The sequence below is a fragment of the Rhodococcus sp. F64268 genome, assembly GCF_023015605.1.
Lineage (GTDB): Bacteria > Actinomycetota > Actinomycetes > Mycobacteriales > Mycobacteriaceae > Rhodococcus.
The window spans coordinates 1-55,130 of record NZ_JALKAI010000004.1 but is presented as its reverse complement, the minus strand read 5'-3'; the positions used below and the strand labels follow the sequence as shown (position 1 = coordinate 55,130).

Sequence of the window (55,130 nt, the reverse complement as noted above, 5' to 3'; positions counted from 1 at the left end):
CAGAAGAACAGCCCGCCTGCTGGGGCCTGCCACTCGGCGAGCCCACCGAGGTGACGGTGCAGTGCCTCGTCGAAACCATCGCGGCGCTTTCGGTAGAACGACGCGAGATCCTCGAGGCGGTTCGACCAGCTCGGGTCGGTGACGGCGCCCAGCACGAGTCGCTGAGACAAGGTGGAGCTGTGCAGGTCGACGGCCTGCTTGAGCATCACCAGGTGCGGGAACAGGTCCTCGGACGCTGCGAGGAAACCGAGGCGAAGCCCAGGTGCGAATGTCTTGGAGAACGAACCCTGATACACCCATGATCCGCCGCCCATGCGGGCCGCGACGGGCACTCGGTCGCACGGTTCGTACGTGAGCTCGCGGTACGGGTCGTCCTCGAACAGCGTTGTGCCGCTGTCCAGGCAGGCGCGGGCGAGGCTGTCACGCTCGTCGCGTGTCGCGCACCTTCCGGTGGGGTTCGCGAAGGTAGGCACGACGTAGGCGAGGGGCGCGGTCGGTGCGCGGTCCCAGCCGAGGTTCGTGAAGTCGGCGCCGTAGAGGCGGAAGACCTGCAGTGCCGCGAGGTAGGTGGGGGATTCGACCGCCACGGGCGTGCCTGGGTCGATGAACAGCTTCGAGACGAGGTCGATGCCCTGCTGACTGCCGGACAGGATCATCACGCGCTCGGTGGGTGCGTCGAGGCCGAGCGCGCGTAGTTGCTCGGACACGGCGGCCCGCAGTTCCGGGTCGCCTTCGCTCGGTCCGTACTGGAGTAGGGCGGGGTCGTCGGAGTGGGCCAGGTGCGGAAGGGTTTCCGATGCGGGGAGCCCGCCCGCGAACGACACCATGCCCGGCCGGTCGATGACGGAGAGAATTTCGCGGATCGGTGATGGGCGAAGCGAAGCGATGCGTTGGGAGAGCATGGGCGATTCCCATCAAATAGGTCAATGTTGTTGACGTACTCTAGGGCATGAGTGAGAATAAGGTCAACGTGTTTGACCCAAATCGTGAGGCGGAGTTGAGAGAGGCGATCGAAGATTTCTTCTTCGGTTACCGAGCCTTCACCGCGCTACCCGATCGACTACTCGCTGAACGCGGACTCGGCCGGACGCACCACCGCATCCTGCACTTCGTCCGCCGCGACGACGGGCTGTCGATAGGCGAACTCCTCGACATCCTCGGTATCACCAAGCAGGCACTGCACCGGCCCATCAAGGACCTCGAAGGGCAGGGGCTGATCGCAATCGCACCCGATGTGAACGACCGGCGTGTCCGTCGGCTCACGATCACCGACGACGGACGCACCCTCGAAGCCGAGCTGACCGCTGCGCAGATGCGCCTTCTCGACGACGTGTTCCGTCAGGCAGGAAGCGGTGCGGAAACGTCGTGGCGGGCGGTGATGGAGTTGCTGCGCGCAGACCCTCTCGATCAGGACGCTCGAGCACTCTCGACATTCACGACAACTGCTGCGCACGCACCGATCTCGGGGGGATAGTAAGTCATCGACCCGCGCGGTCGACGAAGCTCTGCATGCAAGGAGTACTGGTTGACCGACGCAGAACCGCCGCATCCGAGAATCGAACGCAGCCAATTCGGAGTACCCGAACGACGCAGGGAGCCTGCGCTCGAAGATCTGCCCCCGATCTCCAGCACCGAGTTGAGCAAGGGGCCGACCGAGCTCGCCGAACACCGGGGACCCCGCGTCAATTGGCGCGTCTTCGTCATCTCGGCTGCCGTCGTCCTGGCGTTCTCCATCTGGGCCATGGTGATGCCCGATCAGGCCAAGGAGACCATGCACACGGTCGTGACGTGGATCGCGACCAATGTGGGCTGGTTCTACGTCGTCACGGTCACCCTGGTCATCATCTTCGTGCTCTGGGTTGCGCTTTCGAAGGAGGGCAGCGTCAGGCTCGGACCTGATCACTCGCGTCCCCAGTACAAGCTGTTCACCTGGGTGGCGATGCTCTTCGCTGCCGGCGTGGGCATCGACATGCTTTTCTACTCCGTCACCGGACCGATCAGCCAGTTCATCGCCCCACCGGCGGCGAGCCCGGAGTCTGCGGAGGCGATCCAGGACGCCGTGGTCTGGACGATGTTCCACTACGGCATCGCCGGCTGGTCCATGTACGCGCTACTCGGTATGGCAATGGGCTATTTCGCTTATCGCTGGGGGATGCCGTTGTCCATCCGCGCTGCGCTCTACCCCCTGCTGGGTAAGCGGGTGCGAGGAGTGACGGGTGACGTCATCGACATCTTCGCACTCGTCGGCACCGTCTTCGGTGTCGCGACGTCGATGGGCATCGGTGTCGTCCTGCTCAACGTCGGGTTTTCGACCATGTTCGGTCTCCCGGAAGGCCTCGCGCTGCAGATCGCGCTGGTGCTGGTTGCTGTGCTCATGACTGTCGCTGCGTGCACCTCGGGCGTGGACAAGGGCATCCGTCTGATCTCCGAGCTCAACCTGTGGTCGGCGGGCGCGATGATACTGTACATCCTCGTCACCGGCAAGACGTCGTTCCTGCTCAATGCCTTGGTCGAGAACATCGGCCGCTTCGTGTTCACCCTGCCCGAGCGGACCCTTCAGACGTTCGCATACGAGAATGACGGTTCCGCGTGGATGGCCAGTTGGACCCTGTTCTTCTGGGCGTTCTGGCTTGCCTGGGGACCATTCGTCGGCCTCTTCCTGGCCAGGATCTCCCGCGGCCGAACCCTGCGCGAGTTCGTCATCGCCGCGATCACCGCACCCGTGCTCTGCGACTTCTTCATCGTGTCGATCTTCGGCAACAGCGCCATGCGCGAAGTCCTCGACGGCAACGACGAATTCGCGGAGCTGGCCGTCGACAGTCCGGAACACGGTTGGTACAGCCTGCTGGAGATGTTCCCGGGGCGCCCTTCCTGATCGGTCTGGCCACGCTGTCCGGACTGCTCTTCTATCTCACCAGCGCCAACTCCGGCGCCATGGTGATGTCGAACTTCTCGTCGTCGATCCCCGACCCCGCCGTCGATGGTGCGAAGTGGCTGCGGATCTTCTGGGCCCTGGTCACCGCGGTTCTCACGATCGCCATGCTCGTCGCAGGAGGGGTGACGACCATGGAGTACGCAACCCTCATCTTCGCGCTGCCGGTCACGATCATCGCGTACCTGGTGATGGCCTCCTTCTCGAAGGTGCTGCGGATGGAACGTGCCGAGCGCGAAGGCCACATGCTGCGCCGAAGGACGATGGCTGTGCACGGCGGGCAGACACCGGAGAAGACCTGGCGACAACGATTGGGCAGTTTGAGGTCGTACCCCTCGAACAAGGTGGTGGCCCAGTTCTCGACCCGGGTGATCGAGCCGGCCCTACGGGAAGTGGCCGACGAGTTCGGCAAACTCGGTTACGAGGCCGGCCTGACCACCACTCCCGACGCGAACACCGGTATCGACGCGCACACACTCGTCGTCAACATGGACGAGCATCGAGATTTCCACTATCAGGTGGCCGGCGTCGAGGCTCCTGTGCCGACCTTCGGCGGACGCAGCATGTCCAGGCAGATCGACGTCTACTACCGGCTCGAGGTGTTCACCCAGACCGGGTCGGAGGGCTACGACCTGATGGGACTCACCAAACAACAGGTCATCAACGACGTCCTCGACCGCTACGAGGCCCACCTCGGCTTCCTCAGCTACTCAGCCGAACACGACTATGCGTCGAAGTTGACGCCACCCACGGTTCCCGCCATCGAGGGAACTCCGTCGATCCCCGTCACTGCCGACGACGTCGAGCGCATCGATGACGACAAACCCGGCGACTAACGTCGGCTGTGGCTCTAGGACCCTTCGACATCTTCTGCAGGAACGCGCATGGCCACTGGGGCCGAATGCTTGTCGTCGGTCGACGCGTGCTCTGCCGGATCGACGACGAGGACCGGTACGGGGCAGTGCTCGGTGAGATACGCGGCGACGCTGCCCAGCATCCGGTTCGACATGCCCCGGCCGCGCTTGCCGATCACCAGTACATCGGCATGCTGTTCGGTCGCGAACCATCGCAGGCTCTGCCCTGCCGGGCCGGCGATGACCGCGTAGCCGACGGGGACCTCCTCGGAGCCGGAGGCCGCCGCTTCCAGCCGTTCCTTCGCCCCGGCGAGCACTTCGGAGTCGATGTCGGTTGCGTCGTCGTACGACACCACCGCGACGAGCTCGAGTACCCCGCCTCCCGGCGCGAACAGTTGCCGCGCGGTACGCAAAGCCTGTTCGGCCTCCTTCGATCCGTCGAATCCCACCATCACGCGCAGACCGCCGGACTCCTCGCCACCGGCACCCCACATCGCGACCGGCTCCGACGCCACGGACCGGGGATTCCGTTCGATGCGCTCGAATGCGATGGGTACGAACAGGGGGCCGAGGATAACCGCGATGAGTGTCCATCGTGGGTCGTGCCCCTTGCGGGCCATCCACAGTCCGGTGGCGAGCCCGGTTAGCACCCACACGCCGATGAAAACCCACAGTGCCGTCCAGTTCACGGCGCCCTCCTCCTGAAATGTGAAGGAACGAAGATCGGCCGGAAGGTGATCATCGTCCCTGTTGGACGTCGGGGATTACATGGCCGTCGTCGTCGACCCGATCGTGCTCGGCGATGCGCCGGTACGCACGGTTACGGATGGTGAGGACGATCGAAGCCAGAACAGCGCTCAGTACCGATCCACACAGCACAGCGACCTTGGCGTGATCTGCCTCGACCGATCCCGCGCCGAACGCAAGATCGCCGATCAGCAGGGAGACCGTGAATCCGATGCCGCCGAGTAGCGCCACACCGAAGACGTCGACCCAGCGCACATCGTCGTCGAGGCGCGCTCGGGTGAATTTCGCCATCAGATAGGTGGTTCCGAAAATCCCGATGACCTTGCCGACGACAAGGCCTGTCGTCACTCCCACGGAGACGGGATCGGTGATCGTGGAGGTCAGGCCCGAAAGGCCTCCCACAGTGACGCCAGCGGCGAAGAACGCGAAAATCGGCACGGCGATTCCCGCAGACAGCGGGCGGACCCGGTGTTCGACATGTTCGGCGACCGCGATCTTCTTGCCGTTCACGTGCCGCGACACGGGAACGAGGAAGCCGAGCAGCACACCGGCGATGGTGGCGTGCACCCCGGACTGGTGGACGAGCCACCACGTGATGACACCCAAGGGCACCAGTACCCACCACGCAGTCACTCCGCGTTGCATCGCGAAACCGAAGGCGGCCAGCGGAATCAGGGCACCACCCAGATACAGCAGGTTCAGTTCGTCGGTGTAGAACACGGCGATCACCGTCACTGCGAGCAGGTCGTCGACCACCGCGAGGGTAAGCAGGAAAGTCCGCAACGCTGTGGGCAGATGCGACCCGATCACCGCGAGAACGGCCACGGCGAATGCGATGTCGGTGGCGGTCGGCACCGCCCAGCCGTTCAGTGCTGCGGCACCACCCTGCAGGTTGATCGCAACGAAGATCAATGCCGGGGCCATCATCCCGCCGACTGCCGCGACGATGGGCATCGCCGCGCGTCGGAGATCGCGCAGATCACCCTCGACGAATTCGCGTTTGAGTTCGACACCGACGATGAAGAAGAAGATTGCCAGCAGTCCGTCGGCGGCCCACGTGCCCAGCGACAGATGGAGATGCAACGACTCCGGACCGAACGTGGTGTCGCGCAGCGCGTGATACGAATCCGACCAAGGGGAGTTCGCCCAGATCAGCGCCGCGAGCGCAGCAAGCAACAGCAGGGCGCCGCCGACCGTCTCCTTGCGCAGTATGTCCGTGACGCGACGTGACTCTTCCGAGGAACCGCGTGACAGCAAGGGAAGTGACGAGAAGATTCCGGGCATCACACGCCTCCGGATACGGACAAGGAATCGTTGCGATGGCACGACGGAATCATGACACCTCCGGTTCGACAGCAGAAAACACTCGCCGACCAGACTTCCCGGCACACCGCACGTAACCGTACCGCACCGGCGGCCACCGGTGCGGTACGGGAGTGTCCGACGCCGAGAATGATCGGCCGAGAAGAACCTACGGCGTGCTGTCGTAGAGGCTCGCAATCTGCTCGGCGTACTTGGCGTCGATCGGCTTGCGCTTGAGTTTCATCGTGGGGGTCAGTTCGTCACCCGATGGTTCCCAGATGGTCGGCAAGACCGTGTACTTCTTGATCTGCTCGACCCGCGACAGCTTCGAATTCGCCACCTGCACTGCTTTCTCTATCGCATCGAGGACGACGGGATCGTCGGCAAGTTCCTCGTGGGTGCCGGACAATCCGTGCTCCTGTGCGAATGCTGCGAGTGCGTCGGGGTCGAGTGCGAGCAATGCGACGTTGAACGGCCTGTCGTTGCCGATGGCGACGGCCCCTCCGAGCATCGGGCACGCTGCGCGGAGAACACCTTCGATGTTGGCGGGCGACATGTTCTTTCCCGCGGCGTTGACGATGAGTTCTTTCTTGCGGTCGATGAGTCGAACGTAGCCGTCGTCGTCGATCTCTGCGATGTCGCCGGTATGCAGCCATCCCTCGGAATCGATCGCGTCGGCGGTCTTCTCCGGATCGTTGCGGTACCCCTTCATGAGCAGAGGGCCTCTGACGAGGAGTTCGCCGTCCTCGGCGGTCTTGATCTCCACGCCGGGGACCGCTCGGCCGACCGTTCCGATACGAATGGCGCCGGGCCGGTTCATGGTCACCACGCACGACGTCTCCGACATACCCCACACCTCGGAGCACGGGATGCCCAGCGCCAGTACGAATTCGAGAACCTCGGGCGAGATCGCGGCGGCGCCGGTGACGGCGGCGCGAACCTCGTCGAGTCCGAGCTTCTGTCGGATCTTCGACAGCACCAGCTTGTCGGCGAGACCATGCTGTAATTCGAGCGTCCTCGGGACGGGCTTGCCGTCGGACTGCAGCCGCGCACGCGTGCGGCCGACATCGATTGCCCACAACGCGAGCTTCTTCTTGACCGGGCTGGATTCCTCGGCGAGTGTCTTGTCGATCGCGGCCTTGAGCTTGTACCAGACCTGCGGCACAGCGCCGAACAGCGTTGGGCGGACACTCGGCAACACCGCGATCGCCTGTTTGAGGTCGTCGAGTGTCGTGATCTGCATACCGCCATAGATGCTCGAGTAGTGCGAACCCCACCGGTTCGCGATGTGTGCATCCGGCAGATACGACACGATCCGGTCGGCGACACCGGTGGGCAGGAACGTGGTGGTCGCTTTCAATTCGGCGAGCAGATTCGCATGGGTCAGTTCGACACCCTTCGGGGGTCCTGTGGTGCCGGACGTGTAGATGAGAGTGAGCAGGTCCGACGGTTGCACGGCCTTCCACGCCGCCTCGAAGTCGAATTCTGCATCGGCGGCAGCCTCCAGATCGTCGAGCGACAGCGTTCCCTCGGGCTTTGCGTCGATGCACACCAGGTGCTCGACCTTCGTGGTGCCGATCGCTTCCGTCAATACTGGGACGAACTGCTCTTCGCAGATCATCACACGGTTGCCTGCATTACCGAGCACGTGCGAGATCTGTTCGGCGGTGAGCGAATTGTAGATCGAGAAGGGGGTCGCGCCCAGATGGAATGCTGCAGTGTCGAGAAGGTGGAACTCCGGGCGGTTGGTGAGCATCAGACCGACAGTGTCGCCGTGCCGAACACCGAGCCCGGCGAGTCCGGCGGCGAGCCTCTCGACGCGGTCGGCGTACTGGCTCCATGTGTACCGGACAGAATCGTCCGGTGTGCGCAGCGCGACGCTGTCGGGGTACGCCGCGGCGGTGGACTGGAAAGCATGGCAGAGGGTGGACGGTGCACTGTCTCGAGTTGTCATGATCGCTCCAGGGAAGAATGGTGCGAAAAGTGTAAAGGGGACTGCACACGTTCGTGGGCGGATTGGTGTGAATGGCTGGGGCGCTACGGATCCACCCTCAGGGACGCTCGAACTTCTCCTCGCGTCCCAACTTGCGTAGCCGCACCCACTCACGCAAACCGGCCGGGTCACGGCGGGTCACCAGGAAGTACCAGCCGAACCGCACCCACTCCTGCGGCAGCAGTCGTCGCAGACCGGGTTGTGACAGCAGATAGCCGCGGTTGCGGTATGTGAAGAAGCGTTTGACATCGTTGTCGGGGAACTGGGTGTGCATCCGTCCGCCGAGGATCGGCTTGAATTCGTCGGCGCCATCAGGATGCAGGTAGGCAGTCTGCAGGCACGTCCCGAAAGGAAGCCCCGAACGTACCAGCCGTCGGTGGACCTCCACCTCGTCGCCGCGCACGAACAGCCGCAGGTCGGGGACGCCCACAGCGTCGATCGCATCCGCGGTGAACAATGCGCCGTTGAACAGCGACGCGATACCCGGCAGCAGGTCCTCGTCGCCGAGTTCATGACGCCACCGCCGCCACACCACTCCGCGGCGAAGGGGGAACGCCAGCCGGTCCGGCTCGGCGATGTCGCAGACGACAGGGGAGACTTCGGCCAGCCCATTGCGCTCCGCGCAGTCGAGCAGCGTCGCGAGAACCTCATCACCCTCAGGCCGACCGTCGTCGTCGGCGAGCCACACCCGGTCGGCCCCCAATGACAGCGCGTACAGAATGCCGAGCGCGAAGCCGCCGGCTCCCCCCAGATTGTGCTTCGACCCGAGATAGGTCGTGGGAATCTCGACCGCGTCGACGAGCACACGCACCTCGTCTTCGTCCGCGTTGTCCACCACGACGAGATGATCGAGGGGGCGCGTCTGCGCAGCCAGCACCTTCAGCGACTCGGCCAGAAGCTCGCGGCGCCGATGGGTGACGACGACGCCGATGATGCGTTCGTCAGGCACCGTTGCCGCCCATCGGATCCGCATCGACGACGGAAGCCGATCCGGCGGCGGTGCGTTCACGTTCGAGTTCTTCGAGGACAGTGCGCACGTGGTCGCCCGCGTCGTCGCCCTCGTAGGCACGCACCACGTCTTCGATGCCGCCTTCCTGTCGAATCCGGCCATGATCGATCCACATGGCCCGGTCGCACAACTGTGCGAGGAACTCGTTGGAGTGGCTCGCGAAGACGAGAATCCCCGAGCGCGCCACCAGTTCCTGCAACCGGACGCGAGCCTTCTTCATGAACTCGGCGTCGACTGCGCCGATGCCTTCGTCGAGGAGCAAGATCTCCGGGTCGATGCTGGTGACCACACCCAGCGCGACACGCACGCGCATGCCCGTCGAATAGGTGCGCAGCGGCATCGACAGATAGTCGCCGAGCTCGGTGAACTCGGCAATCTCGTCGACCTTTGCCAGCATCTGCTTGCGGCTCATGCCGAGGAACATGCCGCGGATGAGGATGTTCTCGTAACCGGAGATCTCGGGGTCCATGCCCACACCGAGGTCGAATACCGGCGCGACACGTCCGCGCACCCGCGCCGCGCCGCGCGTCGGCTCGTAGATGCCCGACAACAGGCGCAGCAGCGTCGACTTTCCAGCTCCGTTGTGGCCGACGAGACCGACCCGGTCGCCTTCTTTCAACGACATGGTGATGTCGCGGAGCGCTTCGACGACGACGACGTCGGAGGCGTTGCGGCCGATCGAGCCGCCGGCCTTGCCCAGGAACGCCTTCTTCAACGACCGAGTTTTGGCGTCGAAGATCGGAAAGTCGACGCATGCGTTTCGGGTTTCGATGCTGACTCGGCTCACGATGCTGCTCCAGACGCTGACACGAGTTTCGAGCCTACCGGTCCGCTTCTGATGCTCGACGCCTACAGGTACTGGCCGGTGCCCGTGTGGCCGTGGCCTTGCTGGTCGTCCGCTCCGGCCTGGATGTTCAATCCGGGCGGCAGCGCGCCCTGGCGCATCTGTTCGAGCTGCGCGCGGGCCGCCATCTGCTGAGCGAACAGAGCGGTCTGGATGCCGTGGAACAAGCCCTCCAACCACCCGACGAGCTGAGCCTGGGCGATACGAAGTTCGGCGTCGGACGGCACGGAGTCTTCGCTGAACGGCAGCGCGAGCCGCTCGAGTTCTTCGCGCAGATCCGGCGCGAGACCTTTTTCGAGTTCCTGGATCGAGGAGTGGTGGATCTCCTTGAGCCGTGCTCGGCTCGCATCGTCGAGGGGCGCGGACTTCACCTCTTCGAGCAGTTGCTTGATCATGGTGCCGATACGCATGACCTTCGCGGGTTGCTCGACCATGTCGGCGAGGGTCTCGCCGGAACCGGCCTCGTCCGCGGACGCTTCTTGCGATCCCGGCACCTCGGGCTGCCCCACTTCGCCACGGGGAATACGGACGGGCTGTCCGTCCGGGCCGATCACCAGAACATCGTCATTCTCGGGATGCGTCATGGGTCAATTCTGGCCTTTCCGGCCGAGCGCTGGGGCATCGGCCCGATCTGTGCGTGGAATGTCCGCGATTCTCCCGTTCGAGCGTACCGACCGGTCGAGCCTTGCCCGGGGAGCGAACAACCGCCGGTTGACTCCAAGATTTAGAGTGTCTGCCATGGCTTACGACGTTGCCCGGATTCGGGGGTTGATCCCCTCGCTCGGCGACGGTTGGATCCACCTCGATCCGCAGGCAGGCATGCAGATCCCTGACGCGGTGTCGCGCACCGTCTCGACAGCGTTCCGGAACGCTGCAGGATCGGCGGCGGGCCGGCATGTCTCGAACCGTCGCAGCGCAGGGATTCTCGACGCGGCGCGCACCGCCATCGCCGACGTCGTGGGCGGCGATCCTGCCGCAGTGGTCCTCGGACCGAGTCGCGCCGTGTTGCTCGCGTGGCTGGCCGAATCGCTGAGCCCGAGACTCGGGCTCGGTACCGGCATGGTGCTTTCGCGTCTCGATGATGAGGCGAACGTGGCGCCATGGCTGCGGGTGGCGAGCCGTTACGGCGCGCAGGTGCGTTGGGCCGAGGTCGACATCGAGACCTGTGACATGCCGGCCTGGCAGTACGAGGAACTGATCACCCCGACGACGCGTCTGGTCGCTTTGTCGGCGGCCTCGTCGATCGTCGGCTCGGCGCCCGATGTCCGGGTGGTGGCCGACCTGGTCCACGACGTGGGGGGCCTCATGGTCGTCGACGCCGCAGGTGCCGCACCGTACGCCCACCTCGACATGGCCGATCTCGGCGCCGACATCGTCACCGTCGACGCTGCCGCGTGGGGCGGGCCACAGATCGGCGCGCTGGTCTTCGCCGACGCTGCGCACCTCGACCGGGTCCCGGCGATGTCACTCGACTCGCAGGCCCGAGGGCCGGAACGGCTCGAAGTCGGGGGCCATCAGTACGCGCTGCTCGCGGGTGTCACCACGTCGATCGATTTTCTGTCCTCGCTCGACGACGAAGCCACCGGGACCCGACGGGAACGGCTCGAGATTTCCATCAGCTCGATGCAGCACTACCAGGACAAACTCTTCGAACGGCTGCTGCGCCAGCTCGACAGCCTCACCGGTGTCGTTGTGCTCGGACGTGCGTCGAGTCGGGTACCCACGATCAGCTTCACGATCGACGGTGTGCCCGCGGACAAGGTGGCTGCGCACCTGGCGGATCGCCGCATCGCGACGGTCGCGAGCACTCGCGGGACGAGCCGGTTGCTCGACTCACTGGGTGTGAGCGACGAGGGCGGCGCTGTCAGCGTCGGCCTCGCGCCCTACACCACGGCGTTCGAGATCGACCAGCTCGTCCGCGAACTCCGCAATCTCTGAGCTCACCTCTGAGCTCACCTGCGGTCGATCTCGAGCACCACCTTGCCCACTGTTTCCGGGGAGTCGAGAAGTTCGTGGGCCTTGGCGGCTTCCGCGATGGGGAGCTCGGCGTGCACGACGGGTTGGACCTTGCCTTCGGCAACCAGCGGCCAGAGATGTTCACGGACGGCTGCGACGATCGCGCTCTTGCCCGATTTCCCGGTATCGGGCCGGCCGCGCAACCCTGTTGCAACGACGTGTCCACGCTTGGCGAGGAGCTTGCCGAGATTCAATTCGCCCTTGGTGCCGCCCTGCATCCCGATCACCACGAGCGTGCCGTCGGGGGCGAGGACGTCGATATTGCGCGACAGGTACGCCGCGCCCATGTTGTCGAGCACCACGTTCGCGCCGCCGTAGGCCTTCTTCACCTCGGCGACGAAATCTCGAGCGCGGTAGTCGATCGCCAGGTCTGCACCGAGTTCACGGCAGCGATCGAGTTTGCCTGCGGACGCCGTGACCGCCACCGTTGCGCCGAGGGCCTTACCGACCTGGATGGCATGCGTACCGATACCGCCGCCTCCGCCGTGCACGAGCAGGACATCTCCGCGGGTCAGACCGGCGCTCATGACGACGTTCGACCACACCGTGCACGCGACCTCGGGCAGAGATGCTGCCGCAGCGAGGTCCATGCCGGCAGGTACCGGCAGTAGCTGCGAGGCGGGAACCACAACCTGTTCCGCGTACCCGCCGCCGGTGAGCAGCGCGCAGACGCGATCGCCGATCTTCCATCCGGATACACCCTCGCCCAGCTCGGTGATCACACCGGAGCATTCGAGTCCGAGGATCTCGCTGGCCCCGGGCGGTGGCGGATACAGACCCCGACGCTGCAGCAGGTCGGCTCGGTTGACCGCAGTGGCGGCGACATCGAGAAGAACCTGTCCGGGACCGAGCTCCGGGTCCGGCTGTTCGATCCACTGGAGAACCTCGGGCCCACCGGGTTCGGTGGCGACGATTGCGTGCATGTCGACGACGTTATCGTGACGGGCTCGAGATAGGGCAATGACTCGCACATGCCCTCCGGGGAGTACCTGGCGGTAACTTCTCCGGCAGGCACGTGATTACACTTCCCGCGTGACCGGCGAACATGACACACCGAACTGGCTGACCGCGGAGGAGCAGAACGCCTGGCGACGGTATATGGATGGCAATGGCCGGTTGATGGAAGTGCTCAATCGGAACCTGCATGACAAGCACGGGTTGTCTCTTGCCGAATACCGGATCCTCGTCATGCTGACCGAAGCTCCCGATGGGTCCCTGCGCATGAGTGAACTCGCCGACGGTGTGCTGTCGTCCCGCAGTCGCCTCACCCATCAGATCCGGCGTATGGAGACCGACGGAATGGTCGTGCGGAGTTCGTGCCCCGACGACGGTCGCGGCGTGCTGGCCACCGTCACCGACGAGGGTCGTCGTCGCCTCGCGGAAGCTGCTCCCACCCACGTCGACGATGTGCGTACCAACCTCATCGATTTGCTGAGCAAGAGCGAGTTGACGACCCTGGCCCGAATTTTTGCGCGGGTGGACGGGGCCCTCGCTGAAAAGTAGTTGGGGGATGCGGTTAGGATTTGGCACGGAAGCGTGGCAGAGCGGCCGAATGCACTCGCCTTGAAAGCGAGCGTCGTGAGAGCGACCGGGGGTTCAAATCCCTCCGCTTCCGCCAGAGCCCCTCACCTGTTCACGCAGGTGAGGGGCTTTTTCATGCCTCTGTGGACTGCTCGATCGGTTCCGGTGGGCACATTTTGGGCACACCCGCCCCCGAATAGGCATGATCGAGCACGACCGCAACAGCGTCCAGATCCTCGTCGAACAGGTCGCTGTACGTGTCGAGTGTCATCGCCGCCGACGCGTGTCCGAGCATCCTCTGTAGCGCCTTCACGTTCACTCCGGCCGCGACTGCCAGGGATGCCGCTGTGTGTCGTAGATCGTGCGGAGTCACGCGTTCGATTCCCGCGCGCTTCACTGCCAGCTCGAACCATCCGCTGTGGCTGACCGGTCGACGCATGTGCTCGCCGTCGCGGCCCGGGAAGACGAGATCGTCGCGGCTGCGTCCCTCACACTGCTTCGCCAGCTCGTCGAGGACGAAAGCCGGCACCGGCACGGATCGGACCTTGTCGCCCTTCGTGGTGCCGACGACGTGCTTCGTTCTGACCTGGACCGCGTTCTCGTGCACGGTCAGACGCCGTCGTAGGAAGTCGATGTCCCGTATCCGGAGCCCGATCGCTTCGCCCCACCGGAGTCCGCAGTAGGCGAGCACCAGGACGAGCGCACCGTTTCGGCCGGCCTCGTGTGCCAGCGTCGCAACGTCGTCGGCTGTGAGGTACTTGTGTCGGCGCTTCGACTTCCGTGGCAGGTTCTCGACTCCGCGGGCCGGGTTCTTCACGATCCGCCCGTTCTTCACCGCGTCGTCGAGGATCCCCGCGAGGACCCCGTATGCACGGATCACCACGGTGGCCCCGGATCCTTTCACGACGATCTCTCCGTCTTCGTCGAGCTCGTCGCGTCCCATGTCGGCGATCCACCGTTCGACGGCACCTAGCTTGATGTCGGCGATTCGTGTCGTTCCCCATCGTGGTTCGACGTGCGTACGCCACGATGAATCGATCGCGTTGTACGTCGAGGCTTTCGTGTCGACCTTCTTGCGTGTCAGCCACTCCGGTGCCAGCTCTCCGATCGTGATTCGGCCGAGTGCTGGTGGTACGTATTCGCCGCGCATCTTCTCGACTTCGACGGTGGCTGCGAACCGTTCCGCTTCCCGCTTCGTCTTGAATCCGCGTTTCTTCGATTGGGTTCGGTCGGGTGTGCGGAATCGGACCATATACCGCTTCCCGGAGGATGTTTCGTACGACTCAATCGTCGCCATCGGTTACTTGGTCCGTTCCTCTTGCGTGAGGTGGCCGGCCTCGACAGCGCGGACTAGCCAGCGGCGGACTGTAGCGGGGGACACGTCGAAGTCCCGCGCCATGATCGTGGTCGGTCGACCATCCTGTAGCCGAACCCAGCGGTAGAGCGCTGCCAGCTGCGGCAGGTCCTCGTCGGAGACCGTCTTGGTCGCCTCGAGCTTGTCCCAGAACTCTGGTGCACTCGCGATCGGCCGGCTCTTGCCTTCACCGGTCAACATGCTGATCTCTCGCGCCGCTTCGCGAACAAACGGTTCCATCGAAATCTTGGCAAGCTCACCGCGTTGAATCGGTGGCCCGTCCGGAACTTGCTCGGCGACGATCTTCGTGACGATGTACTTGCCACCGTGCGGTTCGATTTGTGCGGTCACTTTGTACGCCAGCTCGTCTTCGGGGCCAGCGGTGACTTCGAGTTGTTCGTAGCCGAGTAGTCCCGGCGCGACCTCATGGTTCGGCATCGATGTCGACCTCTTCGTGATCTGCGGCATTCGTTAAGCCTGCCTCGTTGTGAGCGGGTTCTCCAACACTCTCTCTTGATGGGGTCTTGCAGATCCCGCTCATTCACTGTACAACTGAATGCGCGGGTGATGAAACACCCAATCAGAAACCGAAGGGGATGAGGAAGATGGCCGAATCGGCACTCGCAACGGCGGACGAACTCGCCGAATATCTGCGCACCACCACCAAGAAGCTCGCCCAGGATCGTTACCGCGGCATCGGCCCGAGATTCGTGAAGCACGGACGTCGTGTTCTCTACCGCTGGACCGACGTCTACGCCTGGACCGAAGCGAATCTGATGCAGCGCACCGACGACACCCCGGGCGCAGCGTGACCGCCGCGTTCTGGATCGACGAGGACGGCACCGAGTACCAGATCGACTCGTCTCGTCCCGGCGCCCCCGGCTGGTCGGTCGTGCACTTCGTCGACGAAGGCATGGCGCTCTCGATGGTGCAGAACCAGCACATCGTCGTCCGCCAGCAAGAAAATGCCCCCGACGCCGTGCAGGGCGTCGAGGGCAAGGAACCGTCCAACCAGGAAGAAGGAGATTCTGCAATGCAGTCTACCGACATCGTGCACGGCCGTGAGGAAGCACTCGAAGCGCTTGCCGCGAGATCGATCAAAGACCAGGAGGACGGCTTCCTCGTCGTCCTCTCCGTAGCCCGAAGCGGACCGTTCCGCGCAGAAATCACCCAGTACGCCCGACGCGCAGAGAACGGCGAAATCGTCTTCGACGAACTCGAGCTCACCATCGACTCGAGCGACCAGGCCGGTGGGCAGATGTTCTCCGACCTCACCATCCTCGACGGGCAGCTCGACGACTTCCTGACCGTGGTCGAACAGATCACTGCGGAGTACCGCGCCATCGTCGGGCAGGGGTCGAAGTCGCTGCGCCGCGACGAGGACGAGATCCGCGCCGCTGCTGATGTCCGGGAGTCGATGTGAGCGACAACGAACTGTTCCGCGAGATCGATGGCGAACCGATGATCGCCCCCAAGGGCATGTCCCTGCTACTCGGTGTCCCGCTTACGGACATCCTCGCCGAATCGGCGCGACACAACGGCCAGCAGTGGACGCTGCCGGCCGAATGGATCAAGTCCGGTATCCGCCGATCGAAGGAATATCAGGCAGCTACCGGCCGGAGCGACATGCACGGCGCGCTCGAGTACTGGGCAGCCCGGGAGGCGAAGTGAGCCTCCTCGAAATTCTGCTGATCTCGATCGTCGCAGCACAGAACGTCGGCCTGCTCCTCGCGCGCGCACACGACCGGCAGGTGTGCCGCGACACCTTCGGAGAGGACGCCACGAAGGCAATGAGGCGGTCAACGACATGACCTGATTCCGCTGATCTACCGCGCTCAAACGAACCCGCACACCTCGTTGAACGCCCACGGGCCGGGAGCCCCGAACCAAGGTCTCCCGGCCCACCGAACCCGAAAGGACGCAGCCACATGCGTCAAGGCAAGAGTATCCCGAACGGGACTGACAATGCGCTCGCTGCCGCGCACAGCAACCTCCTCGCGCTGGCACAGCAGTGGGTCTCCCACCTGCCCGCTGGCGCGACGTTCACCGCGGCACAGATGGCGCTGTACCTCCCGCCCTATGCAGACGACAAGCCCTGTCGCCGTGGCGCGCTCGTGCGGGAACTGCAACGCCGCGGATACATCGAATTCCACGGATACGGGCCACGTGCCGCAGATGACGACTGGGATGCCCCCGCCCGAGTGTGGCGACGCACCGCCCTTCCCATCACCGGGGAGGCAGCGTGACCGACAATCACCCCCGCGTGATGCTCGAACGCGGTTTCGCTCTCGGACCACTCGACGGCAAGAAAGCGTTTCTGCCCGGCGGATTCCACGCCTTCACCACCGACCGCGACGAACTCAACCGACTTGCCCGCCAATACCCGCGGTGCAACTGGGGAGGCCGGCGAGAAGGTGTGATCGTCCTCGACGAGGACCCCCGCAACGGTGGCAACCTCGACGAACTCGGACCTGATGCGCTCGACACCCTCGTGGTGCGCACCGGCAGCGGAGGCCGGCACGCCTACTTCCGCTTCGACGGGAAGATCCGCGGCAAGCTCGCCGACTATCCCGGCATCGACCTGAAGTCCGGTCGCACCGGCTACACCGTCATGCCCGGATCGGTTCACCCCGACACCGGACTCCTCTACGTGATCGAACGGAACATCGAGATCAAACCACTGCCACAAAGACTGCTCCCTCTTGTGGAACCGCCGAAGTACGTACCGCAGCCGACCGTGGTCAGCCCGGAGAAGCGTAGTCACGGCATCGTCCGCAAAGTGTCCGAAGCCGGGGAGGGAGACCGCAATGCAATGACGTTCTGGGCGTTCTGCCGAGCGTTGGAAAGAGGGGAGCAGTCTTTGTTGGACGACATTCGGGCAGCGGCTGTTGCGGTCGGTCTCGACGAACGTGAGATCGAAACGTGCCTGCGATCCGCGCAGCGCACCGTGGGGAGGGCCGCATGAGCGCAGCGACCGTAACCGAACTCGTGCCTTCCGAAGCATTCTGGGAACAGCGTCCCGTGCTCGCCCATATTCGTGATTTCGCCCGGGCACGTATCACCCCGCCGTGGGCTGTGTTCGGGCACGCAATCCTGCGGGCGAACGCATCCATCGAAGCGAACGTGGTTCTTCCGCCCATCGTCGGCACCGATGCGAGCTTGAATCAGTACCTCGCAGTCTGCGACTACAGCGGTGGTGGTAAATCCGCCTCGTTCGGTGTCGCCCGTGACGCGATCCGATTCGTCGCTGAACACTCCACGGGGAACCGCGAGATCGAAACCCCCACTGTGCCCGCCGGCACCGGGGAGGGACTGGCGAAGATGTTCCGTCGCCCCGATGACGAGGACGACGAACGGCCTACGCGGGCGATCATGAACGTGGCAGAAATCGGCACGCTCCGCGCCCTCGCCGCACGGCAGGGTGCCACGCTGAACGATCAACTCCTCGCCGCCTACATCGGGGAGCAGATCGGGTTTCAGAACGCGCAGAAGTCCACACACTCGGTACTGCCGCCGCACTCGTACCGGCTGTGCATGGCGGTCGGTGTCCAGCCCGAGAACGCCGATGCACTGCTCGCCGGCGCGAAGGACGGTCTCCCGCAGCGATTCATGTGGCTCCCCGCTACCGACCGATCCGCACCGTGGCCCCCTCCGGAACAACCCGAACCGCTCGAGATCGTCGTCAGGAACTACGGAGCGAAACGAGTCGAGGTGAAAGTCCCGGACAGCGTCGTAGAAGAGATCCGCCGAGCCCGCTATGACCGGGTGATCGGCGTATCCACCGATCCGATGGCCTCACACCGTTTCCTGTGCCAGGAGAAGACCGCTGTGGGATTGGCAATCCTCGACGGGCGCATCGACATCAACGAGGACGACTGGCGCATCGCAGGGCAAGTCATGCGGGTCTCGGACCGGACCCGAGACCACATGCTCCGAGTCCTCGAGGAACAGCGTCGCAAGGTCAACCGGGCACGGGCCGAGGAACGCGCCGAAGCAGACGGCATCGTCGAAGACCGCGCGAGTGAGCGGATTCGGAAACGGGCCCGCGATGCCGTTATCCGTGTGCTCGAACGCCGCGGGCAGTGCTCCCGTAAACAACTCCGCGGGGACATGCGCCACGAACTTCGCCGCGAACTCGACGCGACATTGGCCGACCTGATCGACGAAGGGCACGTCAGCGAATTGGGTGGGGAGTACGCCCTAGCCGGGGGGTACGGGGGTACGGCCGGTACCCCCCAGGAAAACACCCGCTGACCTGCACTAACGAGGGGGGTACGGCTTTGTACCCCCGTACCCCCCTCGCGCCCCGTACACCCCCCGGAGAACGAGGAATCATGACCGAACAGACCACCACCACAATCGAAACGCTCACGGCCGAAGTCCGTGCCCTCATGATCGGCAAGCGTCAAGTCACCTTGAGCGTGTACCGCCAGCTCGACACCATCCCTTGGTCTGAGATCGAACCGTTCGGGCGTGTTCGTGACAGCAAGGATGACGAGTACGCAATCAACGTCATTGGGCGGAACCGAAAGAACAACGCTCTCGTCCGATCTGCGATTCGTCGGGATAGTTGGATGGAACCTGCCCCCGAACAGTTCTCGCACTGGCTGTTCCACCGCGGAACGGCAGACAAGCAGGCACGTACCTTCTCGGTCAGTAGCTCCCACGGACGCACCCTGCAATGGTCGGTTCAGCGGAGCAAGCACTACGCCGGGACCATCTGCGGGTTCACTTGCAACGCTGCCAGCCGCCACGATCTCGACCACAATGCGCGGCAAGCAGGGGAGTTCTGCGATCTCGACCGACTCGAGGCCGAGTGGCGCTGTATCGCGGAGAGCAGGGTCGACAAGCTCATCCCACGCGAACTCGAGTTCCAGGCCGCCGAAAGTCTCCCCCTCATTGTCCTGGCAGGTCTGCGATGAATCGCCGGGCAGCTCGAGCACCACGGATCCCGGACCCGATCGCCGCACTGATCGACGACCGCCTCACCGGTGCCCGATGCAGCGGCCGGCACCCCCTGTTCGATGCCGAACTCGAAGACGAGACCGCAGAGCAGCGATCGGCACGACTGGCATGGGCACGAACCGAATGCACACGCTGCCCGGTCCAAGGACCCTGCCGAACCGCAGCACACAAACAAGAACACCCCCTCGGGATATGGGGCGGCAAAGTCCACGGACTACCCGGCCGCCCCGGACGAAAGGACACCCCCGCAGCATGAGACTCGTCGTCCACCGCAGCAAGGCGAAAGTGACCGCCAACCCCGGACAACCTTTCCCGGTGCTCTTCGAGTTCAGCGGAGTCTCCATCGCCATGCGCTCATCCGAAGCAATCGCTCTCGCAGACCAGCTCGTCGACGCCGCCGAAAAACTGAGGCAGGGCCGAGCATGACCGTGCAACACCTCGCCCCCGGAGTCGTCCTGCTCACCGGAGACGCCCTCACCACCGTGCGCTACGCCGTACGCGTCGCCATCGCAGCACGGCACCGCAACGGCTACCCCGTCCCCCGAGAACTCACCGAACTCGCAGCAGCCGTGACCGAACCCGGAACCACGGACACCGAACCCACACGCGCACAACACACTTCAACCGAACTGCTCGACATACAGGAGACGGCACGAATGCTCGGATGCAGCCAACGCCAAGCACGCCGACTCGCACCCCAACTCGACGGACACCTCCACGCAGGCCGCTGGCTCATCCCACGTGCCGCCGTCGACGAACACGTGAAAGGACGGGCCGCATGAGCCCCACCCGGCACGAGTTGCTGGACATGCTCGCCGCCATGACCGACGACGAGCTCCGCCGCACCATCTCCGAAGCCCGCGGAACCGACCCCGGCCCCGCCAACGTGCGAGACCTCATCCACCGCGAACTCAACCGCACCCCCGAACCCGACCAGCCGGCACCCGTCGCCCTCAACGACGACGAAGGACTCGCCCGCATCATCGGCGCGAAACTCAACCGCAGCCGCGAACTCTAAGGACCCCACCATGCTCGGAACACACCCCCTCGACGCCTTCCGCGAACAGATCAACACCGTCGCAGCCGCCGGCGGCACCGTCCCCGACACCTACACCACCATCAGCGCACGGTGGAGCCGCTACCTCGGCATCGGCCACGACACCAGCATCCTGCTCGCCGACGCGATCACCACACCAGACGACACCAGCGACCTCGCACAGCTACGGGCACTGGCCCTCGCAGAACGCTGCGGAAGCATCGAACAAGCCGACCTCACCAAAGAACTGAAAGCACCCGTCCTGCTCGCCCTCCGCAACGCCTACGAACCCGTCGCCGATGCGAACTACCGCACCCTCGCCGACAAGTTCACCGCCACCGCAGCAGCGTTCACCAAAGCTGTGAGCGCAGCAGACCCCGACCTACCCGCCGAGCAGATGGTTACCCAGCCCGAGAAGGCCCGCAAAGCCTGGACCGACGCCTCGATCCACGCCGTCGAACTCGACCAGCAACTCCCCGCACTCCGAGCAGCAGCAGTACTCGCCGGCCTCCGCGCCCACGACAACGACGCCCTGCTGCCCCTCACCGTCGACACCGCAGGACACCACCGCAGGCGCCTGTGGGAAGCCTGGGAAACCAACACCGGACGCACCGGTAAGTGGGGAGCACTCGCACGCCTCGGAGCAACCATCCGAGCAGCACACCCCGACACCTTCACGCCCTACCGCCGACCCGCACCCATCGAAGTGAAGTACATACGCGGAGAAGGCAAGTACGCCGGATCAGTACGCGTGGAGATCGACCCCGAAGACGAACTGGCCTAACACACTTCCCGCACGCCAGCATCCGTGCGGGAACGGGTGGGCGTCGGCTTCCCCTCCTGGACCGACGCCCACCCACCACAACCGGAGACACCATGCCGCGCCCCACAACACCACGCACCGCAACCACACGATGGAAGCGCATCAGGACACGCCTCATCCACACCCGCACACACCAGTGCCACCACTGCGGAACAGCGTTGGACCCCAAAGCCAAGCGTGGTGAACCCGGCGCAATCGAGATCGACCACCTCATCCCATACATCGAGCGCCCCGACCTCGCCCACGACCCCAACAACCTCGTCCTGTCGTGCCGGCCCTGCAACCTCGCCAAAGGCGGCAAGGCATACGGCGAACCCTTCCAAGTCCCCACCACAAGCCTGCCGCTCCCCACCTCACAGCAATGGTGACCGCACAGCAGCGCCACCCCCAGGGGCCACCTCCTCGCCCCACCCCGCTCCGCTCTCCTCCGGCGTTGAGAGATCCCCCCGTGAGCGCCAAACACTCTGACCCTATGGAGGCCCGATGAAGCCCAAACCCCCACCTGGATGCACCGCTGTGGGCCGTCGCCTGTGGAACGCGGTGCTCGATGAGTACGAGCTCGACACTCACGAGGTTGCTGTCCTTCGGGAAGCGGTGCGAACCGTGGACCAGATCGAGCAGCTGCAGGCTGTGGTGAAGGATGACGGCCCGATGCAGAACTCGCCGCAGGGCAGGCGCGTGCATCCTGCCGTCGCCGAACTCAGGCAGCAGCGCATCGTGTTGGCTCGTCTGCTCGCAGCCTTGAACATCCCTGTCGAGGATGCTTCTCGTCCGGTGCGTGCACCTCGAGGGGTGTACGGGATTCGGGGGTCGGCGTGAGGCGCCGGCGGATCGACGAGGCCGGGCAGGTGCCGCCGATGCTGTGGACCTTCGACATCGGTGACTGGTCGGGCACCACAGCCGAACGCGTCCATGCCTGGTGTGCTGCTCGCCGTGAGTGGGCGCGCACGAATCCGTGGCCGGGTGGTGCGGTGGAGATGATCGTGCAGAACCGGGCGGTGCGCCGGCAAGTGATGCACGGTGGCGACCGTTGACCCCACCCATGCCCCCCTCGACGGGAGTAGGCCGGACACCCCTACGGCCTTGCTGCACAGGTTCCCTACGGGTCTGGGCTTCCTGGCAACGGACGTGTCGGATGTCGGTTTTGGGTGGGCATTCGGGATAGAATCGCGTGTAGATCGTCGATGTCCGCACAGCCCCCGCCCCGTGTGGCGGGGGTTGTGTCGTTTTCTACTACCTAGGGTGCCGGGGCGGGGTTTTTCGTCGCTCTCCGTGCGATACAGCGCGCCGCAGGATCGACGCTGACGGCCGTTCGTCGGGTCGGTGGGGGTTGGGTGGAGCGGTTCACCGTGGACCTCTCTACCGTGGGCACATTTTGGGCACACCCGCTGTCGATTCGGTGCGAATGGGTGCGATCTCGGAAGTGGTGAATGCACAGGTAGAATCGTTTTCGGCCGTCTGACCTGGGGGTCCGGGAGAGTTCAAATCCCTCCGCTTCCGCCGATGAAGACGGCCCCTGTCCAGCGTGTATTGCCTGGTAGGGGCCGTTTTTCTCTGGATTGTCAGGTGCCGGCCGGCGGATCTGCCCACACTCTGCGCTGATATAGATAAGGAGCGCTGTCACCCATGATCACCGTCGCCGACCTGGCCGGCGCCGTCTACACCTCGGGAAAGGTGTTCGACGGCCTCGCTACCGGCCGCCTCGACACCGAGAACTTTCTGCGCTCGGGAAGCCTGGCCGGAATCTCCTCCCGCGCCGACCTTGCGCTGCTCGAGGACCTCCGGGACGTCGCGCAGTTCATCATCGACCGCCACGATCAGCCGGTCGACGCCGGTTACGTCCGTGCGATCAATGAGCAAATCACCCGCAGCGGTGCCCTGCATCCCGGGCGGCTACGCACCGACGACCAGCAGATCGGCGTCGGAACCCGCTACGGCCGGCACACACCGCCCGCGCTGACCGAGAACGATCTGCAGCGATTGATCGACTCGCTGGCCAGCGATGACGTCACTGAGAACGCGCTGGATCTGTTCGTGGAGCTCGCCAAGGCACAGCCGTTCGAGGACGGGAACAAACGGACCGCGTTGTTCGCTGCAAACAGTCTGCTCATCGGCCACGGCGTGTTGCTGGTCATTCCCGTCGACGAGCAGGATCCGCAGCTGGCCGATACCTTCAACGATCTGCTCGCCAAGGCGTACATCCACGACGAGCACACCCCGGTGAAGGGCCTGCTGCGCGACCGCGGACTCACCACGCTTCCGCGCTGACCGATGTGAGAAAGGATCGCCACCGCGCCGTTGCTCTCCGTGACGATCCGCTCGGTGGTCTCGGGTCGCTCCCGGAACGATTCTCCGTCACGGACTTCCTGCGTGATCTGGGCGTCAGGTTCTGGGGATCCGAGAACCGACCCGGCGTCACCACCGACCACAGAACTCGCGCTCTGCCTCTGGCGGAGCCGGCCTCGGGCCAGGCCGGAACAACCAGCCGTCCAGGTCTCGTTGACGTGGTTGACGATTAAGAGGACAATGTGATTGACGCAGTTGACCTTTTAGGAGGCTTCGTATGGATACCCCCACCCTGGCCGCAAAGGAACGCGAGCTCATGGACCTCCTCACCCGCCGCGTCCACGCCACGTTCCGGGACGCACGCGAGGCCGGCGTCCCGGCCGAGGTCTTCGACGACGTCGAGGCCATCGCTGCCTCGATGGCCGCGGGTCTGCCCACTGCCCACGTCTACGACCTGCTCGTGGGTCCGTTCTACGACACCGGCGGCCTGACCCGGTGGTGGGGCATCAGCCGCCAAGCGGTCAACAAGGCTGTGGCCGCGGGTACCGTGATCGCCTGCCGGCTCGCCGACGACGGCCCGTGGGTCTATCCCACCTGGCAGTTCACCGCCGAGGGGACCGTGCACCCGCACCTGATCACCCTGTGGAAGATCCTTCGCGAGGCCGCCGACCTGTGGACCTGCGCGGTCTGGCTACGCAGCCGGCAGCCCGGTCTCGGCGACCGCACCGCGGTCGAATGGGTCACCGACGGCCATCCCGTCGACACCGCACTGGCGCTGGCCAGCGCTGATGCCGAGCGGTGGCGCCAGTGACACGGGACTCCGTTGCTCTGCGTCCACCGGCCCTGCCGCTGAAGGATTTCCCCGGCTGCGAGGTCACCACATCACAGAAGCTCATCCGTGGCCACAGCGCGGCCAACGGTCCGTGGTGGTTCTCTTCTTCGGGCGGTAGCCGGTTCGACCTGACGCCGCCGCGAGGCACCTGTTACGTCGCGTTCGACGAGGTCACCGCGATCCGGGAGACCGTCGGCGAGGCACTGGCCACCACCGGGATCATCACCGACACCTTCGCCGCTACCCGGCAGCTCTCGACCCTGGCCGTGCCGCACGACCACCGCGTCGCCGACACCTGCGCGGAGCGGGCCGCGGACTTCGGTCTCACCCGGGAGCTGGCGTCCATGACGCCGTACGCGGTGCCGCAGGAGTGGGCTTGCGCGTTCGAGGCCGTCAGCTTCGGCGGGCTGCGTTACCAGACCCGGTTCACCACCGGGCCGAACCCGAACGCCGTCGCCCTGTTCAACGACGCGGGTGAAGCTGCGTGGCCGGAGGATTCGAGCCCGGAGCCGTTCATCGCGGCAGCCCGGCGGTGCGGCTTCACTGTCGCCGGCGCGCCGAGGTCGGTGCGAATCGTCTCGCCGCCGACGAGCTGATACGGCCCGGGTGTAGCACTCTCCGCATCATCAACATGAATGGGAAGTCGAACGACCGTGAGTGTCTGATGACGAGTGTTGCCAGGGGAGGTCGGAGAGAATGAGCCGGTGGCGCTCAGGAACAGACAAGGCACGAAATCACGTACCAAGTGGCTGACCGCCGCCTTCTGGGTCGTGACCTTCTTGTTCGCCTATATGCTCGGGCACCTCGACTGGTGGGCATGGCTGGTGTATTTCGGGGCAGGATCGGCGCTCACTTATTTCTGGTGGAGACGGCGTCATCGCAGTCGATATGCGATTTTGTTCGGCTCGACCTGCGCGTTGCTGGCAGTCATGATGCTGACAATGATCGGGTGGGCACTCTTTGCGTCCGTCTCGGTCCCGGTAGATAGCGTCGGGCCGCGGAGGGTTGTCTGCGGATCCGTCATCAACCCGGTGTCCGCCAACGAGCTGAAAGTTACGATCGCCGGATCGGGTGATTCCGTAGTCCAGTCTCGTCCGATACCGCAGAGTGAGCTGGAGCGGGTGTGTTCGAACTGGCTCAACTTTCGCGGTAGTAGAGCAGTCGATCTGGCTTTGATAAGTCTGTTTGGGGCTGTGCGGGCTGCTGGGCACTTCGTTCCGCCGAGAGCTTCCTCGACCGCTTGCACGACACCATGGCCTAGCCCAACAGATCGGGGACAACGATGACCTCAGCTCACGAGACTTCCGATTCGCTCGTCTCAGCACTTGCGAAAGCGGACATCCCGACTATCAATCACGAGTTCATTCGCGACATCACGTCGGCTGTTGGGATTCTCAGCTATCACGCTGTTTCTGCCAGTACGTCATACGTGGTTGCGAGTCGGCGCGATGGCGGGCCGGACTTGCACATCCACTACGGGTACACGAATGGATTCACGAGCGAGGAGGAGATCGTTCGCGTTGCAGGTAGCGGTCCTGTGCGTGCACCCAGCTCCCGGAAGGGCACCTGGTACGTGGGGCATCCGGAGAACGCCCTCCGTCATCGCGATGGCTCCTCGCGTGACGCTCGGCGGGAAGCCGGCTACTGCAGCTGCGGGATGCAACTGTCCTTACGGGGGAGTATGCGACTACTGCGACTAGCTACGAGGCCCGCGCGACGAGAGTGCCTCTGCCGCCACGTCATCAACCACACGGAACCCGCACTCTGTCCTCTCCGGCAGGGTGCGGGTTCTTCTTTTCGCTTCGACACGGCCGCCGTGTGGCGCGTAGCCCTCCAATTCCAGTTCATGGCTCTATTCTCGAGGCCGTGGCCAGCGACGACACCCCAGCCTCGACCACCTCCTTGCCGACCTACGCGCCCGCAGCGACCTCGCCACCGAGGCCGGCCTTGCGGAGATCGCCGAACTGGGCACCGTCGAACTCACCATCGCCGAGCTCGACCAGCTCCTCGACCGCCTCGAGGATTACGAGACCGAGGTCATCACCCACGAATTCATGCGCCGGCGGCCATCACCTCTGCACGGACGGCACATCGCAGCGACACCTATAGCCCCATAGGGGTTATAGGGATAGTGCTGATCGAGACGGACCTGACAGTGGAAAGCAACCGAATCGACAGAACACCCTATTTGAACAGTGGTTATGACACGTCCCTATAGGGGGTGGTGACTATGCCAGCCACTGCGCACATCGCATCCAACTCGTAATGTTCTGTCCTACAACGAATTGCGGCACTTGACGCAGTCCGCATCCGGGACCGGCGTGACCGGAATGCCGGTCCCCTGCAATGCCTTCAGAAGCAACCGGCGCCCCCGACCGCCGCGGTACGCGGACCGGTAGTGGGTTCCCTCGACCTTCGCCGTGGCAGGCTGATCCTCATATATCGCGCGGGCCCACTGCTGGGTCAGCTCGCGGTTCTCGTTGCCGGATGCGAGCGCGGGCAGCGCACCGATCGCCATCGCCGCGCCCGGCTGATCCAGGTTGTAGGTGTCGATCTCGCGCAGCGGACGCAACCGGGCAACGCGCCAGTTCGAGCACAGTGGCGCGACCCCGGCCTCGCCGAACGCCTCACACGCGGATGTCGCGAGATCGACCGCCAGGTAGATCACCGACCGCCCGTCAGCGTCGACCGCCGGCGCCGCGAAAGACGCGCTGTGGTGATCGAACTGGGCGAGCGGCCCGAACGACCGGAACGTCGCCCCGTTCGGGGTGAACCGATCGCGGTGATAGATCCGGTACCACGGTGCTGCCGTTCCGTCGGCCGGCGTCCATGCCCACCGGTGATCGGCGGCGGGCAACGGCCGCGCCGGTGCCTCGAGAGGCTTGGCCATCAGGCGGCTGCCAGTGTCTCGACGATCGCGAACACATGGTCACTGTCACAGACCATCTCCTGCGCGGGCGTGCGGCCGGCGAAATTGTCGTTCGGCCGGCTCATCCACCGCGACAGGCTCACCACTCCGCCCGGGAAGGCATCGACGAGCCGACGCAGATTCGGCAGGACCGGCTCCGAGTTGTCCGGGGTGAACTGCCATGCGGGGAAACGCCACTCGCGCCCGTCCTTCAACCCGACGAGGCGGTGCTGGGCCACCCACTCCGACACCGTCTGTGGAGAGATCCCGAGCATGTCGGCTGCCTGAACCCGAGAGAACGACACATTCAGCTGCTCGCGCCGCTGCTCCACTTGGAGCGCGAGGTTGGCCTGTTCGAGCTCGGCGGCCTCTTCAGCGGACATGGCCGGTCCCCAGTCGTCCTCCACGCCGTCGGTCTCGGTCGCGGCATCAGCACTCGAGGTCGGAAAGCTGGCGGCTAGGTGCCGGATCGCACGCAACGCCGGAGCATCCTTGCCGAGCAACGTTTCGAACTCGGCGGCCACATCGTCGAGGGTCTTCGACACCCGCGCCTGCGTCGCTGTCGACATCACCTCTGGTCGTGTCGTCATGGACTCACCTCCTGATCCACCACCAGCATACGCGGGATATGCGGGATGTGCGTCCACTGCGCCCACAGGCCTCACACGGGGCTCATCGCAGGAGCGGACCTGCGCAAATGCCCTCTCTCTACGCGGTGCCCACCGGATACCAATCCGCCAGGCCGCTCAGCCCTCCCGAAGCACACGCTGGTTGGGTATTCTCGTGTGATCGTCACGACGTAACGTCGGCTTGTCCGTTCTGCTTGACTCCGACCCGGAGTTTTCAGATGCACTCTCACGAAAGTCCAAGGTCATCCGACTTGCGTTGTGGCGGTGACGGCACCGTCTCCGGATCGCATCCGTATCGGGATTCCGCTTGGGTCCTGCGGTATCTCGACTGTGGCTGGTCCCGCCGCAGACACGGCGTCGACCGCGTAACTGCCCGGGCCTACGACCAACGCGACGTCACCGTAGCGGGAATTCAGGTCGACGGCGGCACGGGTGTCGGTCACCGCCAGATCTCCGAACTTCGAATTTCCTTGGATCACAGTGCCGTAGGGGACGGAGATCTCGTAGCGGGCGACGCAGGTGGGGCTACCCACGGCGAACCTGTCGGGGCACCGCGCGCTGATCGTCAGGCCGGACGAATCGGTGTCGATCGTCTCATCGGGCTTGTCGCCGTCGGTGAACTCGAGGGCGCGCCGGACCTCGATGTCGTCACGGTCGGAGCCGATCACCTGTGCGCTCAGCGACGCGGTGGTGACACCGAGTTGCTTCGCACCCGCATCATCGAGATCGAGTGTGACGGAGGTGATCGTGCCGTTGTAGGTGTCGGTCCGCTGCTCCTGACTCGTCGAACCGGCGGTGCATCCGGTGAGTGCAAGCGTCGAGAGTGTCAGTGCTGCAATCCCGGCAGACAGAAGGGGCTTCCGGGCCAGGTTTTCAACGACGGGCATGACGAACCTCCAGAACGAGTAAGGAAGCGGCGACCAACACTGCGCTGATGCCGAGTGAGAACAGTGGAGAAGGGCCACTGAGCGACCCGTCGGTGCGGAGCGCACCCATGACGTCGACGGCGGCGACTCCGTTGAGCACGGCGTACCAGATCACCAGGTAGACCGCTTGAAACACGCGTGCACCGCGTCCGATCGACCCGATCAGCAGTGCAAGAGCGGGGATCAACGTGGCGCCCGCAACCCACGCAGTTACGCCGGTCCAGTCCAGTGCAAGGAGCATCTTCACGAGCGGGCCCACACCGGCGACGGCCGCAATGAGCACACCTGCCCCCCACTCGGCGATGAGACGGATGCGCGGCGAGACACCGCACTCCACAAGGGGATCGACGCCCTGTTCGTAGGTGAGCGTGCCGAGACGCGACCACAGCAGCACCGGCAGCAACCACGCGAAGAGCAGTGCGGCACCGACGCGATCAGAGGGAACCGCGAGGGCTGCAACCGTCACTATCGCGAGCGTGAGCCACCACCACCGCGACACACTTCCGAGATGGATACGCACCTCGCCGATCAACAGCCCCAGGAACGCGTGTCCACGCTCGACCGGGGACAGTCCTCGTACGGTTCGTGAGAATGCCGGTGTAGCCGCCGGTTCCGGTGTTGCCGAGGGCGGCTGGGTGGAAGTCGTCGAGAGGGAAATCTGCCGTCTGGACGGATCGAACCGAGTGAACCAGAACGACGGCACGACGGCGACGAGCGCCGATACCGCAATCAATCCCACACCGGCCGCGACGAGAGCCGGATCGAAGTCCATTCCAGACCACGTGAACTGTCCGAGTGCTCCGGGTTCCGCGGTGAGCCCGATCGAGATCTCGTCGTCCATGCCGGGGTGCTGCGCGGCCAGATCGGTCTGGAACCCCGCGGTGACCTTGCCGTAGATCAGCGGAATCCCAGCGAGGAAAATCGACAGATAGACGAAGAACCACAGGATGTTTCCCGCACCACCGCGCAAGAGCGGGATCGTCTCGAACACCACAGCGGCTGCTGCGGCCACCGTCAGGACCGGAAGACAGAACAACACGATCGGAAGCCAGAGCGCAGTCATGTCGAGGCCCGTGGATTCCCCGCGGAGAAGCTGCATCACCGGTGCGATGAAGGCGAGTGCGGCGGCCATCGCTGCCAGCACCAACAGGTTGCTGAGGTACTTTCCCAGCAGATACATCGGCGTACGCAACGGGGAGGCCGCAAGCGTTTCGCCTACGCCGGTGGAGATGTCGCGCGCGATGCTGCTGCGGACGACGTAGAACCCGAACAGTGGCAGCCACAGGCTGCCGATCATGGCGAGCATCATGCCGATATACGCGCTGTCGTACATTCCCCGGAACGACCCGACCTTCACCATCGCGTAGGTGGCGGAAGCGGGCGGGATGGCAACATACCCGAGCGCGATGGCGCCGAGCACCGTGACCAGGAACGCGGGACGCCGGGCACGGTCGCGGAAATCTGCTGCCGCGACGGCAGCAGCCGCGCGGGTCATCGGGTCACCCCGGCAGCGGTGATCGGAGTATGTACCGCACTGACATACGCGTCTTCGAGGTCGGGTTCGACAGGGCGAGCCCCCTCCACCGGAGGCATGTGCGCGACCGCACGAACCCGCACGCCGCGTGATGTTCGGACGGTGCGGGTGATCGTCGCTCGCTGCCGGACGTCGGCAACGGCATCGATGGGGACGATCGCTTCCCACACCAGGCCGTCCGCTGAACGGAGCAGTTCCTCGGGGGTGCCGCGCCGACGTAGTTCGCCGGCGGTGAGGATTGCGATGTCGTCGGCGATCGCTTCGATGTCCGACACGATGTGGGTGGACAGGATGACGATCCGTTCGGACGCCAGATCCCCGAGCAAGTTGCGGAACCGCATGCGTTCTTCGGGGTCCAGCCCGACCGTCGGTTCGTCGACGACGAGAAGTTCAGGGTCGCCCAGAAGCGCCTGTGCGATTCCGACGCGCTGGCGCATGCCGCCGGAGAACTTGCCCACCGGTCGCGATCCGGTGTCGGTGAGGTTGACCAGTTCGAGCAGTTCGTCGACCCGCTCCTTGGTAGATCGCGTGGTCAAACCCTTGACCGCGGCGAGATACCGGAGGAACTCGCCGGCACTGAGATTCGGATAGACACCGAAATCCTGTGGGAGGTAGCCGAGGACGCGTCGGAGCGGTTCAGGCCGAGCGACGATGTCGGTGCCGTTCCACGTGACCGTCCCGGAAGTCGGCCGAGTGATCGTCGAGAGAATGCGCATCAGCGACGACTTGCCGGCTCCGTTGGGTCCGAGGAGGCCGAGAACCCCCGGTCCGATCCGCATGCTGACGTCGGTGACGGCCTGTTTACCTCGATAGGTTTTGGTGACGTTGTTCAGCTCCAGTTGCATGACTACAGCCGACCATTTCGCAGGTGGTGCGGTCACTGGGGCCACGCGGCGGATCGGAGGTGGTGTCAGCACCACCCTCCGGCTACACCTCACCTCATCCCGAAACAGCGGCTGCGTCGATAGGCTCATTCGAGTGTCCTCTGCTGAACCGACCACGGTGCTCACCGCGATCACACGGCGACGCTTCCTGCTGACAGGGTGGTTGTGGCGCTCGCTCGGCTATCTGCTGACCACCGTCCCGGTGGCATGCGCGGTGGCGCTGCCGTTCGCAGCGTTCTGCGTCCCGTGGTTGATCCTGATCGTGTGGGCGGGCGACGGCATGTATCCGCAACCGCTCGGCAGGGTGCTGTTCCTCGGTGTTCTCGGCGTGGTGCTCGTGTTCGGGCTCGGCCCGTTGGTGTCGATACCGCTGGCGACTCTGGAACGTATGCGGCTGCGTCTGGTGAGCAGCGATCGGGCGCTCTCGGCGCACCGCGCTCCTCCCGCCGCGGGCCTGTGGCCCTGGGTGCGCACCCGCTACACCGAGGCCGCGACGTGGAGAGAACTCGGCTACGCAGTCCTGCTGCTCACGTTGATTCCCGCATTGTTGTTCCTGGCCGCGGTGATCACCGGACTCATCGTCGTGATGGTGGCCAGTCCCTTGGTTGTAGGTGACGGTGACGAGGCGGTCGCGCTCGGCTTCAGCCAGATCACGTCGGTCGATCAAGCTCTTCCTTATGCGATCGCTGGTCTGCTTCTGCTTCCGGCGATCCCGTATGTGATTGCTCTGTGTGCGGGACTGCACGGTGCACTCGCCCGGTCGTTACTGTGCGGCGATGACCCCGACGCGCTTCGCGCTCGACTTGTCGAGGTGTCCCGGTCTCGGGCCCGGCTGGTCGATGCGTTCGAGGCGGAACGCCGCAGGATCGAGCGCGACCTGCACGACGGCGCGCAGTCGTTGCTCGTCAATCTCACTCTGCAGTTGGGCATGGCCAAGCTCGACCTCCCCCCGGATTCCGCCGCCGCGAAAAGTGTGTCGCAGGCGCATGACCAGGCCAAGGACCTGATGGCGGAACTGCGGCAACTCATCCGGGGAATCCACCCCAGGGTGCTCACCGACCGCGGCCTACCCGATGCCCTACGTGAGTTGGCCGAGGACTTCGCGGTCCCGGTCTCCGTCACCGCGGAAATCTCGCCGCGCCCGTCGCCGGACATCGAGGTTGCAGCCTATTTCGTGGTGGTCGAAGCGCTCAACAACATCGCCAAACACGCGGGTGCGACGGCAGTCGACGTGACCGTCCGGCAGGCGGGGGATCTGCTGGTCGTCGAGGTCGTGGACGACGGCTGCGGCGGTGCGGATCCGAAACGGGGGAGCGGTCTGACGGGCCTGGCCGACCGGGTCGCTGCGGTCGACGGCAGAATGCTGCTGTCCAGCCCGCCCGGCGGGCCCACCGTCGTCCGAGTGGAGTTGCCGTGGATCGAGAACTGACTGCCGTGCGAGTGGTCCTCGCCGAGGACGGCGCACTGCTGCGCGAAAGTCTTGCCGCGATGCTCGAGCGATTCGGGTTCGAGGTCGTCGCGTCGGTCCCGGACGCCGTGGCATTGGAAACGGCTGTCGCCGAGCACCGTCCGGACCTGGTCGTGACCGATGTGCGGATGCCACCGGGGTTCACCGACGAGGGGTTGCGTGCGGCAGTGGAATTGCGGCGAACCTACCCGGCGCTCGCCGTAGTCGCGCTGAGCCAGTACGTCGAATTGAGTTACGCCGACGAACTTCTGGGGGCAGACGGCGGGCGCGTCGGTTATCTGCTCAAAGATCGCGTGGTCGATGTCGAGGAGTTCGTCTCCACGCTGCGCCAGGTGGTTGCCGGTGGCACGGTGATCGATCCCATGGTCGTCCAACAATTGTTCCGGCGTCGGCGGGATCCGTTGGCACAGTTGTCGCCGCGCGAGCGTGAGGTGCTCGCCTTGATCGCAGAGGGACATTCGAACGCTGCTATCGCCGCTCAGTTGTTCATCACGGAGTCGGCAGTGGGCAAGCATGTCGGCAACATTTTCAACAAACTGGTACTGCCACCCACCGACGACACGAATCGTCGGGTACTGGCTGTGCTCGCGTATCTGCGTCGGAACGAGCTCGACTGAGAGGCCTTTTACGCCCGAATCGTCCGAGATGGGCTGAATTCGCACGATGTGCGGCGCCGACAACTAGGGTCGCTTCCAGTTGGCTTGACCCGGAGATGCCGGACGGGTTGAGATCGAACTCCGGTCGTCGGGGGACGAGGAGCTGTATGCACAAGAGGTCGATCGCCGCCTTTGCCGTGGCGCTGTTGTTACCACTGTCCGGACCTGCCGTCGGGCACACTCAGCCATCTCCACAGGCTGCGGTGATCGATCACACCGAGCGCATCACCGACAGCCGCACGGCACTGTTCGTGTTTTCGCCTTCGATGGGGAAGGTCGTCCAGGTCCAGGTGCTGCACCCGGCGTGGGACGGACCGCGCCCGACGCTGTATCTCCTCGATGGTGTCGGCGCGGGTGAAGAAAGCGAGTACCGCGAGAGCACCTGGACGAAGGAGACCGACATCGTCGACTTCGTTGCGGACAAGAACGTGAATGTGGTGCTCCCCGTGGGTGGAACGGGCAGTTACTACACCGACTGGCAGCAACCGGACCCGATCCTCGGGGTCAACCGGTGGGAAACGTTCCTCACCGAAGAACTCCCTCCGATCATCGACGCGCGGTTCAACGGCAACGGAACCAACGCGGTTGCCGGGCTGTCGATGGGCGCGACCGCAGCGATGATGCTGATCACCCGCAATCCGGATTTGTACGAGGGAGTGGCGGCGTTGAGTGGCTGCCTCGACACCCAGCAGGACTCGACCCGAAACTCGGTGCGCGCCACGGTCGTCTACAAGGGTGGAAACCCCGACAACATGTGGGGTCCGCCGGACGACCCGGATTGGGCTGCACACGACCCGTACGTCCACGCTGATCAGTTGCGCGGTAAGGAGGTGTTCATCAGCACCGGCAACGGACTGCTGGGTCCGCACGACTTCGCGGTGGCGAACGAGCCGATGTCGACGGGCGTCCCCCTCGAGATGGGTGCGTTCATCTGCACCCTCACCTTCGACCGCAGGCTCCGCGAGCTGCACATTCCTGCGACCGTTGTGTATCGACCGTGGGGCACGCACTCGTGGGCGTACTGGGAAGACGACATCAAGACGGCATGGCCCACGCTCGAGGATGCGCTCGGGCTCTGACGTCGAGGCGTCCGCGTAGGTCAGAAGAGGTGTATGCGGTCGCGGGAAGGGGGCCGGCTCGGGGTGGGGTTCGACAGGAACGTTGTCAGAGCCGTGAGTTCCTCGCCTGCCCCGACGCGCGACCGGGCTTCGGTGAAGACAGAGAATCCGTCGCTGCCACCGGCGAGGTAGTCGTTGACGGCAACGGAATAGATGGCTTCGAGGTCGAGGGGCGCACCTGAGACAGTGATGTCGCGGACTCGCTGTCCCGAGGGAGCCGACCTGTCGAGGGTGTAGTGCAGATTGTGCGACGGCGCCAGGATCCGCTCGAGCGCAGCGCCGGTGATATCTGTCTGGAACTGCTGTTCGAGAACCGCGGTGAGCTGAGCGCCGGTCATTTCGAGGACCTGGAGGAGATTTCCGAACGGCTGAACCCCATACGCCTCGCCGTAGGTGACGGCGCCGTCGTCGTCGAAGTACAGGTCGCCGCGGAGTCCGCCGGGGTTGGTCAAGGCGATCTGCGCTCCGAGGGGCGCGGTCGCTGCGAGTTGGGCGTCTGCGACGAGGTTTCCGAGTGACGATTCACCGCTGGGCGAGCGGTCGCGGGTGATGTCCGCTGCGATGTGCCCGACTTTCTGGGCGGCCGTGTCGGACGATCTGTCGGCAACCTCGGCAACGAAATCCTCGGTGCGCGGATCGGGCGTGATGTCGTGGGTGATCACCTGGTTGAACGCGACTGTCCGGTCGCGCACGACGTCGCGGGTGGCCCGGTCGATCATGATGTCTGCGACAGAGAGGATCCGCCCTCGTGAGGCGCCCTGCAGCACCGTGCGTTGCTGTCCGGAGGGGTCGGGATAGCTGCAGTTGAACTGTCCCTCGCCGTCGGAGGTGACGATGAGATCGACATGCGACGAGACGGTGGTGGTGACCTCCTTGGCGCGTCCGTTGTCGAGGCTGCACGGATCGGCGTCGCTGCCCGCGGCGATATCGCCCTTGTACAACAGGATGATGGAACGGATCCCGAGTGCGTCGAGAGTGTCGGCAGTGCGGTTCACCGCTTCGATCTCGTCGCCGAAATGCAGATTCTCGATCGAATCGCTGCGAATGTATTCGGGAGTGTTGCGGGGCAGGACCCCTATTGCAGCAACAGGAATTCCGTCTACATAGCTGACATCGAAGGGCAGTGCAGCCGGCGTGCCGTCGGCGGTCGTGACGTTGGCGCCGAGGAAGGGGAAGTCCGCGCCGTCGTAGGACTCGCTGAACCGGCAGCCGTCTTCCGGGTGACATCCACCGTCGCGTAGTCGTTGCAGCTCCGTGAACCCGTTGTCGAACTCGTGGTTGCCGAGAGCTGCGGCCGTGACATCGAGATCGTTGAGGAATTCGATTGTCGGTTCGTCGTGAAACATCGCCGATTCGATCGGCGACGAACCCCAGGAGTCGCCCACTGCATACAGCACCGAATCGTCGGCCTGTCCACGGAGCTGGTCGACGTATGAGGCGAGATAGGCGGCGCCGCCCGCGGGTACCGACTGGCCGTCCGAGCGAACCACTTCGCTCTGCGGGCCTTGCGGCGGCAGCAGGTTGCCGTGGAGGTCACCGAAGGTGATCAGACGCAGCGGCACCGCGTCGGGGGGTAGCGCTCCCGCATGTCCGATTGCGGCAGCGGTCACGGCGGAGAGCGCTGCGACGATGGACAGCGCGCGTCGCAGTGCAGCGCGTCCGCCCATCCGTTCCTCCGTGCTCGCCGGTCATTTCGACCGATCGAGTCTGACAGCGGCGAATAACGCGTCCGATACTCAGCGATAACGGTTGGGTCTCGCCAAGGTCAGGCGACGCCCGCGAGTTCCCGGCCCGCACCGGTCGCATAGGCCACGAACAGGTCGTTCTCGTGTGGATCGCCGATCGAGATCCGGACGCCTTCCCCTGTGAAGTTGCGCAGGATCACACCGGCCTCAGCGGCAGCAGCCGAGAACGCCGCCGATCTCTCGCCGAGCGGAAGCCATACGAAGTTCGCCTCGCTGGGCGGTACCACGTAGCCGGCCTCGATCAGAGCAGCGCGCACGCGTTCCCGTTCGGAGAGGACACCTTCGGTGCGTGCGAGCAATTCGCCCGCTGCCTCGAGCGATGCGATCGCGGCTCTCTGGGCGAGTGAGTTCACGGAGAAGGTCGTGTGGACCTTGCTCATCGCGACGATGATTTCCGGATCGGCGACGGCGTAGCCGACCCGGAGGCCGGCCAGACCGTAGGCCTTCGAGAAGGTCCGCAACACCACGACGTTGCGGCGCCCCGCAGCGAGCGAGATTCCGTCCGGGAGATCCTCGCCGGGGGCGGCGCGCATGTACTCGAAATACGCTTCGTCGAGGGCCACGACGATGTGGGACGGGACGGCGTCGAGGAACTGTTCCAATTCGTCCTTCCCGAGGCACGAGCCCGTCGGGTTGTTCGGATTGCACACGAAGATCAGCCGCGTGCGGTCGGTGATCGCCGCGAGCATGGCCTTCAGGTCGTGGCCGTGGTCGGGGGTGTTCGGCACCGGCACCGCAGTGGCGCCCGCGACCGCACAGACCACGGGGTAGGCCTCGAACGACCGCCACGAGTAGATGACTTCGTCGCCGTCGTTGCAGGTGATCTGCACGAGTTCCTGGCACAGGCTCACCGATCCGCATCCCACAGCGATACGGTCTGCCGACATGTCGAGACGTGCCGCCAGTGCAGCGATGAGCTCGGCGGAGCCATTGTCGGGATACCGGTTGACAGTGGCCGCTGCCTGCAGGATCGCGTCGAGAACACTGGGGAGCGGACCCAGGGTCGTCTCGTTGCTGGCGAGCTTCACCGCGTTCGGGACGGTGCGCCCGGGAACGTAGGCAGGAATCGAGGCAAGATCGGGGCGGGTACGCGGAGTCACCAGCCGATTATGCTCCCGAAGTTTGCATGCGCGACTCGGATGGTCGTGTCATCGTGGACACCATGCCGGAAATCAGCAAGGATGCTGCACCGTTGGCAGGGGACGCGGGTGAGTTGCCGCTCACCGTCGTTCGTCCGGACGTGACCCCCCGGGGCTGCATCGTGCTGCTGCATCGCGCGCGCGTGTTCTCGCCGGAACTCCTCGACTTCATGCAGGCGCTCGCCGACGAACGCTGGTTGATCGTGGCACCCGACCTCCACAGCCGAGGTCCGGGTTCCGACGAGGCCGCCCTGTTCGCAGAGGCGGCCCGCGTCAATGCTGACGCCACCTTCGCGTGGATCACCGATGTCGGCATCCGGATGGACATGGTCGGCCTCCTCGGCTTCGACGAGGCAGGGACCGCAGCGATGTGGGTCGGCACCACGCGGCCGGTCGGTGCAGTCGTCAGTGTCGCAGCGCCGGGCATCGTCGAGTCGTTGCGTCCCGTCGTCCCGCCACTCGTCGATCTGGTGAGGTCGCTGCGCGCGCCGTGGCTCGGCCTGTACGGCACCGACGACCCGAACACTCCCGGCGGTGAGGTCGAGCAACTCAGTGAATCCGCGAGCAAATCGGATGCGCCGACGCTCGTGGTGAGCTATGAGGGTCTCGAGCACCGTCCCGACGAGCCTCCGGTCGTGCATTCCGGCGTCGATCCGGACGAGGATCCGCGCGAGGCCGCGATCGTCGACGCGAGGCGCAGAATCTTCGACTGGTTCGACAGTAACCTCCGCTGATCAGGCGTTTTGCTTTTCTGTGGAGTGGTTGTGTAATGTTTTGCCCCGGCGGTTCGAGAGAATCGAAACCCCGCAAGGAGGCGTGCCAGAGCGGCCGAATGGGACTCACTGCTAATGAGTTGTCCCCCTTACAGGGGACCGGAGGTTCAAATCCTCTCGCCTCCGCCACGATGGTGTAGCGTCACCGTCGATAGAAAACTGAATACGCATGCGCCCGTAGCTCAACGGATAGAGCATCTGACTACGGATCAGAAGGTTAGGGGTTCGAATCCCTTCGGGCGCACAGCAGAAAGCCCCACCAGCAGTAACGCTGGTGGGGCTTTTCTTCGTCGATGGGGGCTCGACACCTTCCCTCCGTGAATGACCGCCCACCGGGAGAGCCCGTATCCGACCGATCGATGGTGTCTCTACCGTCGCGGCCATGACACAACCAGCAGATGTGGACGTCGTCGTGGTCGGCGCTGGTGTCGCCGGGATGTATGCGGTACACCGCTTCAATCGCGACGGGCTCTCGGTCCGCGGTTTCGAGGCAGGGGACGACGTCGGTGGCACGTGGTTCTTCAACCGGTACCCGGGCGCGCGGTGCGACGTCGAGAGCGTCGACTACTCGTTCTCGTTCTCGGACGAACTGCAGCAGGACTGGGACTGGAGCGAGAAGTACGCGACCCAGCCCGAGATCCTGCGCTATCTGAACCACGTCGCCGACCGTTTCGATCTGCGTTCCGCGTTCACGTTCGGTACGCGTGTGGTGTCGGCCGTGTACGACGAGGACAGCGTCGTGTGGGAGGTGAGCACTGACGGCGGTGAGCGGGTGCGCGCCAGGTTCTGTGTATTTGCCACAGGAAGCCTCTCGACTGCGAACACTCCAGCGATCCCCGGCAGTGACCGATTCGCGGGCTCTGTGTTCCACACTGCCGCCTGGCCGCACGAGGGTGTCGACTTCAGCGGCATGCGGGTGGGAGTGATCGGCACCGGTTCGTCGGGAATCCAGTCGGTTCCTGTGATCGCTGAGCACGCGGAACATCTGACCGTGTTCCAGCGCACCGCCAATTACTCGGTGCCCGCGGGCAATGCACCGTTGACCGATGAGCAGCGGCGTGAGCACAAGGCGGGGTACGCGGAGCGGCGCAGGTTGTCGCGGCTCAGCGGAGGCGGGTCCCCATTCCATCCGCATTCGAAGTGCGCACTCGAAGTCGACGAGGAGGAGCGTCGTGCCGCCTACGAGCAGCGCTGGAACATGGGTGGTGTCCTGTTCGCGAAGACCTTCCCCGACCAGACTTCGAACCTGGAAGCCAACGACACCGCCAGGGCGTTCGTCGAGGGGAAGATCCGCGCGATGGTCGACGACCCGGAGATCGCCGATCGTCTGATCCCGAAGGATCATCCGATCGGTACCAAACGGATCGTCACCGATTCGGGTTACTACACGACTTTCAACCGCGACAACGTCTCTCTCGTGGATCTACGGAAGACGCCGATCACCGAGATCACGGGCACCGGGGTTCGTACCACCGAGACGCATCACGATCTGGATGCTCTCGTCTACGCGACCGGCTTCGACGCCCTCACCGGCACACTCGACCGGATCGATATCCGCGGACGCGGCGACCGGAAGCTGCGCGAGCATTGGCAGGGCGGCCCACGGACCTATCTCGGACTGGGCGTCGACGGTTTCCCCAACCTGTTCCTCGTCACCGGGCCGGGCAGCCCGAGTGTGCTTGCGAACATGATCCTCGGAGCCGAGGACCACATCGACTGGATCGCCGACGCCATAGCCCACGTAGACATCAACGGCGACCGTGGTCTGGAAGCGCGTGCCGATGCTGTCGACCGGTGGCAGGCCGAACTGGCCGAGCGCGCCGACCGGACGCTGTTCCCACGCGCGGACTCCTGGTACACGGGAGCGAACATTCCCGGCAAGCCCCGCGGTTTCATGTTGTTCATCGGTGGATTCGCTTCCTACCGGGAGATTTGTGCGCGCGTCGCCGAAACCGGGTACGACGGATTCGACCTTGTCGGGAGTCGGAACTTCGACATCGTTGCGGCGGTGACCGAATGACGGGGCGTCTGGACGGCGCCGTCGTTGCGGTGACGGGTGCAGCCGGCGGCATGGGGACGAGTCACTGCGTCCGGATGGCGCAGGAGGGCGCAGACATCGTGGCACTCGATCTTGCCGGCACCGACATGGATTCGGTCGCCGACGCTGTCGGGTGCACCGGACAGCGATGCGTGACTGCCACGGTGGACGTGCGCGACCGGGCGGCGATGGCCGAGGCGATGGCGTCGGCGTCGGCGGCTCTCGGTCCGCTGACCGCCGTGGTTGCCAATGCCGGCGTCTACGACACGCCCGGTCCGGCGTGGACGATCGCCACCGATGACTGGCAGCGGGCACTCGATGTCAACCTCACCGGCGTGTGGAACACCGTGTCGGCCGCCGAGCCGCACCTGGCCGACGGAGGTGCGGTGGTGATCATCGCGTCCACTGCAGGTTCCAGAGCGATCGCGACGGCCGCGCCGTACAGTGCAGCCAAGCATGCCGTGATCGGACTTGCCCGCACCCTCGCGAACGAACTCGGTGGCCGGGGTATCCGGGTGAATACGGTGCAACCGGGGTCGGTACGCACGCCGATGATCATCGATCCGCGGGTGTTCGCGCGGCTACGCCCGGACATCGCCGACCCGACGGAGACCGACGCCGCGGCAGTCCTCGCCGCACGGAACATCCTGCCCGTCCCGTGGGTGGATCCGGTGGACGTGAGCAACGCCGTGGTGTTCCTCGTGTCGGATGAATCCCGCTACATGACCGGCACGTGCCTCCCGGTCGATGCAGGTTTGACGGAGAAGGTGTGAACGTGACGAAACCGAGTGTGCAGAAACGTAATGCGGGCAGGGTGCAGGGTAGGGTCGCGCTCGTCACGGGCGCGGCCCGAGGAATCGGGCGGGCGCAAGCGGTGCGGTTCGCCGAGGAAGGCGCGGACGTGATCGCGCTGGACCTGTGCGGCGCAGTGGAGTCGGTCGTGACTCCGCCGGCGAGCGTGGACGACCTCTCCGAGACCGCCGATATGGTTCGTGCCTGCGGCGCGAGAGTACGGACCGCGGTGGTGGACGTGCGAGATCGCGACGGTATGGCCGCTGCGGTCGACGAAGCTGTCTCCGAATGGGGCGGGCTCGACATCGTGTGCGCAACAGCGGGTATCACGTCGTCCGCGCCTGCCGTCGAGCTATCCGAAGAGCAGTGGCGCACGATGCTCGACGTGAATCTGACCGGGGTGTGGATCACGTGCGCAGTGACCGCCGAGCACCTCATTGCCCGCGGCGGTGGGGCGATGGTGCTGACGAGCTCGATCGCGGGTCTTCGGGGTCTGGTGGGCGTCGCCCACTACACCGCAGCGAAGCACGGTGTGGTCGGTCTCATGCGATCACTCGCGAAAGAACTTGCACCGCATGGAGTTCGGGTGAACACAGTACACCCGACAAATGTCGACACCCTGATGATCCAGAATCCGGCTGTGCGGGCGAAGTTCCGCCCGGACACAACAGAGCCGAGCAGGAAAGAGTTCGCCGAGGCGGCACGCACCATGAACCTTCTCGACGTGCCGTGGATCGAGCCGGTCGACGTGGCCAACGCTGCTCTGTTCCTTGCTTCGGATGAGGCCCGCTACATCACGGCGGTGGCGCTGCCCGTCGATGCCGGCAGCACTCAACGCTGAGCACATGACCTACATCGATGCCGGGCCGGTGGTCAGTGGTCTCCGGCGTCGACGCGGCTGAAGCGGACCGGTGGCGGATCGTGGCGCAGTGTCTCACCGATACGACCGGATTCGCAGGCGTCGTCGATCGCGCGCCGCAGCGACGGGCAGGTCGGGTTCCAGCCACCGGGCGTCTGCTCGTGGACGAGCTGAGGACACACCGTGCGCGCGGGCCACTGCACGCTCGTATGGGCTGCACTGAACTTTTCGACGAACACGGTGGTGCCGCAGCCGCACGACACGGGTTCCATATGATCAGGTCGTTCCATCATGCCTGGTCACGGTACGGACAGAGTGGTTCGGTGTGATCCCTCTCTCCCGCCCAGCGGACGTGTTCGCTCAGCGGTCGATGAGGTCCTCCGGTTCGCTAGGCGGTTGTTAGGCTCGGATGGATGTCGGATCACCCGGAATATGTCGAGCCTTCGTATCCGTCGCTACCTGCGACGAGCTGGGCTGTGCTCGGCATGCTCTCGTTCGGTGAGGAGCTGTCGGGCAACGATCTGAAGAAGTGGGCGGATTGGAGCATCGGCTTCTTCTATTGGAGCCCGTCGGTCAGTCAGGTGTACGGCGAGCTCAAGAAGCTGGAGAACATGGGACTCGTGGAGTCGCGCGCGGTCGCGGAGGCCGGTGTGCGCGGACGCCGGGTGTACAGCGTCACGGCAGCGGGCAAAGACGCGGTCGGGGCATGGTCGCGTAGCGCCCCGGTGGAAATCCCGGTCCTCAAGCACGGCGTGATGCTTCGAATGTGGTTGGGTCACCTCAACGACCCCGAACATCTCAAAGAGCTTGTCCGAGCTCACATCGACAACATGGAAGAACTGCGCGATCGCGCGGCACTGCACGCCGAGCATTCGTCGCGCGAGCCGGCGTGGGCATTTCCCCGCATGAGCTTGCAGTGGGCGGTCCGCTACTTCGATGCGGAGATCGAACTGTCGCGTACTCTTTTCGATGAGATCGACCAAGCAGCAAGAGAGTTCGAGCAGGCCCGCCTCACCGTCTCGGGCAGCATAGTGCCGCTCGACCCGGGATCGTGGCGCAGTGTCGAGGAGATCGTGATCGGACTTCAGCGCGGGAGCGAATGAGAACGGGCCGGGGTGAGAATCTTCCGGAATGCCGCCCAGACGGCGTCGGCGGCCGCGGTGCTTTCAGCGAGCGACGGAAACGACAGGAATCCGTGGAACAGTCCTGGAAAATCCAAGTGCCGCACCGGAACGGAATCCGAGCGTAGCCGCTGCGCGTAGGCGACCCCTTCGTCGTGCAACGGGTCGAGGCCCGCTGTGACCATCACGGCCTGGGGGAGGCCGGTGAGCGTATCGGCGCGCATCGGTGACACGTCTGCTGTGAGTGCGCCGCCTGGTGCGTATTGCTGCCAGTACCACTGCATTGCTGCGCGCGTGTTGTAGTAACCGTCGGCGTAGCGTCGGTAGCTGTCGGTGCCGAAGTCGTCGTCGATCACCGGATACAGCAGTGCTTGTGCGCGCAGATGTGGCCCGCCGCGGTCTCGTGCTGTTATGGCCACCACCGCGGCGAGGTTTCCGCCTGCGCTGTCGCCCGCGACTGCCAGCCGCGCCGGATCGGCGCCGAATTGCGGTGCACGGTCGTGGGCCCATTCGAGCGCGAGATACACATCTTCTGCGGCCGCTGGGGCCCGATGCTCCGGGGCGAGCCGATACTCGACCGAGACCACGACGGAGGCGGTGGCATTGCACATTGCTCGGCAGATCCCGTCGTGCGAGTCGAGATCGCAGAACACGAACCCGCCGCCGTGCGCGAATACGATCAGCGGGGTGGGTGCGGACGTGTCGGGCACGTAGACACGCACTCGTACTCCGGAGCCGATTCGGTGGTCCTCGATGCGGCCGACAGGCTGGGGCGACGGATTCGGTGCGCGGCGTGCGGCCACCGCTGCGCGGGCGGCCAGGCCGGTCATGGTGTGCACTGCGGGAAAATTCGCATTCAGTGTGTCGAGCATCGCGCGGACCGGCGGTGAGGGGGACGTGTGCGGGGCGTCGGTCATGCCGGCTCCATGACCCGGTGCGTACTCCACGCCCGGTTCCGGCCGAGGACGGGGGAGACACCGACGAGTTGGTCCTGGTAGTCGCGCCAGATTCGGGTGGCGGCGGCACGCACAGGGTTGGCGAGGCGATGATCGAACGGCATCGAACGTACCGGACCGCACACCGAGATGGCCGCAACAGGATCGTGTTCCGGTCCGATCGACGCTGCGACACAGCCGAATCCGCGCAGCGATTCTTCCTTCTCGAAGGCGAAGCCCGATTCTCGTACTCGTACGAGATCGGCGTCGTCGAGTGCGGTGGCGGCGAGCATCGCCTTACCCGCCGCGGTGTGCCGTGCCGGCCGGCGGCCCCCGACCCTGGTGGGTACCGACCCGGCGAGGCGTCCACCGATCTTCTCGAGATAGACGATGTCGGTGTCGTCGAGTACGGCGAGATGGACGACGCAGCCGGTCATCCGATGCAGTTCGTGCAGGACGGGGACGGCTGCGCGGTGCACTCGGTCCTGCTCGAGCGCGATCGATCCGAGTTCGATCAGCCGCATGCCGAGTTCGTAGTCACGCCCGTCGCGTCGCAGCCAGCGCATTCTGACCAGCTGATCGAGCATGCGGTGCGCCGACGAGCGCGGAAGCCCGGTGCGGCGGACGACGCCCGACAGGGTCAACCGTCCGGGTCCGTCGAAGGCGTCGAGGACCGAGGACAGTCGATCGAGGGTTGCTGTGGGCACGGGCGGGTGCGAGCTTTGAACGGTCACGGATGCTCCCTTGCGATCACCAAGCGAATGTGTAGCTTGACGTGGCAATTTCTAATCGAAATAGTGGCACATTCGTTGCGCGAAGGGAAGGGCATTCGTGAATTCGGTCACAAACATGCAGGCCCCGCGGTTCCGGTGGGAACCGCGGGGCCCGCCGACACGTCCCGGTGCGGGATCCGCCTACATCGCCGCCAGCGGCTCGCTGCCCGACCAGTCGTGACCCCAGTAGCTGTCGGCGGTGATCTCTTCCGAGCTGTAGTGCGCCTCGTCGACCTTCATCCCCTCGGTACCGAACTCGATGTCCCAGCCGCCGGGTGCGCGGGTGTAGAACGAGACCATCTTGTCGTTCGTGTGCCTGCCGAGAGTCGACGAAACGGAGAACCCGTCCTTCACGACACGGTCGAGCGCCTGGCCGACGGCGTCGAGTGAATCCACCTCCACCATCACGTGGATCAGTCCCGGCGCGCCCCCGTGCGCGGCGGGGCACAGCGCGAGACTGTGATGGCGCTCGTTGATGCCGAGGAACCGGATCCTCATCGGCCCGACCTCCGGCGGAGTGGGCAGACGGAAGGCGCCGCGGGGCAGGAAGCCGAGGGTCTTCGTGTAGAACTCGAATGACGCGTCCGGATCGGTGACCGGCAGTACCACATGGCCGAGCCCTTGCGTTCCGGTGACGAAACGTGCGCCGAACGGTGTGACCACCGGCGAGTGATCGAGAACAGCGCCATGGAACACCTCGAGGACCGCACCGCTCGGATCCTGGAACGTGATCACCTCCTCTACGCGCCGAGCGTCGGCCTCCTCGAGAGACAACCGCTTGACGGGGACACCGGCGAGTTCGAGTTTCTCGGTCACGCGCTGCAGCGCAGCATGATCACGTACCTCCCAGCCCACGGCGACAACCTCGTCCGTGTCACCGGGAACGACCACGATGCGTGCGGCGCGTTCGTCCATCCGCAGATACAGCGCGTCGGGGTCGGGTCCGGAACCGGGCGCGAACCCGAGGACGTCGAACGCGAACGTTCGCCAGCGGTCCATATCGTTCGTCTGGACCGTCACGTAGCCCAGAGCTTTCAAATCCGGCATCGAAAAATGCCCTTCCGATGAGATGAGTATGAGTGGGTCGGTCAGATCATTGCCCGCAGAGGACCTTGTGGTTCGACACCGAGGCGACTGAGCGACGACGCGTGGAAGACCGTGCTCGGCACGTGGATCGCGTGGTGCAGTCCGGCGTGCGCATCGCGCCAGAAACGCTGCAGGGGCTTGTCCATGCGCAGAGCGTTGCCGCCGCAGCGGGGGTAGATCTTGTCGATCGCGTTCACCGCACGCCACGCGGCCTGCACCTGGGTGCGCCGCCCCTCGGCGCGCTGCGCGAACGTCGGTGTCTTCCCGGAATCGACGAGGTCCCACATCCGGTCCACGTTCGCCAGCAGTGTGTCGCGGGCGGCCTGCAGGTCGGCGACGGCTTCGGCGATGGCGAACAGGGTGTAGGGGTCGTCCTTGATCGCGGTACCCTGCGCGTTGATCCGGTCACCCTGATACACCTCGGCGTGATGGACCATTCCCTCGGCGATGCCGACGGTCGCGGAGGTGATGCCGAGGGGGAACATCGTCGACCACGGCATGAGATAGAGCGTCTCGGTGCGCCCGTATCGGCGTACCGCGGTTCCGTCGATCACCTCGTCGCAGTCCATGACCCGGTAGTCCGGAACGAATGCGTTCTCGACCACGACGTCCTTGGACCCCGTACCGCGCAGTCCCATGGTGTCCCACGAGTCCTCGATGATCGTGTAGTCGGTGCGCGGGATGATCACGTGGAGCATGCGCATCGGTTCTTCGGGCTTGCCGTCCGGTGTGCAGGCCAGAGCACCGAGGAACGCCCAGTCGCAGTGGTCGGTGCCCGAGGAGAACTGCCAACGTCCGGAGAACGTGTAGCCGCCGTCGACCGGTACGCACAGTCCGCCCGGCATGTACGGCGACGCCATCCACGTGTTGTCGTCCTCGCCCCACACCTCTTCCTGTGCACGCGGATCGGCGAATGCCAGCTGCCACGGATGGACGCCGACGATGCCGTGGATCCATCCGGCCGACGGATTCAGCGACGCCGTGCGCATCACCGTCTCGGCGAATTCACGAGGATGTGCCTCGTGGCCGCCGTATTGCTTCGGCTGAAGCATCTTGATCGAGCCGGCTTCCTTCATCCGCTTGGCCGTTTCGTCGGCGAGCTTGCCGATGCGCTCGGCTTGCTCACCTTCGATGAACAATTCGTCGGCCATCGCATCGACGCGGTTCAATACTTCGTAAGTCATCGGGTGTTCCTGTTCCTGCTGCGGGCGCCGGGTCAGGGCGCGGTGGAGTTGATGACGCGGCCGGCGGCGATGTTCTCGTCGACTTCCTGACGCCAGTTGGAGACCGCCCGGGTGGTGTCGATTTCGAACTCGAAGCGCGTCGTCATGTCGTCGGTGACGTCGGCGGCGTCGACGTAGAACTGCTTGTACCAGCGACGGAGCTGATAGACCGGGCCGTCTTCCTCGGACAGTAGCGGATTGTCGATCGGGGCCTTGTTCTTCCAGATCTCGACGTCCTGTTCGAATCCGAGCTGTACACCGTCTGCGAACTGGGCGGCCATACCCGCGGCTGCGTCGTCGGACAATCCGGGCAGCTTCTTCACGATTGCGCCGTACTGCAGCACGAATTCGTCGTTGCTCACGGGATAGTGGCAGTTGATCAGCACGGTGTTGATGGTCATCCCGTTGGCCTGGGATTCGAGCCAGTCGATCATGTACGACGGCCCGAAGTAGGTGGCTTCGGACTGCAACTCGGCGTTGGGATCGTCGTAGTTGGTGCCGACGATGACGTCCTCGCGTCCGGTGGAGCGCATGTACTGCGTGGCGGTGTGTCCCTCGAACACGTTCTTGAAATAGCGCGGGAACGAGTAGTGCACGTAGAAGAAGTGCGCCATATCGACGACGTTGTCTATGATCTCCCGGCAGTGGGAACCCTTGATGCGGATGGTCTTCCACGACCAGTCCGTCCATTCATCGGTGCCGTAGCCCTCGATGTGCGGAATCGTCACGTCCGCCGGCGGCGGGTTTCCTTCGGGGTCGTTCCATATGAACAGCTGACCGTTGCGTTCGAGAGTGGTCCACGCTCTGGTGCGGGCCAAGGGCGGGACCCGGCGAGCGTAGGGAATGTCGCTGCATTTGCCTTTGCCGTTCCAACGCCAGTCGTGGAATGGGCATGCGATCGAGTCGCCCTTGATGGTGCCCTGTGCCAGGTTGCCGCCCATGTGCCGGCAGTATGCGTCGAGAACGTTGAGGTTCCCCTGGCTGTCGGCGAATACCACGACGCTGGTGCCGAAGATGTCGATCTGGTGGGGCTTGCCGTCGGCGAGGTCGCGAATCAGTCCGATGCAGTGCCATCCGCGTGCGAATCGCTCCGGGGGAGCGGCTGCTTCGATGACGCGGATTTCCTCATCGTTCGAGGTGGGTGTGTCGGGTTGGCTGGAGAGTGCGGTCATGCAGGCCTCCGGGGGTGGGCTGTGAATGTGATGCATTGCATGGTCCGGAGTGAGGAGAAGTGAATGGAACGGTGGCTCCCGCTGGGCGGACGGAAATTCACAGAAGGCATTTCGAATTAGGTTTCCCTAACCTATATTGGGCTGATGGGTGACTCCGTCTCGCTCGGCGAAATTCAGGAAACGCTGCTGATCCCGCTCTACGGACGGGCGCTCGACGCGCGTCGCCGTCACAGCGTGCTCGGCGACCGCAGGGCCGCTGAGCTCGTCGACACCCTCGACTACGACTTCGCCAAGTTCCGCGGTCCGTCGCTGTCGGGATCGGTGCTGCGTGCGTCGATCTTCGACGGCTACGTGCGCAGCTTTCTCGCCGAACATCCCGACGGCACAGTCGTAGATCTCGGATGCGGGTTGTCGACAAGATTCGAACGACTCGACAACGGTCGCGTGCGCTGGTTCGATCTCGACGTCCCCGACACCATGGAACTGCGCAGGCGTTTCTTCTCCGATTCGGACCGCTACACGACGATTGCGGGTTCGCTCTTCGATACCGACTGGTTCGAGCAGGTCATGGAGCGTGGCGGGCCGGTCTTCCTGCTGAGCGAAGCGGTACTCCTGTACTTTCCGGCGGATCAGGTGCACACGGTGCTCGAACGCATCGTGGAGGAATTCCCCGGGGCCGGTATCGCATTCGACACGGGTGGCCGGGCAATGATGAACAGCCAGGACCGCAATCCGGTCTTCAAAGCGGTGCCCGCCCGGATGGTGTGGACGTGCGATGAGCCGCACGCGCTCGAACCCCTCGGATTGACGTTGCTCGAATCGAGGACGTTCGCGTCACCCCAATCCGAGGTGGGGCGTACGTGGCCGCTGCGGTACCGGTTGGGACTCAAAGTCTTGCGCTATCTGGTGCCGCCGCCGGTGACCACGTACAAGCTCAACCGTTTCGAGACGGCGCCGGCGAAGTAGGGGACGGGGCTCGTTCAGGTCAGCCGGTCGATGATCTTCTCCCGGAAGTCGTCGATGGGGGCCCGGTAGCTTTCTGCGCTGCCCAGTAGATGGTTGTGGTCGCCGGAGTGCGTGCGCTCCCAGTTCGCCCACGGCGACACCATCACACCGGTGACGCCGATCTTCTCGGCCTGTTTGTACAGTTCGAGGGACGGGGTGTCGCGCAGTCCCATGATGATGTCGAACGGTTCGTGCTCGCGACCGTACTCGCGTCGGAGATCGTTGATGCGCCGGATCCATTGCTCGGCGTCGTCGAGGGTGTAGGCGGTGCCGACCCAGCCGTCGCAATATCGCGCGGCCCGCCGCAGGGCTGCCTTCGATTCTCCGCCGCACAGGATCGGCACCGGCTCGGGCGGATGAGGCTCGATCATCATCTCGGGAATGTCGTAGTACTCGCCCTTCCACGACACCCAACCGCCCTTCCAGAGTTCGCGTAGAGCCTGGATCATCTCGTTGAGTCGTGGGCCGCGGTTGTCGAAGTCCTGGCCGAGGAGTTCGAATTCTTCGCGCATCCAGCCAGCGGACAGACCGATCGAGACGCGTCCGCCGGCGATCGTCGCAGCGGTGCCGATCTGCTTTGCTACCTCGATGATGGGGCGCGAGGGGGCGATATAGACGTTATTGCCGAAGTGCAGGTTCTCGGTGACGGCAGCCATGGCGCCGACCAGTACCCAGGCGTCCGGCCATTCGGTGTCGGCAGGCCAGAACATTTTTCCGCTTTCGTGGCCCGGGTACACCGTCTTCATTTCCTTGGGGAAGACGAGGTGGTCGGAGACCAGTATGCCGTGGAACCCTGCTTGGTCGAGCATCCGTGCGACCGCAGGCATCTCTGCGGTCTTCATGAACGCTGTGCCGCTCCAGAACTTCATGTACTTGACTCCCTGTCTGATGCGCCCACCTTGCGAGACGCTAAATCTCCGTGATGAGAGTCACTATAGGTGAATTTGAGAATGATGTTCTACACCTCGTGGGCATCTGCTAATTACGTGAATGCCGGGTCGCACCTATCCGGTCGGTCGTATCTGTTTCCGCGTTCACAGATGTCCTGTTGACGTTCGGGTACGTGCGCCAGTAACCTCCGTTTCATCCTGATAAGTTAACGTAGATTCGCACGAATCGGTTGCGGCTAGCGACCCTGCTGGGAGACAACATGGAACTTGCGTGGTCAGCGGCCGAAGCCGCCTTCAGAGACGAGGTCCGCTCGTTTCTCGACGAGAAGCTGACACCCGAATTGCGTCGTGCAGGAACGCTTGCGACGAGCGTGTATTCCGATCACGAGGCGAGCATGGAGTGGCAGCGCATCCTGCATGAACGTGGTTGGGCTGCTCCCGCGTGGCCCGTCGAGCATGGGGGCTGCGACTGGACGCAGACTCAGCATTACATCTTCGGCCGCGAATCGGTCCTCGCCGGCGCTCCGACGCTGTCGCCCATGGGGATCAGGATGGTCGCGCACGCGATCATCGCCTACGGAACCCAGGAACAGAAGGACTACTTCCTCCCCGGAATTCTCACCGGCGAGGTGTTCTTCTGCCAGGGCTACTCCGAGCCGGAGTCCGGGTCGGATCTGGCGTCGCTCACGATGGCGGCGGTCGACGACGGGGACGACCTCGTCGTGACCGGCAGCAAGATCTGGACGACACACGCCACCGAGGCGAACTGGATGTTCGCGCTCGTGCGCACGACGAAGTCCGAGAAGAAGCAGCACGGAATCACGTTCGTGCTCATCGACATGTCGACGCCGGGCATCGAGATCCGTCCGCTGGTGATGACCTCCGGTGAAGAGGTGCAGAACCAGGTCTTCTTCGACGAGGTGCGGGTACCCAAGAGCAATGTCCTCGGAAAGATCGACGAGGGATGGTCCGTTGCCAAGTACCTGCTGGTCTTCGAACGTGGTGGTGCAGCAGCCGCACCTGCCCTGCAGGTGATGGCCGAGAGGATCGCGACCGCCGCAGCGGAGCAACCAGGCCCGGCCGGCGGCACACTCATCGACGATCCCGCGTTCTCCGCTGCGCTCGCGGAGGCGCGCATTCGCACCGAAGTCCTCGAGATCCTCGAATATCGCACGCTGGCAGCATTGTCGGCAGGTAAGGACCCGGGGCCGGCGTCGTCGATGCTCAAGGTACTCGGCACCGAACTCAGCCAGACGATTACGCGGCTCACTCTCGAGGCAGCCGGTCCTCGCGGCCGCGTCTACCAGCCGCACGCGACGAAGCCCGGCGGCCCGGTCGCGGATTTCGTGCCGCCCAGCGACGACTACGTCAGTGGCGACGAATGGCAGGCGGTCGCGCCGTTGCGCTACTTCAACGACCGCGCGGGATCGATCTACGCCGGTAGCAACGAAATTCAGCGAAACATTCTCGCCAAAGCAGCATTGGGGCTCTGATGGACTTCGGTTTGAGCAAGGAGCAGGAGCTCCTTCGTGATTCGGTCGCCAAATTCCTCGCGAGCCGGTACGACCTCGGCCGCAGCCGGAAGGCCGCGACCACGGGAGCGGGCTGGCAGCCCGAGGTGTGGCGCGCATTCGCCGACGAACTCGGCATCCTGGGTGCGACTCTTCCCGAAGACGTCGGTGGCATGGGTGGCGGCCCGGTCGAACTCATGGTGGTGGCGGAAGAACTCGGCCGGGCGCTCGTCGTCGAGCCATACGTCGACACAGTGGTTCTCGGGGGCGGACTTCTCGGACGCGCAGGGGGCGACCGCGCGAAGTCCGCCCTCGAACGGATAGCGGCCGGCGACGCCGTCACCGCGTTCGCGGCCACCGAGGCGACTTCCGGATACGTACTGCACGACGTCACCACGACAGCGCGGCGGGACGGCGACGAATGGGTGCTCGACGGCGCCAAGATCGTGGCGGGCAGCGCGCCGCTGGCCACCCACCTTCTCGTCACCGCGCGTACCGAGGGCGACCGATTCGATACCGACGGGATCTCACTGTTCCTGCTCGAGTTCGACGCCAGCGCTCCTCCCGCCGGTGTGGAGGTCCATTCGTATCGGACGATCGACGACCGCCGCGCAGCCGACCTCGAGTTCACCGGGCTGCGACTACCCGCGGATGCACTGTTGGGCGAGAGAGGCAAGGCCTGGAGTGCAATCTCCAGGACTGTGGACGAGGCGATCACGGCGGTCGCCTCGGAATCCGTCGGACTGATGCGCAAAGTACTCGCCGACACCGTCGACTACTGCAAGCAGCGTCAGCAGTTCGGCCAGCCCATCGGCAGTTTCCAGGTCCTGCAGCATCGTATGGTCGACATGTACATGGAGCTCGAACAGGCTGTTTCTGCGGTGTACCTTGCGGTGTTGCACCTCGGTTCCGACGACGCAGACAGGGCTCGCGCAGTCTCTGCTGCGAAGGCGACAACCAGCCGTGCGGCAAGGTTCATCGGCCAGAACGCAGTCCAGTTGCACGGTGGGATGGGCATGACCGAGGAACTTGCCGTCGGCCACTACTTCAAGCGGCTGACGGCAATCGAGTACGAGTTCGGTAGCGCCGAACAGCACATCGCTCGATACGCAGAGCTGGTCAAGCCGTAACCACAGCGTCGGCGGCCTACCGTGAGGGCATCTCCCTACTCGAGAGAGCTCTGGACACGGTCGGCCGCCGTCGTCGCATCTTCGTGTTCCCATACCCGCACGACGGTCCACCCCGCCTCGGTCAGACGTGCATCCGTGTCGCGGTCGCGTCGAACATTCGCCGCGAGTTTCGCGTCCCACCACTCGGCATTGTTCTTCGGGGCGGTCGCATGTAGCGGACACCGGTGCCAGAAGCACCCGTCCACATAGACAGCAACGTGTCGCCGGGGGAAGACCAGGTCGGCGCGGCGTCGCATGCCTGCTATCGGGGCGCGATCGACGAAGAACCGCAGCCCGCGTCGGTGTAGCTCCCGGCGGAGCGCAATCTCGGGTGCCGTGTCGCGGCGACGCTGCCTGCTCATTCGCGCGCGCGTGCGAGCATCGGTGGGCGGCCGGTCGGACGACGCCATACGAACCCCCTGTGCTCGAATCCCTACGCGGCGACGGTCGGGAAGCCACCCATACGGTCGAGATGATTCTCGACGTCGTCGAGGAATCCCGGAGGAAAGCGCAGTTTGCCGGAGCGGGCGCGGCGCAGGAACCCGGCGGTCGCTCTGGCGGACAGCAACCGGGACTCGTCGAGGAACCCGCCGAGATCCTCGTACGGAGCGTGGACCGGCCACAGTGATTCGTGGACCCGGAAGGTCTTGCCCTGCATCCCCCAGGCCGCGCTCGGCCAGGCGTCGCCCGTTGCCAGCGGCGTCTCGTGGTCGGGGGAGTATTCGATCCGATGGCTGAGGCGGTGACCGACCCACGACGCCATCCGTACGCTCACTGCATTGCCGACGAGCCGCCACCGATGTCCGGGCCGGACGCCGGGGGCCTGGATGGCCGGTGCCGTCCAGTCGGGGTCGAAGCCCTGGAGCCGTTCGGCGTCGATCAGGCCGGGGGTCACGATCTCTCCCGACGGCAACCGCACGGCCGGTGGACTTGCGATACCCAGCGTCGAGCCGCCCTTGAGAGTGGGGACTGCGTTGATCGCCCACCCGAGGCCGCGGACACCCTCTGTCCAATAGAACCCGCACGGATAGAGATCGGGATTGCCTTCGATGGGCATGCCGGCGTCCTCGCCGAACAGCACGGTCCGAGGATCCTCGGTACGAGAGGCGACCATCAGCACACGCTGCCGGCGCTGCGGTAGACCGAATGCGCGAGCGTCGACGACGCGGTACGCCCACATGTACCCGAGGTCGCCCAGCGCGTCGGTGATGTGCCGCATCGCAGCACCCCGGCCGAGCTGCAGCATGAACGGCACATTCTCGATGACCAGCCAGCGGGGACCGTTCTTCCTCTTCACAAGCCGGAAGACCTCATCGACGAGGCTGGACTTCGACCCGGTGATCCCCGCGGTCCGGCCGGCCTGAGAAAGGTCCTGGCAGGGGAAGCCTGCCGCCACCAGTTCTGTGTTCTGGGGAAGAGAGCGCAGACGCGTCACATCAGGGTGCAGAGGAGTGTCCGGAAACCGCGCGCGGAGGACAGCCTGTGCTCCGGGGTCCACCTCGCACAGAAGCTCGGTGTTCCATCCGTGCTCCGTCAGCCCCAGCTCGAGGCCACCGATTCCGGCGAACAACCCGACCATGTTCCCCGTCGACGTCACGGCACCCTTCCTCGCTCGGCTCAAACGAAGACGTTACTCGAGAGTGGTACTGATCCGTGAGTCGACGCATGAACACGGTGTCGTTCCGGAACAAGCGCCTGCCCGATGCTCCGGTCCTTCGCCGGCCGATTCGGTGCCGATGATGGTGCGCTTCCGCACGAAAACTCCGTTGACCTGGCGATTTGGTGTTCCGGCAGGTCCTCGCGTAACTTATTCCAGGTCAGAGCGACACGGACACCGACCCGGACCGCAAGGTCAGGGACAACGAGGTTGGACGAAGACGCCTGAATTTCACTGGTACGACACCTTCTGGTAAGGTTTCGCACCGCCCCTGGTTCCGAACACCACACGGATTTGCGTCCGTGAGTGAAACGAACTAGGCTGGAACAGTTGCCTCGGAACGAGCCGGATGATGTCCGGTGAGTGATGATGTGTGCGTGTTCTTTGAGAACTCAACAGTGTGCCGATGAATGTCAGTGCCAAATTTTTTTGGTGCGATCACCGAAATTGTTTCGGTGATCGAATTGTGCTGATCATCACATTCTTCCGTCTGTGGTGGTCAGTGTTTTGCTAGTTTGAGTTTTTTTGCTAGTGATTTGGCTCGATGTCTTTGACTGATTGACTCTTTCGGGAGTGAAATCAAGAGTCTTTAACGGAGAGTTTGA

Annotated in this window: 60 protein-coding genes, 3 tRNA genes and 1 pseudogene (1 of these 64 running past the window's edge); 37 read left to right on the top strand and 27 right to left on the bottom strand. The window is 64.6% G+C overall.

The window, feature by feature from the left end; genetic code table 11:
- Nucleotides 1–902, bottom strand: partial view of a PLP-dependent aminotransferase family protein gene (locus MWU77_RS10640; RefSeq protein WP_247273637.1) — the 5' portion only. It extends 205 nt beyond the left edge of the window; only the first 902 of its 1,107 coding nucleotides appear in the window; its start codon is at nt 900–902; its stop codon lies beyond the left edge, outside the window.
- 47 nt (nt 903–949) lie between these two features.
- Here MWU77_RS10640 and MWU77_RS10635 point away from each other — a divergent pair, with 47 nt between their 5' ends.
- Both MWU77_RS10635 and betT read left to right on the top strand, forming a co-directional pair.
- Entirely contained in the window at nt 950–1,474 is a 525-nt protein-coding gene (locus tag MWU77_RS10635; protein ID WP_169689281.1) for a MarR family winged helix-turn-helix transcriptional regulator, read from the top strand.
- 267 nt (nt 1,475–1,741) lie between these two features.
- A pseudogene (gene betT, locus MWU77_RS25125) lies at nt 1,742–3,768 on the top strand (choline BCCT transporter BetT).
- Nucleotides 3,769–3,782: 14 nt separating this feature from the next.
- Here betT and MWU77_RS10620 read toward each other — a convergent pair.
- The 6 genes from MWU77_RS10620 to MWU77_RS10595 form a co-directional block, all read right to left on the bottom strand.
- Nucleotides 3,783–4,475, bottom strand: coding sequence for a universal stress protein (locus tag MWU77_RS10620; protein WP_169689283.1), 693 nt, complete (start codon nt 4,473–4,475; stop codon nt 3,783–3,785).
- Nucleotides 4,476–4,524: 49 nt separating this feature from the next.
- Nucleotides 4,525–5,817: a Na+/H+ antiporter NhaA gene (gene nhaA, locus MWU77_RS10615; RefSeq protein ID WP_169689284.1), complete on the bottom strand. Its 1,293-nt coding sequence runs from the start codon at nt 5,815–5,817 to the stop codon at nt 4,525–4,527.
- A gap of 187 nt (nt 5,818–6,004) precedes the next feature.
- Complete coding sequence (locus MWU77_RS10610) at nt 6,005–7,789, bottom strand: long-chain fatty acid--CoA ligase (protein WP_169689285.1); 1,785 nt, start codon at nt 7,787–7,789, stop codon at nt 6,005–6,007.
- Between the two features lie 97 nt (nt 7,790–7,886).
- Entirely contained in the window at nt 7,887–8,801 is a 915-nt protein-coding gene (locus MWU77_RS10605) for a glycosyltransferase (protein ID WP_169689366.1), read from the bottom strand.
- Nucleotides 8,770–9,627 (bottom strand): ABC transporter ATP-binding protein, encoded by an 858-nt coding sequence (locus MWU77_RS10600; RefSeq protein ID WP_169689367.1) that lies wholly within the window; start codon nt 9,625–9,627, stop codon nt 8,770–8,772. Before MWU77_RS10600 ends, MWU77_RS10605 begins: the two co-directional genes overlap by 32 nt.
- Before the next feature lie 59 nt (nt 9,628–9,686).
- Nucleotides 9,687–10,265 carry a bacterial proteasome activator family protein gene (locus tag MWU77_RS10595; protein WP_247273634.1) on the bottom strand — a complete coding sequence of 193 codons (579 nt, stop codon included), beginning with the start codon at nt 10,263–10,265 and terminating at the stop codon, nt 9,687–9,689.
- A gap of 154 nt (nt 10,266–10,419) precedes the next feature.
- Here MWU77_RS10595 and MWU77_RS10590 point away from each other — a divergent pair, with 154 nt between their 5' ends.
- Nucleotides 10,420–11,619 carry a cysteine desulfurase-like protein gene (locus MWU77_RS10590; protein WP_247273633.1) on the top strand — a complete coding sequence of 400 codons (1,200 nt, stop codon included), beginning with the start codon at nt 10,420–10,422 and terminating at the stop codon, nt 11,617–11,619.
- A 14-nt stretch (nt 11,620–11,633) separates the two neighbouring features.
- On the opposite strand, the gene MWU77_RS10585 is transcribed toward MWU77_RS10590, so the two are convergent.
- Complete coding sequence (locus MWU77_RS10585; protein ID WP_247273632.1) at nt 11,634–12,620, bottom strand: NAD(P)H-quinone oxidoreductase; 987 nt, start codon at nt 12,618–12,620, stop codon at nt 11,634–11,636.
- A gap of 109 nt (nt 12,621–12,729) precedes the next feature.
- On the opposite strand from MWU77_RS10585, the gene MWU77_RS10580 reads away from it, so the two are divergent.
- Together MWU77_RS10580 and MWU77_RS10575 are read left to right on the top strand one after the other, a co-directional pair.
- Nucleotides 12,730–13,200: a MarR family winged helix-turn-helix transcriptional regulator gene (locus tag MWU77_RS10580; protein ID WP_247273631.1), complete on the top strand. Its 471-nt coding sequence runs from the start codon at nt 12,730–12,732 to the stop codon at nt 13,198–13,200.
- A gap of 27 nt (nt 13,201–13,227) precedes the next feature.
- Nucleotides 13,228–13,315 (top strand) — tRNA-Ser (locus tag MWU77_RS10575).
- 36 nt (nt 13,316–13,351) lie between these two features.
- Here the strand turns inward: MWU77_RS10575 and MWU77_RS10570 are convergent.
- Both MWU77_RS10570 and MWU77_RS10565 read right to left on the bottom strand, forming a co-directional pair.
- Nucleotides 13,352–14,515: a tyrosine-type recombinase/integrase gene (locus tag MWU77_RS10570; protein WP_247273630.1), complete on the bottom strand. Its 1,164-nt coding sequence runs from the start codon at nt 14,513–14,515 to the stop codon at nt 13,352–13,354.
- Between the two features lie 3 nt (nt 14,516–14,518).
- Nucleotides 14,519–15,010: a hypothetical protein gene (locus tag MWU77_RS10565; protein ID WP_247273629.1), complete on the bottom strand. Its 492-nt coding sequence runs from the start codon at nt 15,008–15,010 to the stop codon at nt 14,519–14,521.
- 167 nt (nt 15,011–15,177) lie between these two features.
- Between MWU77_RS10565 and MWU77_RS10560 the strand changes: the two genes are divergently transcribed.
- From MWU77_RS10560 to MWU77_RS10470, 19 genes are all read left to right on the top strand, one after another.
- The gene (locus MWU77_RS10560; RefSeq protein WP_247273628.1) at nt 15,178–15,384 is read left to right on the top strand and encodes a DNA-binding protein; all 207 of its coding nucleotides are present in this window, start codon (nt 15,178–15,180) and stop codon (nt 15,382–15,384) included.
- Nucleotides 15,381–15,995, top strand: a complete 615-nt coding sequence (locus tag MWU77_RS10555) for a hypothetical protein (protein ID WP_247273627.1) — start codon at nt 15,381–15,383, stop codon at nt 15,993–15,995. Before MWU77_RS10560 ends, MWU77_RS10555 begins: the two co-directional genes overlap by 4 nt.
- Entirely contained in the window at nt 15,992–16,243 is a 252-nt protein-coding gene (locus MWU77_RS10550; protein WP_247273626.1) for a hypothetical protein, read from the top strand. Before MWU77_RS10555 ends, MWU77_RS10550 begins: the two co-directional genes overlap by 4 nt.
- A complete protein-coding gene (locus MWU77_RS10545; protein ID WP_247273625.1) occupies nt 16,240–16,383 on the top strand; it encodes a hypothetical protein in 144 nt (47 codons plus the stop codon). The genes MWU77_RS10550 and MWU77_RS10545 overlap by 4 nt, the downstream gene beginning before the upstream one ends.
- Nucleotides 16,384–16,500: 117 nt before the next feature.
- On the top strand, nt 16,501–16,818 hold the full coding sequence (locus tag MWU77_RS10540; protein ID WP_247273624.1) for a hypothetical protein: 318 nt from the start codon (nt 16,501–16,503) through the stop codon (nt 16,816–16,818).
- Nucleotides 16,815–17,537, top strand: coding sequence for a bifunctional DNA primase/polymerase (locus tag MWU77_RS10535; protein WP_247273623.1), 723 nt, complete (start codon nt 16,815–16,817; stop codon nt 17,535–17,537). Before MWU77_RS10540 ends, MWU77_RS10535 begins: the two co-directional genes overlap by 4 nt.
- Nucleotides 17,534–18,826 (top strand): hypothetical protein, encoded by a 1,293-nt coding sequence (locus MWU77_RS10530; RefSeq protein WP_247273622.1) that lies wholly within the window; start codon nt 17,534–17,536, stop codon nt 18,824–18,826. Before MWU77_RS10535 ends, MWU77_RS10530 begins: the two co-directional genes overlap by 4 nt.
- An 80-nt stretch (nt 18,827–18,906) precedes the next feature.
- A complete protein-coding gene (locus MWU77_RS10525; protein WP_247273621.1) occupies nt 18,907–19,494 on the top strand; it encodes a hypothetical protein in 588 nt (195 codons plus the stop codon).
- The gene (locus MWU77_RS10520; RefSeq protein ID WP_247273620.1) at nt 19,491–19,793 is read left to right on the top strand and encodes a WhiB family transcriptional regulator; all 303 of its coding nucleotides are present in this window, start codon (nt 19,491–19,493) and stop codon (nt 19,791–19,793) included. Before MWU77_RS10525 ends, MWU77_RS10520 begins: the two co-directional genes overlap by 4 nt.
- Nucleotides 19,790–19,963: a hypothetical protein gene (locus tag MWU77_RS10515; RefSeq protein ID WP_247273619.1), complete on the top strand. Its 174-nt coding sequence runs from the start codon at nt 19,790–19,792 to the stop codon at nt 19,961–19,963. The genes MWU77_RS10520 and MWU77_RS10515 overlap by 4 nt, the downstream gene beginning before the upstream one ends.
- Nucleotides 19,960–20,319 carry a helix-turn-helix domain-containing protein gene (locus MWU77_RS10510; protein ID WP_106201253.1) on the top strand — a complete coding sequence of 120 codons (360 nt, stop codon included), beginning with the start codon at nt 19,960–19,962 and terminating at the stop codon, nt 20,317–20,319. The genes MWU77_RS10515 and MWU77_RS10510 overlap by 4 nt, the downstream gene beginning before the upstream one ends.
- Nucleotides 20,316–20,555: a hypothetical protein gene (locus MWU77_RS10505; RefSeq protein WP_094979661.1), complete on the top strand. Its 240-nt coding sequence runs from the start codon at nt 20,316–20,318 to the stop codon at nt 20,553–20,555. The genes MWU77_RS10510 and MWU77_RS10505 overlap by 4 nt, the downstream gene beginning before the upstream one ends.
- A 10-nt stretch (nt 20,556–20,565) precedes the next feature.
- Complete coding sequence (locus tag MWU77_RS10500; protein WP_247273618.1) at nt 20,566–21,357, top strand: hypothetical protein; 792 nt, start codon at nt 20,566–20,568, stop codon at nt 21,355–21,357.
- A gap of 92 nt (nt 21,358–21,449) precedes the next feature.
- Nucleotides 21,450–21,764 carry an HNH endonuclease gene (locus MWU77_RS10495; protein ID WP_247273617.1) on the top strand — a complete coding sequence of 105 codons (315 nt, stop codon included), beginning with the start codon at nt 21,450–21,452 and terminating at the stop codon, nt 21,762–21,764.
- 115 nt (nt 21,765–21,879) lie between these two features.
- Entirely contained in the window at nt 21,880–22,215 is a 336-nt protein-coding gene (locus MWU77_RS10490; RefSeq protein ID WP_247273616.1) for a hypothetical protein, read from the top strand.
- Nucleotides 22,212–22,430 (top strand): hypothetical protein, encoded by a 219-nt coding sequence (locus tag MWU77_RS10485; protein WP_247273615.1) that lies wholly within the window; start codon nt 22,212–22,214, stop codon nt 22,428–22,430. Before MWU77_RS10490 ends, MWU77_RS10485 begins: the two co-directional genes overlap by 4 nt.
- Before the next feature lie 592 nt (nt 22,431–23,022).
- Nucleotides 23,023–23,664, top strand: coding sequence for a Fic family protein (locus MWU77_RS10480; protein ID WP_169689289.1), 642 nt, complete (start codon nt 23,023–23,025; stop codon nt 23,662–23,664).
- 295 nt (nt 23,665–23,959) lie between these two features.
- Nucleotides 23,960–24,493, top strand: coding sequence for a hypothetical protein (locus MWU77_RS10475; protein ID WP_169689290.1), 534 nt, complete (start codon nt 23,960–23,962; stop codon nt 24,491–24,493).
- The gene (locus MWU77_RS10470) at nt 24,490–25,110 is read left to right on the top strand and encodes an RES family NAD+ phosphorylase (protein WP_247273614.1); all 621 of its coding nucleotides are present in this window, start codon (nt 24,490–24,492) and stop codon (nt 25,108–25,110) included. Before MWU77_RS10475 ends, MWU77_RS10470 begins: the two co-directional genes overlap by 4 nt.
- A 1,314-nt stretch (nt 25,111–26,424) precedes the next feature.
- Here the strand turns inward: MWU77_RS10470 and MWU77_RS10465 are convergent.
- The 6 genes from MWU77_RS10465 to MWU77_RS10440 form a co-directional block, all read right to left on the bottom strand.
- Nucleotides 26,425–26,562 carry a hypothetical protein gene (locus tag MWU77_RS10465; protein ID WP_169689292.1) on the bottom strand — a complete coding sequence of 46 codons (138 nt, stop codon included), beginning with the start codon at nt 26,560–26,562 and terminating at the stop codon, nt 26,425–26,427.
- A 227-nt stretch (nt 26,563–26,789) separates the two neighbouring features.
- Nucleotides 26,790–27,404: an RES domain-containing protein gene (locus MWU77_RS10460; protein ID WP_247273613.1), complete on the bottom strand. Its 615-nt coding sequence runs from the start codon at nt 27,402–27,404 to the stop codon at nt 26,790–26,792.
- Nucleotides 27,404–28,012 (bottom strand): helix-turn-helix domain-containing protein, encoded by a 609-nt coding sequence (locus MWU77_RS10455; RefSeq protein ID WP_169689294.1) that lies wholly within the window; start codon nt 28,010–28,012, stop codon nt 27,404–27,406. The genes MWU77_RS10460 and MWU77_RS10455 overlap by 1 nt, the downstream gene beginning before the upstream one ends.
- Before the next feature lie 281 nt (nt 28,013–28,293).
- Nucleotides 28,294–28,938 carry a hypothetical protein gene (locus MWU77_RS10450; RefSeq protein WP_247273612.1) on the bottom strand — a complete coding sequence of 215 codons (645 nt, stop codon included), beginning with the start codon at nt 28,936–28,938 and terminating at the stop codon, nt 28,294–28,296.
- Nucleotides 28,925–30,472: a hypothetical protein gene (locus MWU77_RS10445; RefSeq protein WP_247273611.1), complete on the bottom strand. Its 1,548-nt coding sequence runs from the start codon at nt 30,470–30,472 to the stop codon at nt 28,925–28,927. The genes MWU77_RS10450 and MWU77_RS10445 overlap by 14 nt, the downstream gene beginning before the upstream one ends.
- Nucleotides 30,469–31,356, bottom strand: a complete 888-nt coding sequence (locus MWU77_RS10440) for an ABC transporter ATP-binding protein (protein WP_247273610.1) — start codon at nt 31,354–31,356, stop codon at nt 30,469–30,471. Before MWU77_RS10440 ends, MWU77_RS10445 begins: the two co-directional genes overlap by 4 nt.
- A gap of 133 nt (nt 31,357–31,489) precedes the next feature.
- On the opposite strand from MWU77_RS10440, the gene MWU77_RS10435 reads away from it, so the two are divergent.
- From MWU77_RS10435 to MWU77_RS10425, 3 genes are all read left to right on the top strand, one after another.
- Nucleotides 31,490–32,824, top strand: a complete 1,335-nt coding sequence (locus MWU77_RS10435; RefSeq protein ID WP_247273609.1) for a sensor histidine kinase — start codon at nt 31,490–31,492, stop codon at nt 32,822–32,824.
- A gap of 5 nt (nt 32,825–32,829) precedes the next feature.
- On the top strand, nt 32,830–33,480 hold the full coding sequence (locus MWU77_RS10430) for a response regulator transcription factor (protein WP_308198802.1): 651 nt from the start codon (nt 32,830–32,832) through the stop codon (nt 33,478–33,480).
- Between the two features lie 146 nt (nt 33,481–33,626).
- Nucleotides 33,627–34,598: an alpha/beta hydrolase family protein gene (locus MWU77_RS10425; protein ID WP_247273608.1), complete on the top strand. Its 972-nt coding sequence runs from the start codon at nt 33,627–33,629 to the stop codon at nt 34,596–34,598.
- Nucleotides 34,599–34,618: 20 nt separating this feature from the next.
- On the opposite strand, the gene MWU77_RS10420 is transcribed toward MWU77_RS10425, so the two are convergent.
- Together MWU77_RS10420 and hisC are read right to left on the bottom strand one after the other, a co-directional pair.
- Nucleotides 34,619–36,304, bottom strand: coding sequence for a bifunctional UDP-sugar hydrolase/5'-nucleotidase (locus tag MWU77_RS10420; RefSeq protein WP_247273607.1), 1,686 nt, complete (start codon nt 36,302–36,304; stop codon nt 34,619–34,621).
- 98 nt (nt 36,305–36,402) lie between these two features.
- Nucleotides 36,403–37,482, bottom strand: a complete 1,080-nt coding sequence (gene hisC, locus MWU77_RS10415) for a histidinol-phosphate transaminase (RefSeq protein WP_169689301.1) — start codon at nt 37,480–37,482, stop codon at nt 36,403–36,405.
- Between the two features lie 62 nt (nt 37,483–37,544).
- On the opposite strand from hisC, the gene MWU77_RS10410 reads away from it, so the two are divergent.
- From MWU77_RS10410 to MWU77_RS10385, 6 genes are all read left to right on the top strand, one after another.
- Nucleotides 37,545–38,255: a dienelactone hydrolase family protein gene (locus MWU77_RS10410; protein WP_169689302.1), complete on the top strand. Its 711-nt coding sequence runs from the start codon at nt 37,545–37,547 to the stop codon at nt 38,253–38,255.
- 76 nt (nt 38,256–38,331) lie between these two features.
- Nucleotides 38,332–38,423: transfer RNA gene (locus tag MWU77_RS10405), tRNA-Ser, on the top strand.
- 42 nt (nt 38,424–38,465) lie between these two features.
- Nucleotides 38,466–38,538 (top strand) — tRNA-Arg (locus MWU77_RS10400).
- 138 nt (nt 38,539–38,676) lie between these two features.
- On the top strand, nt 38,677–40,314 hold the full coding sequence (locus MWU77_RS10395) for an NAD(P)/FAD-dependent oxidoreductase (protein WP_169689303.1): 1,638 nt from the start codon (nt 38,677–38,679) through the stop codon (nt 40,312–40,314).
- The gene (locus MWU77_RS10390; protein ID WP_169689304.1) at nt 40,311–41,105 is read left to right on the top strand and encodes an SDR family oxidoreductase; all 795 of its coding nucleotides are present in this window, start codon (nt 40,311–40,313) and stop codon (nt 41,103–41,105) included. Before MWU77_RS10395 ends, MWU77_RS10390 begins: the two co-directional genes overlap by 4 nt.
- A gap of 2 nt (nt 41,106–41,107) precedes the next feature.
- Nucleotides 41,108–41,965 carry a mycofactocin-coupled SDR family oxidoreductase gene (locus MWU77_RS10385; protein WP_247273606.1) on the top strand — a complete coding sequence of 286 codons (858 nt, stop codon included), beginning with the start codon at nt 41,108–41,110 and terminating at the stop codon, nt 41,963–41,965.
- A gap of 32 nt (nt 41,966–41,997) precedes the next feature.
- Here MWU77_RS10385 and MWU77_RS10380 read toward each other — a convergent pair whose 3' ends face one another.
- The gene (locus MWU77_RS10380; RefSeq protein WP_247273605.1) at nt 41,998–42,276 is read right to left on the bottom strand and encodes a hypothetical protein; all 279 of its coding nucleotides are present in this window, start codon (nt 42,274–42,276) and stop codon (nt 41,998–42,000) included.
- Between the two features lie 120 nt (nt 42,277–42,396).
- Here MWU77_RS10380 and MWU77_RS10375 point away from each other — a divergent pair, with 120 nt between their 5' ends.
- Complete coding sequence (locus tag MWU77_RS10375; protein WP_169689305.1) at nt 42,397–43,086, top strand: PadR family transcriptional regulator; 690 nt, start codon at nt 42,397–42,399, stop codon at nt 43,084–43,086.
- On the opposite strand, the gene MWU77_RS10370 is transcribed toward MWU77_RS10375, so the two are convergent.
- From MWU77_RS10370 to MWU77_RS10350, 5 genes are all read right to left on the bottom strand, one after another.
- Nucleotides 43,068–44,021: an alpha/beta hydrolase gene (locus tag MWU77_RS10370; protein WP_169689306.1), complete on the bottom strand. Its 954-nt coding sequence runs from the start codon at nt 44,019–44,021 to the stop codon at nt 43,068–43,070. The two genes, MWU77_RS10375 and MWU77_RS10370, sit on opposite strands and share 19 nt — an antisense overlap.
- A complete protein-coding gene (locus tag MWU77_RS10365; protein ID WP_169689307.1) occupies nt 44,018–44,773 on the bottom strand; it encodes an IclR family transcriptional regulator in 756 nt (251 codons plus the stop codon). The genes MWU77_RS10370 and MWU77_RS10365 overlap by 4 nt, the downstream gene beginning before the upstream one ends.
- Before the next feature lie 180 nt (nt 44,774–44,953).
- Nucleotides 44,954–45,859 (bottom strand): biphenyl-2,3-diol 1,2-dioxygenase, encoded by a 906-nt coding sequence (bphC, locus tag MWU77_RS10360; protein ID WP_247273604.1) that lies wholly within the window; start codon nt 45,857–45,859, stop codon nt 44,954–44,956.
- A gap of 41 nt (nt 45,860–45,900) precedes the next feature.
- Complete coding sequence (locus MWU77_RS10355) at nt 45,901–47,082, bottom strand: acyl-CoA dehydrogenase family protein (RefSeq protein WP_169689309.1); 1,182 nt, start codon at nt 47,080–47,082, stop codon at nt 45,901–45,903.
- A gap of 32 nt (nt 47,083–47,114) precedes the next feature.
- A complete protein-coding gene (locus MWU77_RS10350; RefSeq protein WP_169689310.1) occupies nt 47,115–48,293 on the bottom strand; it encodes a Rieske 2Fe-2S domain-containing protein in 1,179 nt (392 codons plus the stop codon).
- A 144-nt stretch (nt 48,294–48,437) separates the two neighbouring features.
- Between MWU77_RS10350 and MWU77_RS10345 the strand changes: the two genes are divergently transcribed.
- Nucleotides 48,438–49,259: a class I SAM-dependent methyltransferase gene (locus MWU77_RS10345; protein WP_169689311.1), complete on the top strand. Its 822-nt coding sequence runs from the start codon at nt 48,438–48,440 to the stop codon at nt 49,257–49,259.
- A gap of 14 nt (nt 49,260–49,273) precedes the next feature.
- On the opposite strand, the gene MWU77_RS10340 is transcribed toward MWU77_RS10345, so the two are convergent.
- Entirely contained in the window at nt 49,274–50,167 is an 894-nt protein-coding gene (locus MWU77_RS10340; protein WP_247273603.1) for a TIGR03619 family F420-dependent LLM class oxidoreductase, read from the bottom strand.
- A 281-nt stretch (nt 50,168–50,448) separates the two neighbouring features.
- Here MWU77_RS10340 and MWU77_RS10335 point away from each other — a divergent pair, with 281 nt between their 5' ends.
- Together MWU77_RS10335 and MWU77_RS10330 are read left to right on the top strand one after the other, a co-directional pair.
- Nucleotides 50,449–51,681, top strand: coding sequence for an acyl-CoA dehydrogenase family protein (locus MWU77_RS10335; RefSeq protein ID WP_247273602.1), 1,233 nt, complete (start codon nt 50,449–50,451; stop codon nt 51,679–51,681).
- Complete coding sequence (locus MWU77_RS10330) at nt 51,681–52,829, top strand: acyl-CoA dehydrogenase family protein (RefSeq protein ID WP_247273601.1); 1,149 nt, start codon at nt 51,681–51,683, stop codon at nt 52,827–52,829. The genes MWU77_RS10335 and MWU77_RS10330 overlap by 1 nt, the downstream gene beginning before the upstream one ends.
- 35 nt (nt 52,830–52,864) lie before the next feature.
- Here the strand turns inward: MWU77_RS10330 and MWU77_RS10325 are convergent, their stop codons facing one another.
- Both MWU77_RS10325 and MWU77_RS10320 read right to left on the bottom strand, forming a co-directional pair.
- Nucleotides 52,865–53,278, bottom strand: coding sequence for a very short patch repair endonuclease (locus MWU77_RS10325; RefSeq protein ID WP_247273600.1), 414 nt, complete (start codon nt 53,276–53,278; stop codon nt 52,865–52,867).
- Nucleotides 53,279–53,301: 23 nt separating this feature from the next.
- Nucleotides 53,302–54,447 carry a DNA cytosine methyltransferase gene (locus MWU77_RS10320; RefSeq protein ID WP_169689372.1) on the bottom strand — a complete coding sequence of 382 codons (1,146 nt, stop codon included), beginning with the start codon at nt 54,445–54,447 and terminating at the stop codon, nt 53,302–53,304.
- Between the last annotated feature and the right edge of the window lie 683 nt (nt 54,448–55,130).

What these genes read in the sequence shown, in the direction of transcription:
- MWU77_RS10595 (WP_247273634.1), bottom strand. Translation starts at nt 10,265, where the DNA reads ATGACGCATCCCGAGAATGACGATGTTCTGGTGATCGGCCCGGACGGA.
- MWU77_RS10395 (WP_169689303.1), top strand. Translation starts at nt 38,677, where the DNA reads ATGACACAACCAGCAGATGTGGACGTCGTCGTGGTCGGCGCTGGTGTC.
- MWU77_RS10460 (WP_247273613.1), bottom strand. Translation starts at nt 27,404, where the DNA reads ATGGCCAAGCCTCTCGAGGCACCGGCGCGGCCGTTGCCCGCCGCCGAT.
- MWU77_RS10410 (WP_169689302.1), top strand. Translation starts at nt 37,545, where the DNA reads ATGCCGGAAATCAGCAAGGATGCTGCACCGTTGGCAGGGGACGCGGGT.
- MWU77_RS10520 (WP_247273620.1), top strand. Translation starts at nt 19,491, where the DNA reads ATGAATCGCCGGGCAGCTCGAGCACCACGGATCCCGGACCCGATCGCC.
- MWU77_RS10370 (WP_169689306.1), bottom strand. Translation starts at nt 44,021, where the DNA reads ATGACCGACGCCCCGCACACGTCCCCCTCACCGCCGGTCCGCGCGATG.
- MWU77_RS10420 (WP_247273607.1), bottom strand. Translation starts at nt 36,304, where the DNA reads ATGGGCGGACGCGCTGCACTGCGACGCGCGCTGTCCATCGTCGCAGCG.
- MWU77_RS10635 (WP_169689281.1), top strand. Translation starts at nt 950, where the DNA reads ATGAGTGAGAATAAGGTCAACGTGTTTGACCCAAATCGTGAGGCGGAG.
- MWU77_RS10500 (WP_247273618.1), top strand. Translation starts at nt 20,566, where the DNA reads ATGCTCGGAACACACCCCCTCGACGCCTTCCGCGAACAGATCAACACC.
- MWU77_RS10450 (WP_247273612.1), bottom strand. Translation starts at nt 28,938, where the DNA reads ATGCCCGTCGTTGAAAACCTGGCCCGGAAGCCCCTTCTGTCTGCCGGG.
- MWU77_RS10525 (WP_247273621.1), top strand. Translation starts at nt 18,907, where the DNA reads ATGACCGAACAGACCACCACCACAATCGAAACGCTCACGGCCGAAGTC.
- MWU77_RS10560 (WP_247273628.1), top strand. Translation starts at nt 15,178, where the DNA reads ATGGCCGAATCGGCACTCGCAACGGCGGACGAACTCGCCGAATATCTG.
- MWU77_RS10375 (WP_169689305.1), top strand. Translation starts at nt 42,397, where the DNA reads ATGTCGGATCACCCGGAATATGTCGAGCCTTCGTATCCGTCGCTACCT.
- MWU77_RS10325 (WP_247273600.1), bottom strand. Translation starts at nt 53,278, where the DNA reads ATGGCGTCGTCCGACCGGCCGCCCACCGATGCTCGCACGCGCGCGCGA.
- MWU77_RS10515 (WP_247273619.1), top strand. Translation starts at nt 19,790, where the DNA reads ATGAGACTCGTCGTCCACCGCAGCAAGGCGAAAGTGACCGCCAACCCC.
- MWU77_RS10610 (WP_169689285.1), bottom strand. Translation starts at nt 7,789, where the DNA reads ATGACAACTCGAGACAGTGCACCGTCCACCCTCTGCCATGCTTTCCAG.
- MWU77_RS10605 (WP_169689366.1), bottom strand. Translation starts at nt 8,801, where the DNA reads ATGCGGATCCGATGGGCGGCAACGGTGCCTGACGAACGCATCATCGGC.
- MWU77_RS10480 (WP_169689289.1), top strand. Translation starts at nt 23,023, where the DNA reads ATGATCACCGTCGCCGACCTGGCCGGCGCCGTCTACACCTCGGGAAAG.
- bphC (WP_247273604.1), bottom strand. Translation starts at nt 45,859, where the DNA reads ATGCCGGATTTGAAAGCTCTGGGCTACGTGACGGTCCAGACGAACGAT.
- MWU77_RS10530 (WP_247273622.1), top strand. Translation starts at nt 17,534, where the DNA reads ATGAGCGCAGCGACCGTAACCGAACTCGTGCCTTCCGAAGCATTCTGG.
- MWU77_RS10585 (WP_247273632.1), bottom strand. Translation starts at nt 12,620, where the DNA reads ATGCACGCAATCGTCGCCACCGAACCCGGTGGGCCCGAGGTTCTCCAG.
- MWU77_RS10390 (WP_169689304.1), top strand. Translation starts at nt 40,311, where the DNA reads ATGACGGGGCGTCTGGACGGCGCCGTCGTTGCGGTGACGGGTGCAGCC.
- MWU77_RS10320 (WP_169689372.1), bottom strand. Translation starts at nt 54,447, where the DNA reads ATGGTCGGGTTGTTCGCCGGAATCGGTGGCCTCGAGCTGGGGCTGACG.
- MWU77_RS10505 (WP_094979661.1), top strand. Translation starts at nt 20,316, where the DNA reads ATGAGCCCCACCCGGCACGAGTTGCTGGACATGCTCGCCGCCATGACC.
- MWU77_RS10440 (WP_247273610.1), bottom strand. Translation starts at nt 31,356, where the DNA reads ATGCAACTGGAGCTGAACAACGTCACCAAAACCTATCGAGGTAAACAG.
- nhaA (WP_169689284.1), bottom strand. Translation starts at nt 5,817, where the DNA reads ATGCCCGGAATCTTCTCGTCACTTCCCTTGCTGTCACGCGGTTCCTCG.
- MWU77_RS10340 (WP_247273603.1), bottom strand. Translation starts at nt 50,167, where the DNA reads ATGAAGTTCTGGAGCGGCACAGCGTTCATGAAGACCGCAGAGATGCCT.
- MWU77_RS10345 (WP_169689311.1), top strand. Translation starts at nt 48,438, where the DNA reads ATGGGTGACTCCGTCTCGCTCGGCGAAATTCAGGAAACGCTGCTGATC.
- MWU77_RS10425 (WP_247273608.1), top strand. Translation starts at nt 33,627, where the DNA reads ATGCACAAGAGGTCGATCGCCGCCTTTGCCGTGGCGCTGTTGTTACCA.
- MWU77_RS10335 (WP_247273602.1), top strand. Translation starts at nt 50,449, where the DNA reads ATGGAACTTGCGTGGTCAGCGGCCGAAGCCGCCTTCAGAGACGAGGTC.
- MWU77_RS10380 (WP_247273605.1), bottom strand. Translation starts at nt 42,276, where the DNA reads ATGATGGAACGACCTGATCATATGGAACCCGTGTCGTGCGGCTGCGGC.
- MWU77_RS10490 (WP_247273616.1), top strand. Translation starts at nt 21,880, where the DNA reads ATGAAGCCCAAACCCCCACCTGGATGCACCGCTGTGGGCCGTCGCCTG.
- MWU77_RS10540 (WP_247273624.1), top strand. Translation starts at nt 16,501, where the DNA reads ATGCGTCAAGGCAAGAGTATCCCGAACGGGACTGACAATGCGCTCGCT.
- MWU77_RS10565 (WP_247273629.1), bottom strand. Translation starts at nt 15,010, where the DNA reads ATGCCGAACCATGAGGTCGCGCCGGGACTACTCGGCTACGAACAACTC.
- MWU77_RS10445 (WP_247273611.1), bottom strand. Translation starts at nt 30,472, where the DNA reads ATGACCCGCGCGGCTGCTGCCGTCGCGGCAGCAGATTTCCGCGACCGT.
- MWU77_RS10570 (WP_247273630.1), bottom strand. Translation starts at nt 14,515, where the DNA reads ATGGCGACGATTGAGTCGTACGAAACATCCTCCGGGAAGCGGTATATG.
- MWU77_RS10330 (WP_247273601.1), top strand. Translation starts at nt 51,681, where the DNA reads ATGGACTTCGGTTTGAGCAAGGAGCAGGAGCTCCTTCGTGATTCGGTC.
- MWU77_RS10590 (WP_247273633.1), top strand. Translation starts at nt 10,420, where the DNA reads ATGGCTTACGACGTTGCCCGGATTCGGGGGTTGATCCCCTCGCTCGGC.
- MWU77_RS10495 (WP_247273617.1), top strand. Translation starts at nt 21,450, where the DNA reads ATGCCGCGCCCCACAACACCACGCACCGCAACCACACGATGGAAGCGC.
- MWU77_RS10350 (WP_169689310.1), bottom strand. Translation starts at nt 48,293, where the DNA reads ATGACCGCACTCTCCAGCCAACCCGACACACCCACCTCGAACGATGAG.
- MWU77_RS10455 (WP_169689294.1), bottom strand. Translation starts at nt 28,012, where the DNA reads ATGACGACACGACCAGAGGTGATGTCGACAGCGACGCAGGCGCGGGTG.
- MWU77_RS10510 (WP_106201253.1), top strand. Translation starts at nt 19,960, where the DNA reads ATGACCGTGCAACACCTCGCCCCCGGAGTCGTCCTGCTCACCGGAGAC.
- MWU77_RS10355 (WP_169689309.1), bottom strand. Translation starts at nt 47,082, where the DNA reads ATGACTTACGAAGTATTGAACCGCGTCGATGCGATGGCCGACGAATTG.
- MWU77_RS10475 (WP_169689290.1), top strand. Translation starts at nt 23,960, where the DNA reads ATGGATACCCCCACCCTGGCCGCAAAGGAACGCGAGCTCATGGACCTC.